The sequence below is a fragment of the Blautia sp. HCN-20427 genome, assembly GCF_037890365.1.
Lineage (GTDB): Bacteria > Bacillota > Clostridia > Lachnospirales > Lachnospiraceae > Blautia.
In genome coordinates, this window is sequence record NZ_JBBKBX010000001.1 from 173,015 (window position 1) to 230,685 (window position 57,671).

Below are 57,671 nucleotides of genomic sequence, written 5' to 3' on the forward strand. Positions count from 1 at the left end.
CATCCACTGATGAAGTACGGAAGTAACGGTTACATCTTCGTATCCGTATTTTTCCAGGTATTCTTCTGTCAGTTCTTCCAGAACCCGAAGGGCTGCAACGTCCTGTACCAGGTTACCGCACTGGCCGTAACCTACGGTTACATTTTTTACACCCTGTTCTGCTGCCAGAAGAGCCTCAATAATGGCAACCGCATTGGACATAGACGGCGGAACCAGAGTACCGGTTAACGGTCCGTACGGCTCACGGTTAATGGATACGCCTGCTTCTTCGTAGATACCGGTCAGACGGTCTACATACTGCCAGTCATAAATGGTTCTCTCAAGAGGAACGTCTTTTGCATATGGAATATTGTAGGAAATACCGCCGCCTTCATAGCTTGTAAACCCTCCTGCATAGCAGATTTCTGTCAGCAGTCTGGCGTCCGGAGTACCATGGCGTACCTGTACCGGAGTATCCAGATTTTCAATAATCTGACGGCATCCGTATACACCGTGGTTGACGGCCGGAAAACCATTGAGCATGGATTTCTGTGTGTGGATAGACTCTTTAATTCCCACCTCTGCCTCTTCATAACGGTTCTGACGTGTATAAGAATCAATGGTTGTAGGAAGCAAATCTGCCTCACCCTGGTTCTGCAGATACTGCAGAAGTTTAATGTGTTCATCAATCAATGCTACACCGGCTCTTGGCTGAATCAGTGTTCTTCTCTCCTTCTTCGCTGCTGACAGCTTCCTGGAAAAGCTCTTTGATTCCGGCATATTTTTGTGATACTCAACCGCTTCGTCAAAATCTACATCTTTACCTGTCGGCCACTGTTCCAGAATTTCTTTTCGGATACCGTAAAATTCATCATCCGACAATCTTTTATTCCTTATGTCCATAATAAGCAATCTCCTTCTTCATAATTTCCAGCGCCGCTGTGGGATAATGCTGGGAAAGCAGTCCCATGGCCGCCAGAATATATTTTCTATCCACCAGGATTTCCGCATGCTCCGGGCGCAAAGAGCCGGGAGTGCTCTCATCATACAGAGCGTATTTGGCAATCTCCTCTGTATGTTTTGCATGTATCAGTGCACCGCCTGTGACTATGACGTATTTTACACGGCGCAAATCCTTGCCGCTTTGCAGATAAGTAAGTCCACAGGGGGTGTACACCTGTTCCAGAGAACCTGCGTGACGTGTCACCGCTGTCTCCACAGCCGCACAGGCCAGCGCATAGTCCATATTTTCCATTTCTTCGTTATCCGGAATATAGTCTGTGTGATTTCCCAGATATTCCACCAGTCCCGCAATTTTCTGGCGGTTGATACCGGATATTTTCGACAGTTTCCGGTCTCCTGCCGCTTCCAGAATCCCCTGGGCACTGTAACGCATACCAATGTCGCCTTCCACACTTCGTTTGGCATATGGCTCCTGCAGTCCCTTCATCACCGTAGCTGCATTGGCCGGATTTCCGTCTGCAATGGAATAGACATCTGTTGTGGCGCCGCCTAAATCCACGCCTACCAGTTCTCCAATGCCCCGGCAATCCTCCCAGCCGTCAGACAACAACTCCATGGCTGCCAGCATGGCAGAAGGTGTTGGCATAATAATGCCGGAAACCAAATCCGAAGCCTCGGAAAGTCCTTTTCCCTGCACAATTCTCTTCAGAAAAATTTCCCGTATCTGTTTCTGTGTGGGCTCAATGTTCAATTCACCAAGCCTTGGCATAACATTTTCACAGATATAAGTGGTTCTTCCCTCCAGAATTTCCTGACACTCCTCTGCTGCACAGCGGTTTCCCGCAATGACGATGGGGCAGTCATAGCTTAAATCTGCCAGCATTTTGGCATTATAGAGAATACACTCTGCGTTTCCCCCGTCCGTTCCTCCTGTCAGCAGAATAATATCCGGGTGATATTTCTCAATCTCCCGCATATCCCCTTTTGTCAGGTTAAAAGAATAGGTTTTCCATACCTTTGCACCGGCGCCCAGAGACGCCTCTTTAGAGGCCTGGGCCGTCAGTTCCGGTACCAGACCGATAGAAATCATCTTCAGTCCTCCGGCTGCGCTGGAGCAGGCATAGCGTTCCTCATATTCCATATGCCCCACTGTCTTTTCCAGGAGTTCCAGCGCGTCGCAAAGCCCGTTGTTAATATCTGTTTCCACTGTGGTATACGCTGCCGCCGTACCCAGAATCTCACAGCCTTCCACATCCACAGCCGTTACCTTGGTGTTGGTGCTGCCAAAGTCCACCAATAAGATTGGTTTCATTTCATTCACCGCCTCGCTTTATCAGTCCTCTGTCTTTGGAGCTTCCATGCCGAAATCTTCATACAATGCTGCAATGGTTGTTTCCGGCGCTGTACCCGGACCGAATACCCGGTCAAAGCCCATGGCTTTGAAACGTTTTTCCACTTCATTAAATGGCTGTTTTCCTACAACGATATTTCCTCCTACATATAAGAGAATATCCTTTAAACCAGCCTCGTTGCATTTGTCTCTCAAACCACGGCAGTCCAGCTCTCCGTGACCATAAAGAGAGGACACTAAAATGGCATCTGCGCCTGTCTCAATGGCAGCGGAAATATATTCCTCCTGAGACACCATAACTCCAAGGTTTGTCACATCAAATCCCGCATCCTCAAAGGCATGCTGGAGAATACTGATTCCCACTGCATGTACATCTGCGCCGATAACGCCGATGATTAATTTCTTTTTATCCACTGTAAACCGCTCCCTTCCGCTTTTTCTGATTTATAATACATTTTTAATGGTATCCAGTAAGGTTCCATCGCGGTACAGTACGTTTGCTACAACTCGTTCTCCCATTTCCACCCGTTTGGGGACACCCGCAATGTCCTCTGCAATCTGTTTCAATTCTTCTATATCTTTTACCGGCAGTCCGGCTTTGATTAATTTTTCCTTTAATTCCTTCTGTTTCGGATTCACGGCAATGCCCCTCTGGGTTACCACCACATCTACCGTCTCACCCGGTGTGGATTTGCACAGCACCTCATCTACAATCAGAGGAAGTCTGGCCCGGATAAGGGGCGCCACAATAATTGCCAGCTTTGCACCTGCTGCTGTGTCGCAGTGTCCGCCTGAACCTCCCATGATGTATCCATTGGAATCCGTATGCACATTGACATTGAAATTCACATCTACCTGGGTTGCACCGAGAATCACCACATCCAGACTGTCTACTGCTGCACTTTTCGCCGCCGGGGACGCATAGCGCATAGCCGAAATTTCCTGGTGTTTCGGATTTTCCCGAATGGATTCAATGGCTTTTAAATCAAAACACTGCACATCCAAAATCGTGTCAAAGTATCCTTTATTTGCCATATCCACCATGTAACCCGTAATGCCGCCCATACAGAAGCTGCCTTTGATGTGTTCCTTTTCCATCATCTCTTCCACATATTTTGCCACAGCCAGAGATGCACCTCCGGCGCCGGTCTGGAAAGAGAAACCGTCCTTTAAGTATCCGGAATGCTTCACCACCTGTGCCGCCAGACCTGCAATGCGAAGTCCTACAGGGTCACGGGTAATCTTTGTAGTTCCGGACACAATCCGCGCCGGGTCGCCAATCTGCTCTACCTGCACTACATAATCCACATAACCCTCATGAATGGAGGTATCTTTTAACGGATAAGGCACCAGGTTATCGGTCAGCACCACTACCTTGTCTGCATGCAGCGCGTCAGAAAATGCGTATCCCAGAGAACCGCAGGCTGACGGGCCGTATTTTCCGCTACAGTTTCCCATCTCATCTGCACAGGGCGCTGCCAGAAAAGCAAGGTCAATTTTTGAGGAACCATTTTCCATATCTCCGGCTCTTCCTCCGTGACTTCTGAAAATCACTGGTTTTGCCAGAATCCCTTTGGAAATCGCCTTTCCTACCTTTGCACCCATATAGTTACATTCCAGCCCTGTCACAACCCCGTTTTTGATATGTTCAATAATAGGTTCGTGAATATCGAAAATGGAACTTGCATTTACCGTCAAATCCCGAATTCCCATCCGGGCTGCTGCGTCCAGCACCATATTCAGCACATAATCGCCGTTTCTCATATGATGATGAAAAGAGATGGTCATTCCGTCTTTCAGCCCTGCTTTTTCAATGGCTTCTTTTACAGAACCGATTAATTTATTCATCTGCACGCACCTCCATAAATCGCTTCTTCCATTTCCAGTACCTGACGGGCACGTTTTACAATAGGTGCGTCAATCATCTTCCCTCTTAAGGAAATCACACCCTTGCCCTGACGCTTGCCTTCTTCGATGGCATCCATGACGTCATGGGCATATTCGATTTCACTCTCTGTGGGAGAGAAAACGGCATTTACAATATCCACATGCCTCGGCGAAATCACCGCTTTTCCTGCAAATCCCAAACTCTTGGCAAATTCGGTATCTTTTTCCAGGCCTTCCATATCCTCCACATCGGTAAACGGCGTGTCATAGGCTTCAATGCCGCAGGCTCTGGCCGCACATACCAGACGTGTTCTGGCATAAAAGATTTCCTTGCCCTCTTTGGTCCGTTTGCAGTGCATGTCTGCAGTAAAGTCTTCTCCTCCCAGAAACAGGCCGATAACCCGCTTATCTGCGCTGGCAATATCAAAAGCCTTTTCTACGCCAAGAGCAGTTTCAATCAGTGGAAGAATCTTCACAGAGCCTTCCTCCACTCCGGCTGCTTTCTCCACTTCTGTTATGTAATCTGCCACCTGGCGAATCATCTCGCCCCCGCTTACCTTCGTGGGCATAACCACATCCGGTTTCAGAGGAATAATCGCTTTCAAATCTTCTTTCCAGAATTCCGTATCCGTAGGATTGATACGAACTACCACTTCACAGTTGGGGAAAGACTGATATTTCAGTGCATTTCTCACCAGAATTCTGGCTGCATCCTTTTCGTCCGGAGACACTGCGTCTTCCAAATCAAAAATGATGGTGTCTGCACCCAGAGTATCCCCATTTATCAGCATATTGGGAGTGTTTCCCGGTAAAAACAGCATGGTTCTTCTCATAACGTTTCCACTCCCCCTCTTTTCAGTGCAGTTTCCATTCGTGCGCGTATGACGCAGTCTAAGGCACCTTTGTCTTTAATAAAGATTTTTCCCGTGGAAACATCAAATTCCTTTAAGGTTTCCAGTACGGCAGCCCGAATGGAATCCATATATTGATTCGCAACAACGGAGTCAATCTCCAGGGTCAGTTCCTTTTCGTCTGGCTCAATCTGAATAAACAAATCACTGGATTCCAGGGTTCCTGCTACTGCATTTTTTAAAATCTTCACAGGCTTTCTCCTTTCATCGTCTTCCTTCTTCTGTCTTACTCTGTTACACTTTTGGAAACGCCCGCCTGAGCCAGAATCTTCTGCTCAAAGGCAACCGCTTTTTTCTCCAGCACCGCTACTTCCTCAGAAGTTGCTTTTACAAATTCTTCGTCCTTAATGGATTCCAGATTGATTTTTACATTAAACAGCGCGCCCAACACTGCAGTTCTTGCCATCATAGTCGCAACCAAAGCATCGGTAACGGCTGTTTTATTTCCTTTTGTCACCATCACTTCCGCAAACGGAAGCACTTCATAAGCGGCTTTTGCCACAGATAAAGGCACGGCTACGGCTGCTTTTAATCCGTTCTGCATAGCTTCTGTACGGGCTGCCTTTTCTTCCTCTGTTTCCTTCGGAAGCGTCAGAGCCTGCATATACAAATCAAAAGATTCGCTGTCTCTTTTGATGTCGTCCAACAGCTGCTCGCAGATTTTATGCATAGGCTCTACAGCCTCTTTCATTTCTTCTTCTACTTCTGCGTATTTTTTCTTGCCAATCGTCAATCCCGCCACCATTTCTGTCAGAGCTGCTGCTAAAGCGCCAGCGAGGGCGGAAATACTTCCGCCCCCAGGTACTGGTTCATTAGAGGCTGTCTGCATGGCGAATTCTTTAATTGTCATATTTTTCATGGCATATACCTCTTATATTATTTTGAATTAAAGTCTTGTTTCAAGTACCTGTTTCGGGTCAAAGCCTTCAAATCCCAGGTAGTATTCTGCGCAGTCTACAATTGCCTGCAGCGGAATCAGACCAACGACTTCACTGCCAAGTACATTTACGCCGTAACGTCTTGCTTCCATACGAACGGTTTCAAATACTGTGTAAACAGATGTTTTTGTATAGTCTGTTAAGTTCATGGATACCTGCGCAATGTTTCTGTCCTCCAGCATAACGCCCATAGCTTTGCAGTAACGGAAGCCGCCTTTGATGTGACGGATTTTATCTGCGATTTTCTGAGCGATTTCTACGCTAGAAGTATCCAGGTTGATGTTGTAAGCAATCAGCGGCATTCTTGCGCCGATAGCTGTTACACCACCGGTAGGATGAATGGTGTTTGGACCAAAATCCGGTTTCCATTTTTCCTGGTCTTTCATTTTTTCTGCCATACCTTCAAACTGTCCCTGACGAACTTTTGCAAGATTTTCTCTGTGAGGAGCTGTAGCAGATTTTTCATATAAGAAGAATGGCTGACCAAATTTGTCTGCTGCTTCTTTTGCAACTTCTTTTGCAAGAGCGTCTGCTTCTTCTACCGTTGTGTTGCGGATAGGAATGAATGGAACAACGTCTACACAACCCATACGTGGGTGCTGTCCCTGATGTTTTGTCATATCGATTAATTCTACTGCTTTTCCAATCGCTGCAACCATAGCTTCTTTTAATGGTTCCGGTTCACCGATAACGGTTACGACACTTCTGTTGTGGTCTTCGTCAGAGCTGTAGTCTAATAATTTTACACCTTCTATATTGCGGAAGCAGTCCACGATTTTTTCGATTTTTTCTTTGTCTCTTCCTTCACTGAAATTCGGTACGCATTCGATAATTTTGTTCATAATTGTGTTCTCCTTATCTCCATTCTTTGTGATATACAGTTTCCCCTTTTTTGATAACCGTTTCTACCAGATTAATGCCTGTGTGATATGGCATAAAGTGGATAGATGGGAATTTCAAAATAACAATATCCGCCTGTTTTCCCGCTTCCAGGCTTCCCACGGTATCAGCTCTGTCTACAGCCGCCGCGCCGTTAATGGTCAGTGCGGTAATGACTTCCTCAATGGACATATTCATATAAATACAGCCAAGCGCTACCAAAAGAGGGATAGAATTGGTAAAGCAGCTGCCCGGATTCAAATCCGACGCAAGCGCCACTGCGCATCCTTCATCAATCATTTTTCTTCCCGGCGCATACTCTTCTTTCAAAGAAAATGCAGTGGCAGGAAGGAGGGTACTGATAACTCCGGCCTCTCTCATCTGACGGATTCCTTCATCGGAAGCCTTCAGCAAATGGTCTGCAGATACAGCTCCCACTCTGGAAGCCAGTTCTGCGCCTCCAAGCTGGTAAATTTCATCTGCATGAATTTTCAGCTTAAATCCCATCTTTTTTGCTTCTGTGAGATAATACTCGGAATCTTCTATATTAAATACATTTTTTTCTGTAAAGATATCAGCAAACTCTGCCAGGTTCTCTTCCTTTACTTTCGGCATAACCCCCTGAAGCTGTTCTTCCAGAAATTCTCTTTCTTTGCCTTTCCACTGAGGAAGAACACTGTGAGGTCCCAGAAAGGTTCTGACAATATCCACAGGATGGGTTTCATCCAGTTTTTTCATGACACGAAGCTGTTTCAGCTCTGTTTCACAGTCCATGCCGTAACCGCTCTTGCCTTCTACGGTGGTAACACCGAATTCCAGCATACGGTTCAACCGTTCTTCTCCTGCTTCTATCAATTCCTCTTCTGTAGCTTCTCTGGTAGGAACAACGGTGGCATTAATGCCGCCGCCCCGTTCCATAATGGACATATAACTGTCGCCTTTTAATCTCCAGGAAAATTCATCTGCCCGGTATCCGCCGAAAATAAAATGTGTATGAGAATCCACGAATCCCGGCATAACGGTTTTCCCTGCAGCGTCTATGACTTCATATTCGTTTAAGTCCACCTGTCTGTCCAGTTCCTCCGTAGTACCTGTGGCAACGATTTTATCATCATGGATAATCACAGCGCCGTCTTTAATCAGACCAATATCCGACATTTCTTTTCCGTGTTTCGGCGCGCTGCCCTTACAGGTAACCAATTCGGAGGCATGGCGTATATATCTTTTCTTCATGTTCTGTCTCCTCATAACTGTTTGCGGAAATTCTTAGTGGTGTGTATGATGATGAGGTTCTACCACCACGTCTTTGCACACTCTTTCAATCAATTCATCGTTTGCCAGGTATGGCATTGTGATGTAATCTTCACCATTTCTAATCTTGTTGTATTCTGCAACTGTTTCAATCGAATGTTCACATCTGCCCCAGCTTCTTCTGGATACACCAATCATAGTATCCCATGGAATAGCTGCCATTAAAATTTCGTCCACTCTTTCGCTTCCGTCCAGAACCATACCAAATCCGCCGTTGATGGATTTGCTGATACCAACACCGCCGCCGTTGTGAAGAGCTACAAGGCTCATACCTCTTGCTGCATTGCCTGCGTAGCAGTGAACAGCCATATCTGCCGTAATGTTGGAACCATCATAAATGTTAGAGGTTTCTCTGTATGGAGAATCTGTTCCGCCTGTATCATGGTGGTCACGTCCCAGCATAACCGGTCCGATTTCACCGTTTCTTACCATTTCGTTAAATTTCAGAGCGATATCTCTTCTTCCAAGAGCATCCTGATACAGAATACGGCACTGTGTACCAACAACCAGTTTGTTCTTTTCTGCGTCGCGAATCCAGATGTAGTTATCTCTGTCCTGGCTTCTTCTGTTCGGGTCAATGATTTCCATTGCTGCATGGTCTGTTTTTCTTAAATCTTCCGGTTTGCCGGACAGACAGCACCATCTGAATGGTCCATATCCATAGTCGAACAGCTCCGGTCCTAAAATATCTTCTACATAAGATGGGAAGATAAAGCCTTCGCTGGTGTCTTCTCCGTTCTTCGCAATATCTTTTGCGCCTGCGTCAAAGACTGCTTTCATAAATGCATTGCCATAATCAAAGAAGTAAGCGCCTCTTTCTACCAGAGTCTTAATCAGATGATAATGTTTCACCAGAGACTGGTCTACCAGTTCACAGAATTTTTCTTTATCATTTGCCAGCATTTCTGTTCTTTCTTCAAAGGTCAGACCCTGTGGGCAGTAACCTCCGTCGTATGGAACATGGCAGGATGTCTGGTCAGATAAGAGTTCAATCTTAATATTATTGTCAACTGCATACTGCAGAAGGTCTACGATATTTCCGTGGAATGCAATGGAAATGGTTTCTTTCTTATCCATGTATTCCTGAGCCACACGGAATGCTTCCGCTGCGTCTTCGATGACCAGACTTACCCATCCCTGGCTGTGACGTGTTTCAATTCTGGAGTAATCCACTTCCGCAACGATACCGACACCGCCTGCAATTTCGATGGCTTTTGGCTGAGCGCCGCTCATTCCGCCAAGACCGCTGGTTACAAATAAATGTCCGGCCAAATCGCCGTCCTGTGGAACGCCTAAGAATTTACGTCCTGCATTTAAAATCGTATTAAAAGTACCGTGAACGATACCCTGTGGTCCGATGTACATCCAGCCGCCGGCTGTCATCTGTCCATAGGAAGAAACTCCCATAGCTGTTGCTTTTGCCCAGTCTTCCGGATTGTCAAACATACCAACCATAAGTCCGTTTGTCACGATAACTCTCGGGCTGGATTCATGAGATTTAAAGAGTCCCATTGGATGTCCGCTCATCATAACCAGTGTGTGATGATGTGTCAGTTTTTCCAGATATTTTTTGATTAACTGATACTGCATCCAGTTCTGGCAAACCTGTCCGGTTTCTCCATATGTAACCAGTTCGTAAGGATAAAGCGCTACGTCATGGTCCAGGTTGTTGTCAATCATAACCTGGAAAGCCTTTCCTTCGATACATTCGCCTTTATATTCATCAATGGGTTTTCCGTAAATTCTTTCCTTTGGCATGAAACGGTATCCGTAAATACGTCCATGTGTCAATAATTCGTCCAGGAATTCCGGTGCCAGCTGTTCATGCAGTTCTTCCGGTACATATCTCAAAGCATTTGCTACTGCCAGTTTAATCTCTCTTTTGTTCAGTGTCAGTTCTCTCATCGGCGCTCTTCTGACACCTTCCTTAAAGGTTGGATATTCCGGTAACACCGGGTCTAACTTGATTACCATTGCATTTCCGATATCTGCATTGTTCATTTCACATCGTCTCCTTTGCTTTTTTTGTGATTGTATCATTCGCGCAGTCTAAAAAACGTCTATTTTCCTAATCAGCGCAGAAAAAGGCCTGTTTCTTTTGACGTTTTTAACCAAATTACCCAAAATATTTTTGTGTGATAAAGTAAAAGTGCACTAAAACATAGAATTTCTCCTTCGAAATAGGAAAACCAGAGAACGCCCGGCTCTGTGGGATTCTCTGGTTTTCTATTCTTTTATTCCTGGTAAGGTCTTATTTCCGGAATTTTCTCTCCCGCTCTTTTCATACACTCTTTCAACTTCTCTGCCAACTGCCCCCTAATATCTCTATAAACAGGATTTCTGACCAAATTCACACTTTCAAAAGGGTCTTTTTCCAAGTCATACAAATACTGCTCATAGTAAACATCTGCTCCAGGACATTCCCAAGGGTCTTCCTCTGCCACAACAGAATATTTCCATTTGCGTGTACGAATAGCACGCCCCACCTGACTTTCACTGATTTGAACAAACACACACTCTTGCCATTCCTGCACTTTTCCTTCTACCAAGTTTCTCAGCGAATGCCCCTGAAAATCTTCCGGTTTTGGAATCCCTGCACAATCCAACAGCGTAACCGGTAAATCTATCAAGCTTACAAGATTCTGAATACGTTTACCGCCCGTAAAACTTCCACCTGTTGCAATGAGCGGAATATGAATACTGGATTCATGACAGGAACGCTTGTATTCGCTGTTTCTGGTACAGAAATGACAACCATGGTCAGATGTATAAAACAATATTGTGTTTTCCCACAGGCCTTTTTCTTTCAATGTATCTACCAAATATCCTACATTTTTGTCCAAACTATGGCACTGCCCCAAATAGTCCGGATAATTTTCCTTCCAGTCTCCCTCTCCCTCCGTCATATCACCAGGAGGAGTAAAATTGCCGAAAAGTTCTTTACTTCCGTCCGGTCCCTCAAACCTACCATGGTCATTTTGATGATGTGGTTCGATCTGAGAAATGAACAGAAAGAATGGGTTTTCCCCCTGATACTTATGCAGATAATGGATCGCATAATTATTAACAGCATCTGCACGATATCCTATAAATTCGTGTTTTTTCCCAGTTTCATCAAAAACATATCCATCATAACCGTGGGAAGTAGCTTCCAGTACATCGGAAGCCATCCAATAGTCCCGATAACCACCCCTCCTGTTTTCAGGTACTGCTCTTGTCTCGAAGTTTTCTTCATCTTCCAAAGCCTCGTAGCTGCTGCGATTAGATGCCAAATGCCACTTTCCTACATACGCGGTCTCATAACCTGCCCGGCGAAAATAATCCGCCAATGTTGTTATGTTTTCCGGAAGCGCTTGTGCATTGCGATGGCACCCTATCTGTGTGGCATACTTTCCACTTTGCAGACAAGCCCGTGCAGGTCCGCATACTGGCTGACATGTAAAAGCCCGTTCAAAAAGAGTCCCTTCCTTTGCCAGTCGATCCAGATTAGGCGTTACGTCTAAAGGCTGCCCATAACACCCCAGCGTATCCCAACGCTGTTGGTCTGAAAAATAAAATATAATATTGGGTCTTTCCATATTTTTTCTCCTCTATTTCAAGCCTGTCGATACAATACCTTGTACAAAATATTTCTGTGCACACAGGAATAAGATAATCATTGGCACGGAAATTAAAGTTGCCGCTGCCATCATAGGTCCCCATCTCACTGTGGTTTCATCCCGAAACATAGTCAAGGCCAACTGGACTGTACGCATACTTTCTGAATTCGTCATAACCAGTGGCCACAGGTAATCATTCCATACCGCTGACCCCTTTAAAAGTGCCAGCGTAGCCAGAATCACTTTAGAATTTGGAATGTAAATAGAAAAATAGGTTCTCCATTTACTTGCTCCATCAATCATTGCCGCTTCATCCAGAGAACGCGGAAAATTTTCATAAAACTGTTTACACAAAAAGATGCCAAAAGAACCGGATACCAATGGAATAATAATTCCCGGCAACGTATTCATCAATCCGGAACCGCCAAATCCCATAAGGTTATTTCCTCCTGCAAGAGGAAATTTAGCCATAATCAAAAAAGTCGGCAGCATAGTAACCTGCGGCGGCATCATCAGCCCTACCAAAAGCAACGTAAACAAAATTTTTGAGCCACGAAACTGTAGTCTGGCAAAAGCATATCCCGCTATGGAATTAAACAACAGTGAAAACGCAATGCTCGTTATGGTAATCACCAAAGAATTCCGAAAATAAACACTCCAGTTTCCTGTGTATAATGCTTCTTTATAATTGTTAAAGTCAAAAGTTCCCGGCAGGAAATGAAAAACCGCAGAATTAATTTCTCCTGTAGTTTTAAAGGAGGTAGAAATCATCATTACAATAGGAAGTATCATAATAAAAGAAACTCCCCCCATACAAACCAACCAGATTCCCTTTGTCCATTTTTTCTTTTTCATCTCTTTCCTCCTATGAAACATCTATATCCTGACCTTTATTCCCAAATTTAAATACCAACATTGTGACGATAAGAGAAAATCCCAATAGCAACACAGCCATTGCACTGGCATATCCCATTTTAAATTCCAGAAATCCTCTGCGGTATATCTGATGAACCACCGTGGTAGTGCGATTCAGCGGACCACCGCTGGTGAGAATATTAACCTGCTCAAAAACTGCAAAACTGTTTACAATTCCGGTCACTAGCAGAAAAAAGGTCGTTGGTCTCAGCATGGGCCATGTAATATTCAAAAATCTGCGAATAGGACCTGCTCCATCCAGTTCTGCCGCTTCGTACAGAGATTCTGGTATACCTGTAAGCCCACCTAGAAAAATCACCATAGAATAACCGCAGTTTTTCCAGATTCCTACCAGAATCACACACAACATTGCCTGCTCCGGATTAATAAGCCATTTCTGAGGCGCAACTCCTATAAATTCCAGAAGCCTGTTGAAAAGTCCGAAATTAGGATTATACAGCCACAGCCATACCATAGAAACACAAACCATGGACATAATATTGGGAAGATACAAAGCAGTCCTGAAAACAGGAACCGCCCTTGACTTCCGGTAAAGCAAAACCGCCAGCAATAGTCCGATTGCCAACTGTATTGTCAACGTAACTGCCGTATAAAACAGCGTATTTTTCACTGCCGTCAGAAATTCCGTATCAGAAAAAAGCTTCACATAGTTTTTCACTCCCAAAAACTCAGGAATTGCATACATATTGAAGTCCGTGAGACTATAATATAAAACCATTCCAACGGGAATCAAAATAAACACAGCAAAAATCAGATAGGCCGGCAAAATCATTAAATAGGCTTCTTTATCACTCTTTCTGTTTCCGTAAACTCCCTGTTTCGCCATAACGCACCTCCTTACTGGTTGTCAATTTCCTCCTGAACCTTCTCTGCAGCCTCATTTAAAGCTGTTTTTGCGTTGCTCTGGTCATAGTATACCTGCTCCATAGCATCATCCACATATGTAAGGACACTGTTAAAATAAGGCACTTTAGGCGTACCTTTTCCATTCTCAATAGCTTCCATAATTCTAGGTCCGTTTTCCGGATTTTTTTCAAGATAAGGCTTTTCAAGAGAACTTCTAACCGGCGCAGCTCCTACCGTATCCATCCACAAATTCATAGAATTTTCACTGCACATATATTTCATCAATTCCCATGCACCTTCTTTCTGTTTTGAGTTCGCATTCATGAACATAAAGTGCATACCACAGAAAGTAGCACTGTTTTCTTCCGAAAACATTGGTACCATTTTAATTTTTCCTTCTAAATCTCCGGTATTAATACTATTAAATTCATTCTCATTGAGTATTGTCATGGCTGCTGTTCCATTATGAAACGGATTCTGGTCAGACTGTGTATTATCCCATTCCACCAGCCCAATATCCTTTAATTCTTTCATAAAATTCAAAGCCCCTACTGCTTCCGGTTCATTGAATAAAATTTTATCGTTTGACTCATCCACCAGATTCTCAACCCCATTTTGCATTGCAAAGATTTGCAAATACTGATTGATGTTTGCACCGCTGGTGGGAAGTCCAAATCCGCACTGTGTAACATTTCCCGATTTATCTTTTACTAGAAGTTTCTCATGAGCTTCTTTCAGTTCCTCCCATGTAGAAGGTGGATTATCCGGGTTCAACCCCGCCTTTTCAAACAGCTCTGTATTAATCGCAAACATACGGGCATCCGGTGTATAAGGAATTCCATACACTTTTCCTCCAATGCTACCAGATTCGATAACGCTGTCATAAAAGTCTGCCATATCGCCCCAGTCCGCTACATAATCATCAAGGCACTCATACTGTCCCATTGGCACTCTGGCGCCGATAGAAGATAAAGAATAATGAATTACATCTGCAGCTGTTCCTGAGGCAAATCCTGTGTTTAGCTTTGTCTCAAAATCATCTCCCCATGGGGCTTCCTGATATTCTACTTCATACTCTGGATGTTCTTTTTCAAAACCTTCTATCATCTTCATAAATGCTTCTTTTTTGTAATCCTCTGTTCCCGCTCGTAAAAATACCAGTTTCTGTTTGTCTCCTTTAGAACCTCCGCCTTTCTCAGCAACCAAATCTTCATTCCCACCAGAACATGCTGCTGCGGACATCAAAACAGTTCCCGTCAGTAAAGTGCTTAAAACAACTTTCCATTTCTTTTTCATAGTTTTTTATTTCCTCCTTAATTCTCTTGCTAAATTCTATGTTTATTATACACAATACCCAATTTTTATCTATGCAATTTATATATGTAATCCTGTCATATATTTACTTTTTCTATCACTTTTTTCCCACTTTGCACTATTTCCTTCTGTATAGCACATTATTTTGTTTTTTATTTTGTTTTCCTTGTAAAATCTTTGTCTTTTTGCACAACAAAAAAGTCCGGTTTCCAATATTCCGGACTTTTTGACTCCCTATGTTGTTTTTCTGAATTCCAATGGCGTCATTCCTGTATTCTTTTTAAAAACCTTACTGAAATAAGCAGAATCCGGAATCCCAACCAGACATCCAGTCTGATAAACACTTTGTTTTGTTTCTATTAACAACTTCTTTGCTTTTTCCATGCGAAAATCTAATAAATAGGTATAGATATTTTTTTCTGTTTCTTTCTTAAATAAATGTGAAAGATAGCTTTTATTCATATGGACGTGCTTCGCAAGTTCCTCCAGGGAAATATTTTCTCTGTAGTTCTCTTCAATATACTGTATAACCTTACAGACCGCTTCACTATAAACAGGACGGGAAGCCTTCAGTACTTCTACAAACTGCTTCATATACACCAATACCCTGTGTTCCAATTCCCGTATACTTTTGCAATGGCTGATTAAAATAAATTCATCTATAGAAAACTTTTTTCTCTGTGTCTCGTCCAAGTGATTCCAATAAATATTCAAGATAAAATCTAACAACAGATGTCTGACTAACGCCATATCCGGCATCTCTTTTCGGAACATATCGAATATCTCCTGCATATTTTCCAATGCGCTGTCATAATCGTGTTCCATCCATATTTCCTCTTCTCCCTTAAACCTGACCTCCCAAATCTGCCCTTCTTTCCCCGTTTCTTTAACACAAGCATAATTCAGCACCCCTGTTTTTTCGTAAAATTGCTGATAATCAGCCGCTTTTTCTGCTTGTTTGTATATCTTTTTTAAATCCTCGCAGTCTTTTCCGATTTCTCCTGCATTTAAAGATATACAGCTGTTACCAAAAGATATAAAGGTCTCAAATATTCCCAAAGACAGCTTCTCTATTTCAGATTCCCCCACTTCTGCAAGAAGCAATGCCTCACTGTCTTTTCGCAATACACAAAAAACCTTCTGCTTTTTTTCTTGAAAGAAAAAATCAGTAATTTCCTCTACTCGATTCATATTTAATGTCTTATTTGCATTTCTCAAAAGCATAATAGTAAAGTAATTTCCTCCCCATAATCGTTCCCAATCCAACAATATTTCCGGAGTAATTCTTACGTCATCTCTTAGAAAATTCTCCAGAAATTCTTTTACCTCTCCTTTCTTCTCCGCCTGTATATCTGCTTGATTCTCTGTATTTTTCAAGACCTCTTCAGCTCTTTGAATACAGTTTTCCAACTCTTCTTTTACTATTTCTGATTTTAATAAAAATTCCTTAACCCCCAGTTTCAGAGCTTCCCTTGCATAGGAAAAATCATCATAAGCACTTAATATAATAGTATAGGGCAGCTTTCCTTCTGTTTTTAACTGCTTTAGCAGCTCCATACCATCCATTACCGGCATACGTATATCCGTAAACAATATATCCGGCATAAATTCCCGGCAGCAATCCAAAGCCTGTTTCCCATTTATACATATTGCTGCGATCTCATGTTCCGGAAATAGCAATTCCACATTTTTCTTCATCCATTTCAAAATAATTTCTTCATCATCTGCAATTACAATTTTCACGTTTCTTCCCCTCCCAAATGCAATACTGGTATCTCCATTTTAAAAGTCACGCCTCCATTTTCATTAAGAAAGGCGTGCAAGCCGTATTCTTCGCCAAAATTTCTTTTTATTCTCATTTGTATATTAGAAATCCCAATTCCGCTGAACTGTTCTTTCACTTTGGGAATTTCCCGGCTTTCAATGCATTTTTTGATTCTTTCTAGGTCCACACCTACTCCATCATCTTCCACTTCAACAACAACTTTCTGTTCTCTGGAATATGCACGAATCCAAATATGTCCCTTTTCGGTTTTCATATTAAAGCCATGTGAAATACTGTTTTCTACCAGAGGCTGAATCAGATTTTTCAATATTCCCAGTTCCCCAGTCTCATAATCTATGATGGTTTTCCACTGAAATTTATCTTTATACCTCAATGACATCAACGTCAGATACTCTTCCGTCATATCAATTTCTTCTTTTATAGAAATCAATCTCTGCTGATTCGCAAAGGCTTTTCTCAGCAGTTTTGAAAAGGATAAAATCGCTTTATCTGCCTCTTGATATTCCTCCATCTGTATCATAAAACGAATCGTAACCAACGTATTATAAAAAAAATGAGGATTAATCTGTGCCTGTAAAGCCTGTATTTCCAGGGTATGTTTTTCCTCCTGTTCTTTTTCCAACTGCTGCATAAGCTCCTGTATCTTGTCCAACATAGTATTAAAATTCCGATATATATCCTGAAACTCAGCCTCATAATTCTCCAAAATTTTTGCCTTTAAATTTCCTTCCGAAACTTCAACAATATTTTTGTTCAACTGCTTCATTCTTCCCGCTATAAAGCTGCAATTATAAAGCACTATAAATGTAAGAACAAGAAACATAGCTGCACCAAGTCCTAAAATCAATCCCACATAAAAAGACCAGCTGCTCTGATATGGTTCATAACTGATTAATTTCCACCCAGTTTGCTCAATACTGCTAAATCGAATATGACAATTTTGTCCCTTTACATGACCAAGAAAAAATCCCTTTTCATTTTCTGTGATTTTTTTGTAATAAGAATTATCTTCGATGGCATTCCCATAGAGTATTTTATCTGAGGCATAGATAATTTTCCTATACTGGTCCATAACAATTGTATTTTCTGCATTCTCTCCGGTTTCAATCGTATCATCTCCCCAAATATTGTGAGAAACGGCTACAATCATAGTCCCTATTTTCCTTCCACTGTTCAGATTACGGATATTACGAACTGCAAATAGCGTATCCTCTTGAAAGTTATTTTGCAGTAAAGGACTTCTATATTGCGGCAAAAAATAAATGGTATCATTGCCCTGCCCCATTTCTGAATACCAACTTTCCTCCACAATCTTTTCAAAAGTCGGTCTATCACCTGTAAATTCTAACGAGTTTTGAAAATAACTGTTTCCATTGCTGCACAATATCATAATCTGATACTGTCTCTCCGGAAATAATTCTGTCAGTTCCCTCATTTTCCCTTGAATTTTACCTTGAGCCTGAGTCGCCTCATACCCTGTAAGTTGCTGCTTCTCTGATAAAATATGGTTTATTTCTGAATCCAGATATAACATATTTGTTATCTTTATAATCTCTGTATTTCTGTCTGCAATATTACTGCACCTTTCCTCCACTGATGCCAGTTTACTCCGATTCCATTCATAATTGCTATTTCTGAAAGCCGCTATTGTCAGAATAGAAAACAAAATAAACAGTGGAACAACTATCAAAAAATCAAAAAAAAGAACTGTCTTTTTAATACTATGCGGCTTTCTCATCTTCCGTTTCTCCTTCTTCCCCTTTTCATTTGTTCATTGTAGCAATTTCCCCTTATATTTTCAACTATTTACCAGACATATTCACACAAAAAAAGACTGTTATATCGGATATTCAGAAAATCATACCCAAATATAACAGTCTTTTCTCATTTATATTGTGCTCTAATTATATTGCCACGAGCACCAATCATCTCATTTCGTCTATCTACACCCGCACTCTGCAAATCCCCAATCCTGTTTCTTCCTTGCCGCTATTTACCAACACAACACTCTCTTTCCAATCCTTACACAAAAGAAGTTCTCCTTCTTCTGCTTTGCAGTCCGCTGCTTCTGCCTTTCCGCACCTCACATACACGGCCAGCAGATTTTCTCCTGCTTTCGGCTCTAATTTCAGACTTTCCCCTGCTTTTAAACGTGCCGTTTCCATTTTCCCCTCTGCACCATTTTTCAACATCAAATTAAAGTCCGTCACCCTTCCGAAACTCACGGTAGGTACACCGCCGTCAAAGCAGTCTACCTCATAAGGCTGCAAACACACCCTGTCTGCCTCTCCGTGAACCATCTCCAGATTTCCCTCAAAGATACTGAGGTATCTCTTTACCCCCGGCAGACTGGTAAAATCCGACTTGTCCACTTCTACTGCAGCACTGCTGATACGGCATTGAAAATTTCCTTCGCTGTAACTGCTGTCTTCCGGATACAGATACAGTTGTGTTGTACTTCCTCCTGACCAGCGTGAAGTCTGAAATTCTGCTTTTTTTCTTACGATGAAATAATTGCCCATGGTCCTTGTCCCCCTTGAAATAATGTTTTGCTTTTATAAATAATCCTGTATGGTAAATTTCGTTTGTTCTTCTATTTGCTCAGCCACTAACGCTTGACATACTTCTAATGATAGCATACTCCCACTTTTTCCTCAACTCGCTTTTCCCCTCTGCATAAGAGAAAAATTTTTACTGTAACACAAACAGAAAACCAGAGAACGCCTGGTACTGTGGTTTTCTCTGGTTTTCTGCTTTTTATACTATATGTTTTTTAAAACGGTCCATACCCAATCTGTACTGCTATAATCAATGCCGCAAATGCTACTACCCACCACAACAGGAACAGCGGTACCAGCCATTTTGCCCACTTGCCCCATGGAATTTTTGCCATTGCACAAGCTGCCAAAAGTTCTCCCCCCGTAGGTGCCATAACATTAGTAAAGGCATCTCCCAACTGAAAAGCCAGTACTGAAGTCTGCCTTGTCAGTCCAATCAAATCTGCCAATGGTGCCATAAGAGGCATTGTAATTGCTGCCTGTCCGGAACCGGAAGGAACTAATACATTAAACAAATCCTGTACCACAAACATTCCGCAGGCACTTAATGTCGGCGGCAGACCATCCAGAAGCCCAGCCAGCGCGTGAATAATGGTATCCATGATATTAGCGTCTTCCAAAACAATCAGCGCTGCATTGCAAAGTCCAATCATAACACCCGCAAAGAGCAGATTTCCGCAACCTTTTAGGAATTCCTCTGCAATCTGTCCTGGTTTCAATCCCCCAAAAAGACCAGCCAGAATACCGGCAATCAAAAATAGTGCTGCCAATTCGTCTATGTAAAATCCAAACTTCACTATACCAACTACCATAGCTATCATAACCCCTAAAAAGGTCAGCAGCACCAGTTTCTGTCGAAAAGTCAGTTTCACCTCTTCTGTCAGGTCGATATCGGATTCTTTCCCTTTATCGAATTCGTACACCAGACTTGCCTGTGGATTTTTCTTTATTTTTCTTGCATACAAGGTCACATAAGTAATACTCACCGCCATCAGTGCCAAAAATACGCAGGCTCTGAATCCGATTCCGGAAAACATAGGCAATCCGGCAATTCCCTGAGCCACACCTACAGTAAACGCATTTGTCATAGCCCCTGCATAACCAGAAGCTGCGGAACAGAAAATAATCCCCAACGCTACCAGAGAATCAAATCCCATAGCCAGACATACGGCCAACACCAAAGGAACAAAAGCCAGAAACTCTTCAAAGTTTCCAGCAAAGGCAGAACCACACCCAAAAACCATCATACACACAGGAATCATCAACAGTTCTTTCCCCGCCATTTTCTTTACCACCAGCGTCATTCCATTGTGAATAGCGCCCGTAGCCTCCATAATCTGAAACATTCCACCTATGATAAAGAGAAAGAAAATAACATAGCTTGCTCTTTGCAGTCCCAAAGTCACAGACTTAAAAAGAGGAAACAGACCTACCGGATTCTGCTCTACATAGTGGAACGTATTCGGGTCTACAATCTCCCTTTCCGTAACTGGATCCAAAACTCTGTCATACTGCCCCGCCGGTACCAGATATGTAGCAATTGCACAGACAATAATAATAATTGCCAGCAATACCATAGGATTCAATGCCTTCATTTGAATGTTCTTCTTTTTCTTTTCCATTGCTGCACCTCCTGATATAAAATCGAACTCCCTTCTTCATTGTCACTCACTATCGTTTTACTACACTAAACCATAGCATAGACACGTTTATTTGTCAATCGTGTTTATGTCATTTGTACATTTCTTCTATAATCTTTTTTAAAATTTTGTACATTTTTTTCGTAGAAGAAATGCTTAACTTTTCTTGAGGGGAATGAAGTCCTTCGCAATTTGGTCCTATAGAAATAGCATCCAATTCCGGCATAGTTTCAAAAAAGCAGCCACATTCTAAGCCGGCATGTACACAGCGGGATATTGGTTTCTGTCCATTTTGTTCTATAAACACTTTCACTGCAAACTTCCGAAGTACAGAGTTTGCATGATAATCCCAACCGGGATAAGCAGAATGTACCTGAGAACTTCCTCCCATCATTTCAGCCAGATGTTCAATAACCTGTGCAATATAATCTCTGGCAGAATTTCGGGCAGCACGAATTTCATATACAATGTGAAGCATACCGTCTGTCAGATACAATTCTCCCATGTTATCTGAACTGCTTACCAGATTTTCCATATCACTGTTCATCTCAAAAATATTGTCTGGTGAAAACATTATCATATGGATAATTTTTTCCGCATCATGAACTTCTGTTATCTGCCCGTTATATGGACACATTTTTATTTCCAGCTTTTCTGCTGCACTTAGATACTCTTCCTTTAAGTTTTTATACACCTGTCCACACTTTTCCCTTGCCTCCTCTTCCTTATCTTGGGGCAATGCCAGCACCAGACTCGCTTCTCTCGGAATGGCCAGACGAAACGTACCACCTTTTATCCTGGCAATTTTTAGTTCTGTCACCTTTTCCAATTCTAACAGTACTCTTGCCAAAAACTTATTTGCGTTTCCATGCCCTCTATGTATGTCTTCTCCCGAATGACCGCCTTTTAATCCAGTAATGCAAAGTTCAAAAAGTTTCCATCCCTCTTTCTTTTCCTCTCTGTTTAAAGGTATTTTCACTTCTACAGCCTCTCCCCCACAGCTTCCACACAGAATTTCGTTATCTTTGGCATTATCCAAATTAATCATCCTGGTTCCCTGCAAAAGGCTGGTGTCAAACCCTGCTGCTCCTGACAAATCTTCCTCTTCCGCTGTAGTCAGAAGCACCTCCAACAGCGGATATTCGCCTTCCTCTTCCAACAACGCCATGGCCAACGCCATACCAATTCCATCATCTGCCCCCAGCGTAGTTTCTCCTCCTGTTGTCAGATAATCTCCTTCTATGTTCCAGGGAATAGGGTCTTTAGAAAAATCATGCGTGGATGCTAGAGCTTTTTCACAAACCATATCCATATGTGCCTGTAAAATAAGTCCCTCTTCTTTTTCCATTGCCTTAGAAGCGGCTTTTCGTATCAGTACATTATTGTGTTTGTCTCTCACAACGAATAATCCCCTTTTCTGGGCCCATTCCACCAGATATCTGCTAATTTGCTCCTCATGAAAACTCTGTCTGGGAATCTGACTGATGCCGTAAAAAATCTCAAACACTCTGTCCTGTAATAAATCCTCTATTTGTTTTTGCATACCCATATATACCGCTCCCTTCTACATATATATCTTTTATGTGCCTGATATCCTCACCTACTTTTGAGGCGCTGCCTTATCCATAATATAGTCAAAAGTTTCCATAACCAGTTTCATCTGTTCCTCTATCTGTCTGGTATCATGTCCCTGCCAAGCATCGTATAAGTAGGACTGAAACATTCTTGTCATCAGAACAACCGTTTGATTCACGTTTTCTTCTGCCACAAATCCCTGTTCCACCAAAGACGGCATGATGGCTCTGTCCCTTTCCATAATTTCTCCCTGCGTCAGCATTTTAATAATATCATCATCGTGATGTCCCAGTTCATCCGGAAAAAGTTCATAGTATATTGAAATGACATTCTTTAATTTCTTCTTATACTTTCCATAAAAGAGATAATAAAAAATTTCCGGTCTTTTTAAACATGTCTTTCCAAAAACCTTATAGATTGTCCTATACCGTTCCAGTGCATTCATAGAATCTTCCAGCGTATTTTCCAAATCTACAATATATTGCTTTAAGTATCCCATAGAGGCAAATATCACTAACTCTTCCATATCTTCAAAATAATTATACAAAGTAGCACTGTTATATCCTGCTGCTGCCGCTGCTTTCCGCACAGTCAATTTTTCCACCCCTTCGGATTCAATCAATTCTTTTGCGGCAGTAATAAAATAAATCATAACCCGCTTTTGTTTTATATTTAATTCTTTTCTCATACAGGAATTCCTCCATTTCTACTCGTAAATCTTTCATTTTATAAACACAATTATATTTCGAACATGTTTAACTGTCAAATACAATTCCCTTATATTCTTTAAATTTATTGACATTTATAAAAATCATGATTTTGGACACTTTTATATATCGTTTCCTGCTGTTCTCTTTGTATCGAAATTATTTTTTCAAAATGTGCCATTTCCATTTTCCCCTCATTGCCACCCCCGCCTTTCTATGTTACACTGTTTTTATCACAACTCGGAAAAGGAGGACCCACTCATGGATTCCGAACATTTTTATTTAGAAGAAGGTTTCCCGTTTCACGGAAGAAAACTGGAAAAACTGAAAGTCTTTTTATCCCAAAATGATTTATCTTATGATACACAGATTCAATACACTGTACTGTTAAAAACCCAGGATGGAGAACTGGCAGGCTGTGGTTCCCGCCACAAAAACACTTTAAAATGTATTGCCATTAATCCTAAATTTCAAGGGGAAGGCTGCCTCTCTCTCCTCATGACCCAGCTTATAAAAAATGCTGCTGCAGAGGGTCTTTCCCACTTGTTTTTGTTCACAAAACCCATATATCTGCAGATGTTTTCCGACATGGGATTTTACCCTATTACTCAGACAAAGGATATGCTGCTTATGGAGAACCGCAGGGATGGAATCCGGGAATATGTAACCAGAGAAGCTGCTCTTTCCCCTGCCAAAGAAGGTAAAAGGATTGGCGCCATTGTCATGAATGCCAATCCTTTTACCAACGGTCACCGGTATCTGGTAAAGACTGCGGCTGCTATGTGTGACCTGCTGCATGTCTTTGTCCTGTCTGCGGATTCCTCCGAATTCCCGGCAGATATCCGCCTGAAACTGGTAAAAGAAGGCTGTACAGATTTTCCTAATGTACAGGTGCATGGAAGTTCGGAATATCTGATTTCCCACGCTACTTTTCCCGACTATTTTCTAAAGGATAAAGCCACGGTTTCTGACAAAACCGCTCTTCTGGACCTGATGATTTTCGGAACTTATTTCAAAGAAGCTTTTCATATCACCCGGCGTTTTGTGGGAGAAGAACCCTTTTCCGCCATCACAAAAGCCTACAACGAACAGATGAAAAAAACGCTTCCCGTTTATGGAATTGAAGTAACAGAAATCCCCAGATGTGCATATCAGGATACCATTATCAGCGCCACTTTCGTACGGAAAAAGTTTTTAAGCAAAAATCCGGAAGACCTAAAAGAACTGGAAAACTTTGTGCCTGAAACCACCTATGCCTTTCTGATTTCCCCGGAGGGACAGCGTTTAAAACAACAATTAGCAGCCACAGGAGACTTATCATGAACCATTCCGTATGGGCCAAAGGACGCCCTATTACCCTGCCCGAAATTTTAGACGCAAGAGAAAAACGCGCATACCTTCAACAGGAAATGCTGCAAAAAAGGCCCCGTTCTCTGCTGAGCTTCACCTTAAATATCGCCGGTCCGGTGAAGGTATTCCCCTATACCAAATGGCTGTATACACTGGGATATGACCTCATTCACCAAGGAATTTTCATACTTCGTGGAAAGATTTTAGAAGAAAAAGAACAGAAAGAAAACACCGGGTACGAAGCTATTTTTGCCCTGGATTTGGAACCGGAACGCATAAAAGAATATCTGCTTTTTCAGGAAGAAAACCACCCTCTGGGGCGGCTCTTTGACTTGGATGTACTGCGTCCTGACGGCACAAAAGTCTCCCGCCGGGAACTGGGATTTCCGGAACGCACCTGCCTGATTTGTCAGAATCCCGCTTTCCTCTGCGGACGTTCCAGAACCCACAGCGCCGAAGAACTGATACAGCACACTGTACGACTTATAGACAGCTTTTATTGTGAACGCATGTCTGTTCATGTTGGACTTATGATGCAGAAAGCCCTGTTTTATGAAGTGAACACTGCTTTGAAACCAGGGCTTGTAGACCGCCTGCACAACGGTTCCCACAAAGATATGTGCCGGACTACGTTTATCCGCAGCGCCTATGCCCTCACCCCTTATTTCATAGCCTGCGCCAGAGAAGGACTGACCTTTTCCGGCACTTCTGAAGAACTCCCCAGGCTTTTCCAGAAGCTCCGCACACTGGGAGTTCAGGCAGAAAACCATATGCTGACTGCCACCGGAGGAGTAAATACACACAAAGGAATTATCTTTTCCGGCGGAATTCTCTGCGCTGCAGCAGGCTATGCAAAAGCTTTTCATGCCACAGATTTTTGCGCCCCGGATTTTCCCGCTCTTCTGGGCAATATCTGCCGCTTTATGCTTACAGATTTGCTTCGGGATTATGACCACATCAATCCCCTTGCGCCCAAATCCAACGGTGAAAAACTCTACCTGCTTCATAACATTACGGGCATAAGAGGAGAGGCCTGCAAGGGATTCCCTCACCTTTTAACAGAAGGACTGCCCCTCTTTGAGAATGTCAGAAAATCCGGTTTTTCACTGAATGATTCCGGACTTTTCGTACTCCTGCATTACATAGCTCACACCGAAGATACGAACCTCATCATCCGCAGCAGCTATGAAACTGCATTAAAAATCAGAACCGAACTTTCTGCTTTCCTGGAGGCTTCTTCCTATGAACAGCAACTGCACATTTTACCTGATTTAGACCGCTGTTTTACAGAAAAAAACATCAGCCCCGGCGGCAGCGCAGACATGCTGGCTCTGACCTATTTCCTGTACTTTCTCATGAAAAATGCCTGCTGCTTTACCTAGCAGACAGGCATTTCCTGAACAGATTTTCTTAAAAGAACAAGTTCAGCAGTCCCAGGATAAAGCCGATAAGAGCCCCAAGGTTTACCACTGCATGCAATTCTTTTTTCATAATTCCCAGCAGAATATGCTCTACTTCCAGTACATCCATCTCGTTGATTTTATCCTCAACCACCTGTGCAATGTGGAATTTTTCAGCCAGTTCTCCCGCCTTTTCTCCCACGAACTTCACATAAACAGCTTCTACCAGTTCCAGAACTTTCTCCTGTCCCAGCGGAATTTTTTCCATAAGCTGCTTCACCGGAAGATTCTCTGCTGCCGCAATTTCACCTACCACAAGAGGATGAATTTTTTCCCTGCCGTTTTCCCGTATATACTCTCCCACCTTATTTCCAATGGGCACGGCAATCGATTGAATCAAATCATCGTTTAAGAACATGGAAACCATGCTGCCCTGGAACTTGTTTTTCACTTCTTTGGCGCCTTCTTCTGCAATAATTGCACCCACATCCATCTGCTCCAGACCATTTGAAATCTTCTCTGTAATGAAGTTCTCCAGTTTGCCCCTCATCTGCGCATAATCTTCCTGCTCTACATAATGTCCCAGAAAGGTTTCCACCGTATCTTCATTGCTCTGTATGGTCTGAAGACCACTGCCTACAGCCTGAACCACGGTTTTTTTCACTTCATCTGACAGCAATATCTGTTCCAAATCCTGCTTCGTCAGAAGATGGTCACCCACTGCTTCTCCCATGGCCTTTGCCATTCTGGCTTTCCCCTTGGGAATGATTCCCGGTGTAAAGGGCAGCGTCCAATTCCCGATTTTCACAGGCTTCAATGGCTTAAACAACATTTTCACCGCTATATAATTGGTACAGTAACCGATAATTGCACCAATGACCGGTCCTGCCAGTATATCTATCATATTCATCCTGATTCTTCCTTATCTCATTTGAAAAGTTTCTCTCTGACCTGTCCCCACATCTGAACCAAAAAGTATTCATAGGCCTTATCGTACACAAACAATGCTGCCTGTCCGCCCAGTAAAAAGACCAGTATCAATTTCTCTGAAAGTTCCCCTGCAAAAATCAGCTTTGGGAACAGCAGCAGTGCAGGGAGATACATCAGATTAAAAATCACGAATTTCCCTGCCGTAAAAATCATTTTCCTGTGATTCCAGGTAGGATGTTTCCCCAAATACTGCCAAAGCGCTTCCACACCCAGCACATAAATTCCCATCATGGCATAAGTAATGCAGTATAATTTCTGTGGTGCCAGAAGAAATCCCAGAATTGTACAGCCGGTGAAAAAGGCTGCGCCGTAACCAAGACCGTATTCCTTAATGATAATTCCCACAAAGAACGCTGCGGCTGCCAGAAAAAACAAGGTACTGAAATCCAGAACTCCGCTCAGCACAAGGAGCAGCACAGACAGGGCCATCAAAAGCCCCGAAACTGCCGTTTTCTTCGCATTTACATGCATGAACAAAGGTCGCCTCCCATACACTCGCAAAGACTGTCTGCGCACCAGAGGTCACAGCACATATTTCCTGTTCCGCAGGTACTTCCGCCATTTCCTGCATAGGGACTTCCTCCGCCCTGATAACGGTTGCTGTTCCACTGCAGACGATTCACCAGATTGCTGTACTCCGGATTTCCCGGATCCATACTCTGCGCCTGTCTTGCCAGATTTAAAGCATTGACATTATTTCCCATTCCCATATTGGCGCAAGCGCTTAAATAATACCAATGGGCGCTTCTGTTCTGAATTCTGGAAAGCACATTTAAAGCCTGCTGGTACTGGCGTCCATTGATATAATTCGCCGCTGCCTGCAGCTGTGCACCGTCCTGCCCGGAAGGCGCTTCCTGATAACCTCCCTGGCCGCCGTAACCGTTGAAATTTCCGTAGCCGCTCTGATAGCCGCCGTCTCTTTCCTTCATAATCTGGTCATAGGCTTCCTGAACTTCCTTAAATTTCTCCTCTGCCAGTCCCGCAAGGGGATTATCCACATAAGAATCCGGGTGATACTTTCTGCTCAAATCCCGGTATGCTTTCTTTACTTCGTCATTGGATGCGTTTGGGGAAATTCCCAACACCTCATATGGATTATTTACCATGATTCTCTCTTTTCTCCTGTCTCTCTTTTTGTATTTTGTTATATTTTGACCACACGCCCCGATAGAGAATATTTCTCAGAATCTCGGCGTCCATAAGACACGGCAGCTTCTCAAAAGCCCCGGTGGCCTCTGCCATCATCATGAGCAAAACTTCATGTACGGTCTTTTCGTAGGCTTCTCTTGTTTTACAGTTGTTCTGCAGATATTTCAGGGGATTATAAGAACCTGTCTTCCGGTCTTCCTCCAGGTCATCGTAGGCATCCAGGATATAAATAAATTTCCCCAGATAAAATCCAAACTTTCGCAGTTCTTCCTCCCACATATCCTGTCGGTAAACAAAAAGTTCTGCCATCAGATTTCCGAAAGCCCCTGCCACCAAATCCAAATTTTTCTCCTGCTTTTCTTCATAGGCAGACAGAATTTTTAAATGTTTTTGGATGGCATGCGCCTGTCTTTTGTATTCCCGGCATATGGTTTCTGCCTTTTTTCTGAAAAGCCGCATTCCTGCTGCTCCCTGCAGACTTTTATCATCCTTCCAGTCATCTTCAAACTTAAAATACGTCAGAAGAATGTTCATCTTCGCCCCATATGCTGACAGTTCATTCTGCAGCATGGGGATTTTCTTTACCGGATGAACGGGACAGTGCAGCTGCAGTTCTCTCGTATCTGCCTCGTACAATGATGTAAGAAACAAGACCAGAAACGTCATATCATAAGTCAATGTCATTCTCCCCCGGAAACCATATTCCTTTCGGAGAGCCTGGCACAGCCCGCAGTAATATCCCTTATATCGGTAAAATTCCTTCACCTTTAACTCCGGCTTATCTGTCATTATATATCCAAACATTGCTTTCTATCCCTTTCCTGTATCGTCTCATTATACTATACCTCTTTTCAGATTTCCATAGGTTCTTTCTTGTAATTTCGCCTAAATTCTTCGGATTCCTGCCTCTCTTCCATTGACGTGTCCCCGTTTTTCGTCTATACTTTCCATATACTTTTACAGCAAGAAAGAGGTGTTATTTTGAAAACAGAAGACAAAACTCTGGACAAAAAGGCCGATACTTCCGAAGCCTTCGATATTCTCTATCCGGAGCGTTTTATCAAGAATACAGATTATTACAATTCTCTCATGATGATGTACCGCTGCGCTATTCGGGAAATTCGCACCAAACTGGAGGTTCTGGACGATGAATTTTCCATTACTTATAAACGAAATCCCATTTCCTCCATCAAAAGCCGCATTAAAACGCCTTTGAGCACTTATAATAAACTCCAGAGACTGGGGTACGATTTTACAGAGCAAAATATCCGGGAACACTTAAACGATGTGGCAGGAATCCGCGTCATCTGCTCTTTTATTGACGATATCTATTCTGTTGCCAAACTCCTTTCCGAGCAGGATGACATTACCATTCTTCGGATTAAGGACTATATCCAGAATCCCAAGCCCAACGGCTACCGCAGCTATCACATGATTGTGGAGATTCCTGTCTTCTTTGCAGAAGGCAAAACTCCTATGCGGGCGGAAATCCAGATTCGCACCATCGGCATGGATTTTTGGGCCAGTCTGGAACACCAGCTTCGTTACAAAAAAGATTTAGGCAGCAATGAACAATATGAACTCATCAGCCGAAAGCTGTCCGAGTGTGCACATGCCATTACTGCCACGGATAATCAAATGCAGGATATTAAAAATTTAATCGGGGAATACAATGAGTTCTGAAAAGAACTCATTCCCCTGTAAATGCATTCATGAGTTTTTCACTTGCATCATAATACTTCTCCCAGGACTCCCTCGTCTTCTGATCCTCTATCTCACCTACGATTCGCATCGTAATGCCTGTTCCCTTTATGGATACAGGACTTCCGGCTTCCTGGTAACCTGAACAGTCCTCTGCTTTTTTATAAGTTTCCCAGTCTTCAGGAAATACACCCATATCTTTGAATTTATCATAATTTCCCTGACTTACAAAGTAAATCATGCTTGTGCCTTCCTGCATATCCACGGTCAGCTTCGTCTGACTGGCCATAACCATCTGGGGGTCAACGGTTTCGCTGTCATCAGATGGCATACTGTAATCTGCAATCTGCACGTGCACTTCTCCGTCCCCGTTTAAATCCTCGGCATGCTCTTCAAACCATTTCTGCAGCTTTGTGCTGTCCTCCTGGGCAATTCCGTATTCGCCCAGAAAGGCCACCGTATAGTCATAAGACACTTTGCCTCTCATGTCCTTCACGAAAATAATAATACAAAACAGAATAAAAACACCTGCCAGCACATGATACTTGTAATAGTACCAGAAATTATCCCATTTCTTCTTTTTTTCCGCGTCAATCTGTGGTTTTTTCATGTTTCCTTCCGTCCTTTTCTTTTGGTATACACTGGTTTGAATTTTATCACTTTTCCCCTGGCAAAGAAAGGCGAAATGCAAAATTTAATTAAAATTTTATGGGTGAGTGTTCTATTTTGGTAGAATATGCCTCCAATGTCACAGATTCCCAAGTGAAGAGTTATTCAGTACCTTCCTCAGTTTTATAACCAACGGAATAATCATGAGAAACCAGATAATCGGTTCCGCCACAATAATGCCCATGTATTCTAAAACCGGTGTCAGCAAAAGGGCAATCGCCACCTTTCCCGCCAGTTCGATAAAACTGGATACCACCGGTGTAATATGGTCTCCCATGGCCTGCAACGTGTTTCTGAAAATGTTGATTCCCGCTGCAATAAAGTAAAAAGGAGCATTGATTTTCAGATACAGTACTGCCGTATCCACCACAGAAGTCTTTGTTGTTCCTGTTACCAGATGAATGAGAAACGGGCCGATGGTATAACTCATAAGAATTACCAGAAACGCCCATCCCCAGGTAATCATCAAAGCATTTTTTACTCCCAGACGCACTCTTTTGTACTCTCCTGCGCCGAAATTCTGGCCGCAGAAAGTTGCCATAGTCACTCCCATAACGGAGATGGGAAGGAAATAAAATTCCGATATTTTTCTGGCGGCTGTGTGGGCCACAATGGTATCATTGCCAAAAGTATTAATGGCACACTGCAGCGCCAACGTTCCGAAAAAGACCAACGACATCATCATCCCCATGGACAGGCCGGAACTGTACATCTGCTTTATCATTGCTTTTCCAATTCTGAAATCTTTTCTTTTCAAGTGAAATACCGGATACTTTTTCCACATATACCCTATACTTAAAACCACGGACACCAACTGCGCCAGCACAGTTCCCAAGGCTGCTCCCTGTACGCCTAACGGCACTACAGCCATAAATAAAATATCCAGTCCCACGTTCAGCAAAGCCGCACACATGAGAAATAAAAGCGGCGCCACCGTATCGCCTACGGCCCGCAGAATACCTGCACATGCATTGTAAAGCATGGTTACCATCATACCTGCAAGTACAATCTGAATATAGCCTTTTGCTTCCGCATACAGAGTTTCCGGTACATTCAAGATTTTCAGGAATCCCTCTAGCCCCGCTAATGCAAGAACGGTAATAGCCAGCGTGGTCAGCGTCCCCAAAAGCAAGGTCCCCGCCGCCGCTTTTCTAAGCCGTTCTGTCTTTCCAGAGCCGAAACTCTGAGCCGCTACAATGGCAAATCCATTGGTCAGTCCCTGTAAAAAGCCGATAAGCAATGTGCTGACAGCCGTAGTGGCGCCTACAGCAGCCAGCGAAGTTTCTCCCAGAACACTGCCTACAATTCTGGTATCTGCCAGACTGTAAAACAACTGGAAAATGTTTCCCAGACACACCGGAAGAGCAAATTCCAGCATAAGTTTTACAGGATTTCCTTTTGTTAAGTTTTTCATCTTTTCTATGCTTCTCCTGTTTTTTATAAGTCTTTTTTAATATAGCATAAATAAAATGAGACAACAACAAATGCTGCCACACGAATTGCTTTTGAATCACATCCATGTGGCAACATTTGCTGTCTTTCCTACCTATTTTCCCGAATTTCAAAGATTCTTGCACTAATTCTCTCAGGCAACTTTACAGTCAATACGCCTGCCTCTTTATGCCATTCATATGCGCATTTTCCCTCTCTGGGATATGCACAGCTTACTGTAATCTCTTTTCCTTTCAAATGTTTTAATGGCAAATCTTTTATCTGACTTTGACTTTCTCTTCTCCACACAGCCAGATACTCTCCTCTCTGAGCTTTTAATCCCAGGCTCACCCATGGATCTTCGTAATCCGAAATTCCCAGTGGCCAATACGGAAGTGCTGTCTTTAAATTGCCCCGAATACGCTTATAGTACTCCAAAGCTTCTTTCACATACTGAAATCGCTCTGTACTAAGTTCTGCCAAATGTCCACTCTGATGAATCCGAAGCATCATGGCATTCACCATATTGTAAATTACCTCTTCACAGTCCCCTTCTGTCAGAGGATAAGACCAAACAGCCGCCTGTTCCGGCGTCACAGCCGACGGTGCATTTGCTGCAATTGTAGCATATCTTACATAGTCTTCCTGGTCACTGGTAGATTGAATGCTGTATCTTGACAGCATAGCATAATCCATACGTAATCCACCAGAAGAACAGTTTTCTATTACAAGCCCTGGATACTTTTGAAAGATTCCATCAAGCCAGGCTAAATATGCCCTGTTATGTTCCAAAAGACCGTCCCCCGCACTATCTGCATTAGTTTCTGTTCCAATACCCGGCTCTATATTGTAGTCCATTTTAATATATCCTACTCCATATTCCGTAACCAGCCTATCAATAACGGAAGACGCATGCGCACGAACTTCTGAATTTCGGAAATCCAACTGATATCTGCTTCTGTCAAACACCCGTTTTCCGTGGCGCATAAAATACCAGTCCTCCGAAACCTTATTTGCCTTCGGACATTTAATTCCCATAACTTCCAATTCCAGCCAAACACCAGGAATCATACCTTTGCTGCGGATATAGTCCATAACTTCCTTTAAACCGCCGGGAAAACGTTCTTTTGACGGAATCCACTCTCCTACTCCATCCCACCAAAAGCCTTTAGAATACCAGCCACAGTCAATACAATAATATTCACATCCAGCTTCCGCAGCCTTATCAATCAGCGGTAGTTCTTTCGCTGTAGTAGGGTCACCGAACAGACAATTCATATAATCATTAAAAATTACGCCGAGATGCTCATTATCTCCATTTTTTCTCCGAATCTGCCTTCTGTATTTTGTGAGTTCTCCCATAGCTTCATCAAATCCACCCACACAACTTCCCACACTTACAGGCACCGTTACAAATGTTTCTCCCGGCTGCAGGTTTTTCCACCAGTGGTTGTGATGTTCATTTGGCCCGCTCAATTTCAGATAGACATGACCGTCCTGGTCACTGATTTCCCAATACCAGGATCCATTATGCTCTATCTGCCAAAACAAGGAACTGTTCGTCTCCCTATTATGTAAATACCCCATAGGAAGATATTCTTTAGTCGACCAGTTTCCTGTATTGCTGATTCCAATGGTTTTTGATGAACGATGCATAATACCTGGCTGAGAAACAGATAAGCCCAGTTCCTTTAAAGTATAGGTCTGCCAGCATAGTTCTTTCTGCCATGCATTGTGCGGAATAGCGATTTCTATTTTTTCATCAAAAGCCTCTATACCCTCTTTATCAATTCCGTTTAGAGAAAAAGAAGATACATATTCCAACCCCTGTGCTTCCTCTCCTTTGTTAATAATTTTTGTCCAGGAACGAACCACAGAAATACCATCATAAAACTGCATATGGCTTATTGCTTCTAATCCCGTGATTGTATCTTCTGTAGTAATTTCCAGCTTCCTTCCTTTTTCGTTTCTGTAATCTTCGAAGTTTTTATATTTCATTCGATATCCTGGAGAAGTCTGGGTATATTTATGCCCATGCCGTTCCCCTACTCTGTCCTGCCCGGATACCAAAATTTCCACTGGATAAAAGGACTGTGTTCCCGTATCTGATACCATGTACTTTTCCTCAAAATCCAAAGTCGAAAAATGCAGCAGCTTGATTTCATTTGCATCTGTAATTTCCCAAACTAATCTTATCCCATTCTCTTCTATTTTTATACGTTTCATTTGCAATTTCCTCCATCATATATACATTAACCTTTTACAGAACCACTCATAAGTCCTGCAAGGAAGTATCTCTGCAAAAATAAGAAAATCAAAGTCACCGGTATCACTGCTACAACAGAACCGGCCATCAAACCGCCCCAATCTACTGTATTTACCCCTTTAAAAAGCATGATTGCAGGAGTAAGTGTTCGATATTCGTCGGTAGAAATAAAAATATATCCAAACATAAATTCATTCCATGCATTAATAAAGGCATATAATCCTGTAGACACCAAGCTTGGCAAAGATAGCGGCAAAATCACCTTAAAAATAGTCTGCGCTTTATTGCATCCATCAATTTCCGCTGCTTCCTCAAGAGCCAAAGGTACAGTATCAAAAAAACTGCTCATCATAAAGGTACAAAGCGGAATGACAAAGGTTGTATAAGCTAGTATCAACGATTTGTAAGATTCCAGAATGTTCAATTTCTGCATAATCAAATACAGCGGCACCAGAAGCAATACCCCTGGTATCATCTGAGAAAGCATCATAGCTAAATTGGACAATTTGACTGCCTTTAATTTATAATAGCGACTCAATGCGTATCCAGCCATAACTGCAATGACCATAGACAAAAGGCAGGCTGCAATGGATACAAATAAACTATTTTTAATGTATCGTAGAAATCCGGCATCCACCAGTACCCTGTGAAAATTTTCCAGTGTAGGTTCCTGAATCAGAAAAGTCGGGGTAGCTGTACGAATTTCTGTCTTTGGCTTTAATGCAGAAATCAGCATCCAGATAAATGGGAAAATACAGTACAATGAAAAAATCACCAGCAACGCATATGTGACTATTTTACTAATTCGTCGATTTCTTTTATTTAACATCATTTTCCCTCCTCCTTACGCCATCTCATCGCTGAGTTTGCTTCTTTTATGATAATAAACTGTAAACAAAATCACCATGATAGTAAACATCATTGTAGACAGCGCTGAGGCTGCACCTACGTCAAACTTCTTCATAGAATAACGATAAATCATAATCGGCAGAGTTTCCGTTGCATAATTGGGACCACCTTCCGTCATTACCCAAATAAAATCAAAATTCACCGCCGTCCAAATGATATGAATAAACACAATAACCAGTGATACAGAACGCAGCTGGGGCAATGTCACACAAAAAAACCGCTTAAATATGCCTGCACCGTCAATGGCGGCTGCTTCAGAAAGTTCTCCTGGCACAGACTGTAAAGCTGACAGGAAAGAAATCGTATAATATGGAAAACTTCTCCATATGTTTACAAAAATAACCGTTGCCATAGCATATCGGCTATCCCCCAGAAAATTAATAGGAGCATCTATAATGTTGAGACTGGTTAATGCATAATTAATAATTCCAAATTCAGGATTCAATATCCAGTCCCATGTCATTCCTGCCACAATAATCGGTACAAGCCATGGAATAAAGATACAGGTCCTGAAAATGGCTCTTCCTTTAAATTTCTGATTTAATAAAACTGCTGTTATCATACCAAGTACATATTCTCCCAGTACGGAGAACACGGTCCAACTAATGGTGTTTTTTACGGCCTGTCCAAAATGTTCATCTGAAACAATGGTTTTAAAATTTTCCAACCCTGCAAATCCACTCATAGATTTATTAATTAAATGGACATGCGAAAATGCATCATGTACTACTTTTCCCAGCGGAAAAGCAATCAGCAAAGCAAGAAACACAATAGCCGGTGCCAGCATAAACAGCGCAGTTCTTTTCATTCTCTGTTCTCTCGTGAGTTTTTTTATTGTCTTCATACGCTTCTCCTCTTTTCTTTCACTGCTTTTTCTAATTTCAGGAAAAAAGAGGCTGTCCGCATAAAACATCCTTAAAATTTCTCTGTTTTCTGCGGCAGCCTCAAATTCGTATTCCTGATTTTATTCACTCAATTCGCCCGAATCGGATAAAGAAGCATTTACTGCATCACTGAGCCACTCTGCTGCTGTCTCCGGCGTTTCTCCCTCTTGAAGGACCTTTGCTATGGCATCCTGCATAGCCTGAGTAATTCCGCCTAAAGTAACTGGAGGAAACGTAACTCCTGTATCTGCCAGAGCCTGGAAATCTTTGCTCCACTTACTGTCCGTAGAAACATCAGAACGTGGAGAGCGATCCGGGAAGCCGGCTTCCTGCCATTCCTTACTGCACATAGCTGTTGCCAGTTCAAATGCAGCGTCTTTATTTTTGCTGTCTGCCAGAATAAATAATGGTTTACATTCCATATAAGTAGCCTGATGCCCGTCTGACGGATATGGGATAGCAGAAACTGCAACATCTTCCATTGTATCCGGATTGGAAGTTTCTCTTTCTGCCAACCAGTTCCCAGTCACATATGTAGATGTAATACCTGTAGCAAAGTTTTCATCGGTTTCTTCCCACCCCCAGTTTTTACAATTCTCATCAATAATTTTTTTATCGACCAAATCTTGATACATCTGGAAAACTTTAGTTGCCTTTTCCATTTCCTCGTCATTATCTTTCCATGTGTTTTTATATTTTCCGTCATCCTGCGCAGAGGCAATTTCCAAGTCATACTGTGCCAGATATACCAATAATTCCTGTGCAGAACGAACTCCTGTGCAAGCCAGTTCTGTCAGATATTTTCCATTCTTTTCGTAATATCCTCCATTTGACAGCAAATCTTCCCATGTCTTGGGAACTTCAATTCCTGCTGCTTTTAAATCTTCTGTATGTGTAAGATATGCTCTTACTGTCATTTCATATGGAATGCCTACAATCTTATCATCAATGGTCATAGCTTTGACAACAGCTTCTGAAAGAGCATCTTTATCTTCCCAGTCATTAAACCGTTCCGTTAAATCTTCCAATATTCCCATATTGTAAAATTCACCGATATACTCTGGCAGCCCCCAGATAAGGTCCGGCACATTTCCGCCTGCTGCTGCAGTCAGAATTTTTTCATGAAGCATATCATAAGTAAAATTTGTTTGATTCACTTTAATTCCGGTTTGCTCCTCAAATTTTTTAATTTGCTCTTCTCCTGCTTTGGCTGTATCTGCCCCATCTGTCCAACAGGTCCACAATTCCACTGTCTGTTCTTTTGCCTCATCCTTGTCCCCGGAACCGCTCTTAGCTCCACTGCCAGAACCACAAGCTGCCATAGAACCTGTCATAGCCAATGTCAGTAATACTGCTATCCATTTTTTCTTCATTTAAATTCCCTCTTTCCCTTTAAATATTTTCCGTACCTTTGTACTGAGGCAAGAATAGCATATCCTTTGTGCAGTTACAACAAATCTATAGCTCATACTTAAAAACACCACAACACTTTATATAAAAAACCACATATTTTAACACCGCCGGGCTTTTTTATACCCCGATGGACTTTCACCAAAATACTCCTTAAACTTTTCTGTAAAACTCCTTACATCACGATATCCCACCGCTTCGGCTAATTCATAAGTCTTCATATCAGATTCCATCAAAAGTCGGACAGCGGCTTTCATTCGTACTTCTGCCAGATAATTTTTAAAATTTTGTCCTGTTTCTTTTTTGAAAAAAGCACTGAAGTAATAGGGATTCATATATGCAATTTCGGCTAATGTTCCAAGACTTAACTCCTCCGCGTAATGTTCCTGTATATAGTTTTTTACCACTCGAATCGTATTATTTTCTATTGTCTTTTCTCCATTCCCACACTTGTCCAAAAACTCTCCCAACTGTTTTCTCACAAATTTTTTCAGTTCTTCATAACTGGACTGATTTCGGATTCTGGCTACCATAGCATCGTATTCTTTCCTGTCTTCTTCTGATACAACCCTGCATTCTTCCAATTCCGAATATAAATCCATAGCCATAGCAATACATCTGTTTTCTGCCGCATATCGATTTCCATAATGCAAATTTTCGATAATCTCTAACACCTCATCCAACTTCTGCGCCCAGTTTTCCTCACGAATTAAAATACTGTTTATCAATTCTTTATATTTATAATTGTAATCCTCAAAAGAATTGTTAAAGTTTCTGTCTATTTCTCCATATCGTATAATTTCTTCTTGATTAAAATAGTGCAGTTCCGAACAGAATTTTGCCGTTTTATACGCAAACTTCAAATCCGTTATATGCTCTACTGTATTCCCAATTCCCGTAATCAGCCACACCTTATATTCCCGATAAATTTTTTCTCTGATTTCCAAAACCTGCTGTTCCAGCGAATGGCCTCCAAATCTTTCCCTATTCAACAAAATCATATTGCTGCTGTTTGGTTCTCTTTTAATCGCAAATCCATTTTTGTGTGTTCTTAACATTTCTTCTATTTTTTTGAAAATAGAAAAGCGGATTAATTCTGCCATATTCTGGTTTCCCAACTTCTTGTAAAATATAAAAGGTATAGAAAAACAGACACCTGTAAAATCAGTATCTTCCGTGTCAAGCCCCATAGCTTCAAAATGTTCAAACAACTCCTTACATTCCGATTCCGAATTCATCTTCCGAAAAACAGTCTGCATATCGTCCTTCTCTTTCTCCCAGTATTCCATAGGATAATCTGTTTTCAGTGTTTTCTCTGCTTTTAAAACAGCCTGCTCTAATTCCTCTTTTCCTACTGGCTTCAGTAAATATTCTATGGCTTCGTAGCGAATAGCTTTCTGTACATACTCAAATTCCTGATAACCGCTTAAAAATATTACCTTGGTACTCCAATGATTATCCTGAATCTCCTTGATAACATCCAGTCCTGTCATCTTAGGCATGGCTACATCCGAAATTACAATATCCGGTTCAAACTCCCTGATTTTTTCAAGCAACTCTGCACCATTTCCTGCTTCTGCTACAATCTCAGCATTTAATTTTTCCCATTCTATCATTTTCTGCATTCCCTTAATAATAATGGGTTCATCATCTGCCAATATGATTTTAAACATACTCTTTTTCCCTCTCCTGTTCCCCTGCTCTTGTCACAGGCAGTCTGTATTTTACTATGGTTCCTATATTTTCAAAACTGCTGATTTCAATACGATATTCTTCTCCAAATATCAGTTTAATACGCTCATATACATTTTTAATACCAATGCCCGAACTTTCTTCCTCCTGACACTTTTCCGTTTCATCTTCTAAAAGTTTTTGAATATACCTCAATCTCTCTTCTGACATCCCCACACCATTGTCCATAATCGTAAGTTCCAGAAATGCTTCCTGTATTTCTCCCTGTATAGCTACAACTCCATTGCCACCTTCTTTTGGACGAAGACCATATTTTACAGAATTTTCCACAATGGGCTGAAGAACCAGCTGCGGTACTTCTAAATCCAGCAGATTTTCCGGTACATCAATTTCCAAAGTCATCTTGTTTTCATAACGCACCCGAATAATCTTAAAATAATTTCGCACACTATCCAACTCCGCCTGCAAGGTTACTCTGTCTCTGGCATTTCCAATCAGATATTTCAGCTGTCCGGACAATCCATCCAACATTTCTGCAGTTTGATCATCATCATTCGTAATCGCTGTCATACGAATAACATCTAATGTATTATACAGATAGTGCGGCCGAATCTGGGTTTTCAACGCTTCTATTTCTGCTTCTCTTTGTTTGATTTCTGCCACATATACTTTGCGAATATGCATCTGAAGTTTTTCTGTCATGCTGTTCAATCCTCTGGACAGAAATCCAATTTCATCATTAGAATTTATCTGCACACGAGTATCCAACTTCCCTTTCTGAATCTGCTCCATTGCTTCTTTCAATGTCCGTATGGGACGATTCATTTTTTTAGAATACAGGTAATATAAAATTCCAAGGAGGACGATTCCAACACCGATAACAGCCAGTGTAATATTCCGAATGCTTCGGTAACTGTTTTCCAAATAAAAAGAGGGAATTTTCTCCAGCACCATCCAACTGCTGCCTGGTATCTGACTATAAATGTAATAGTCTCCTTCTGTTCTTATGTACTGATATTCTTCCGTCATAAGTTCAAGATACTCTCCCAGCTTATCTGTAAATATTTCCTCTTCATAAGGATTATAAGCAAAATTTTTCTGTTCTTTGTCCACCAGATAAATTCTGCTTCCCTCCTCCAGCTTCGTTTCGTGTATCACTCCGTCCAGATAAGAACTGTTAGTATTTATATACAAAGTTCCGAGAATCTCTGTATCTGCCGTCTGTACTGTCCTGATATTCATAATATTTCTTGCAACCGAAAAAGTCTGTTTCTTACTTCCTGCATAATAATCCGGCATATGTGATGGCAGTATCTGCATATTTTTAGAATCCGACTGAAAGTTTTCTCTATGCCAAGCCAAAATTTTGTCTGTATCTGCCACCGCTTCCGGGGGGCGCATAACTGTATAAATCCTTCCGTCCGGAAGAATAAAAATAACATCTTCAATGTGCTGATTCATATATAAAATATCCCTCAGCATATCTGTAATCGCCGCTTTTTTCTTGTTTTCGGATAACTCTTCATTCTCTAAAATTTCATACAAATACCCGTAATCTTCTACCTGGTGTGTATACAAATATTTTGTGTTTTCGCTCATTTCACTAAATAAATCTTCCACATTCCGCCCTATAGAACGAGTAGTCCGATACATGTTAGATAGCAAAGTTTCTTTCAATGAATTCAAATACACATTGTAAATAGAAATCCCCATAACAACTAAAGGTACAATCCCTATCAACACCAGTGTCCCAAAAAGTTTTGTGAACAAACTGACATATCTGTCCTGCTTCTTAAATTCTTTCATGGCACTTGTCCCTCTATTTCTTTTTGCCAGCTTTCATCTAAAAGTTTCACTGCGGTCTTTACACTCATAGTATTCGCTGATACCGAATTCAGCACCGTTTCCATATCCGTTCGAAAATTCTCCGGTGTATCTGTATTTCCCAGAAACTCAGTACTTCTTTCGGCATAGCGATAGTCCGTTAAAACGCCCTGCTGTACCATAGGAGCAGCGTAGAGCACAGCATCCTTTGTCACGGGTATGGCATACATGGTCTGCAAAATTTCCCGGTAATGCTCTCTGTCATAGCAAAACCTCAAAAATGTTTCTGCAGCCCCTTTCTTTTTCTTATCCTTCATGCATTCTGCAGACACAGCCCATTTCGCCCCTGTTTTCTCGATAACCACACTTTTCCCTTCGTTATCCGGCATATAAAACCAGCCTAATCTTATCTGCACGGTATCGTTTTTTATTTCTTTTCCCATAGACGTCTTATCCGAATCCACAGCTCTTGGGTATGCTTCCCATATTTTCGCAAGCATAGAAGGATTGCCGTAATACATAGCAACTTCTTGATTTATCATACGACTGATAATTTCATTGTCCCCCATATGAATCGAATCCTCTAGCACATACTCCCCAGTCATCAGATTTTGAAATTCTTCCAGAGCATGCTCCATGTCAGGGTCTGCAAAAGATACTTCTTCCTTCTGCTTTTTCTCCTGCCAACCGGGAGTCCGACTTTCCACCTGAGTCAAGAAAAAGTAATTTATCCATCCGCTCTCCACCGAATTTTCATTTCCTCCTATGGCTAGTGGAGCAACCTGATTTTGTTTCAGAACTTTACACACTTCCAGAAATTCTTTATATGTGTTCGGTACCGAAAGGCCATATTTCTTGAACAGCACTTGATTATACACAATCCCATAAGAGGTACTGTAGAAGGGCAACGCGTAGATTTCTCCCTCTATTCGTACCGGATTTTCTACTAACTTTCCAATACTTTCATCAATCACCCCCAATTTTCCCGCACTTTCAAACATATAAGGATTATCTATTTCAAAAATATCTGGAAATTCCTCTACCGCTTCCTTTGTTTTGAGTTCCTCTGTATAACTTTCCGTAGAAGAATATTCCATCTGCAATGTAATGTCCGGATATGCATTCATAAATTCTTCGCACAATTCCTGGATTGCAGCAATCCAATTCGTGTTTTCTCCTGAATAAAAGAGTGTTAATTCTACATTTTTTTCTTGTTCCTGATCTTCTTTTACCAATTTTCCCCGCTCTGCTTCATTTAAGGAGCAGGATGTAAGCAGCAAAATACTGCTCAACAAAACAGCAGTTATCCTTCTCTTCATATTCTTCTCCCTTTTCTTTTGCACAAAATTCCTGCACCGCTTCGTTTTCATTCAGTATAGCGAATTTCATACTTGTTTTCAAGAAATCTCACTTGTCTGTGACTTTTCCCCTCCCCTCTGCATATGCTGAATAGAGAGTGTTTTAAGTTCTGCATTTCATGAGGTGAATTATGGCTCATAAGGTAATGATTGATGCCGGTCACGGGGGTGCCGATTTTGGCGCCACCTACAACGGCAGACAGGAAAAAGACGATAATCTCCGCCTGGCTCTTGCAGTAGGCGAGATTCTTTCAGAAAATGGAATTGACGTAGAGTACACCCGAACCACGGATGTCTACCAGACCCCCTTTGAAAAAGCTACGCTTGGAAATCAATCAGGGGCTGATTTTTTCATTTCTTTTCACAGGAATTCCAGTCCGGAACCGAATCAATACAGCGGTGTGGAAACCCTTGTTTATGACAAATCCGGTGAAAAACTGGATATGGCAGAAAATATTAACGGAGCCCTGGGAGAATTGGGCTTTCGGGAAATCGGCGTAACAGCCCGCCCCGGCCTGGTGGTACTTCGCCGCACCAAAATGCCTGCTGTGCTCATTGAAACAGGCTTCATCAACACAGACCAGGACAATGCCCTCTTTGACAATCAGTTTGATGAAATTGCCCAGTCCATTGCCTCTGCCATTCTGGGGACTTTAGACGAAGAAACCGTAGAGAACCCTTCCGCCCCGGATTCCATATACTACCGGGTGCAGACCGGAGAATTCAGAAACCGCGCCAATGCTGAAAATATGCTGTATGAGCTTCAGGATAAAGGCTTCCCCGCCTTTCTTCTTTATCAGGACGGTGTCTATAAAGTACAGGTAGGCGCCTTTCGGAATCTTGCCAATGCGGTGAAAATGGAAAACACCCTTCGCCGTGCCGGATACAGCACATGGATTGACGCTTCTCCGGCTTCTTACTGAGCCGGAAAAGCAAAATTGCTGCGCAAATATCCATTGCGGACTTTTGCCCATTCGGATAATGATATAGAATTCTTTTGCATCAACAGGCTATTGATTTTGAAAATCTATCAAAATCAATAGCCTACTGAGGTTTTCTGCCCAGTCAATCCTGCATTGCCCCCATATATTTATGCACAGTTTTCTTCACAGCGCCTGGTCCGGCAAGCATTTCACGGAACATGTTTTCAATCTTTTCTCCCACTCCTGCCTGATAAAGGTTTATAAAAAACATGCGCTCATTGGAGAGAATAGGCTTAAGCTGGTTTGTAAAAGTTTCCGGCCGCCCCACTACGATATCCTTGAACTTTTCCTGAATTTCCTCCCTCATAGGGTCAGGAGCCAGTTCATATTTTTCCCCTTCATCATCTACAGCCAGCATATACCGAAGCCATCCGGCAATTCCCAGAGGAATCGCAGTAAGCCGTGAAGCATTTCCATACTTCTCCACATACGCTTTTATGGTTTCTCCAAAGCGAATCCCCACCATCTGGGATACATCTACAGCCAACCGAAGATTTGTATCGCCCAAGTATTCATTGGGGAACCGTTCCTGAAAAAGTTCATCTGCAAATTCCTTTGGAGAAAGGATTCCAGGATTTGGCACTACAGGAAGTCCTTCATCATAAACTACCATGCGAGCCATTTTCATCATATCCGGGTTCGTATTCAGCATATGAGCAAACAAATCATACCCCTGAACCACACCAAGAGGCCCTGTGGCAGAATGTACCGGATTCAGACATACTGTTACCTTCATACGTTCCGACAGATTTACGGTTTCCCTGTCAGCCATATACACCCCAACCCCCTTTTCCAATGCCGGACGACCATTGGGGAAACTGTCTTCTATCACAAGATACTGGGGTTTTTCAGCATTGACGAAAGGGGCAATATAGGTCTTCTTTCCTGTAATCACCGGCTTCATGTCTTCCACACCCAGCTTTTCCAGATCTTCGGCAATCTGTTCACTGGGCCGCGGTGTGATTTTATCAATCATCGTCCATGGAAAAGCAACCGTTTTTTCATCGCTTACATAAGCAGCAAACCCTTCCTCTACAAATCCAGCTTTCCGCCACGCTTCTGTCATAGTCAACACAGCTTCCCGTAGCTTCTCACCGTTTTTAGAGCAGTTATCCATGGATACCAGCGCCAGAGGATATTTTCCGGCTTTATACCGTTCATAGAGCATAGCTGTTACCACCGCCATGGCACCAACCGCTTTGTCCGGTTTGTTCTGAATGTCCGCTTCTACAAACGGAAACCAGGTTCCATCCGTTTTCTGCAAAGCATATCCTTTTTCCGTAATTGTAAAAGAAACCAACTGCAAAGACTTACTGGTAAAAATCTCCTTCAATCGGTTCCACTGTGCCGGATTCGAGGACTGGGCTTTTACTGCTTCTGCCATTGACCCCAATACCTTATATTCTCTGGTTCCATCCCCATGCAGAATCACACACAACCCCAAATTGTCATATGGTTCGTAAATTTTATCTGCCACATCATAATCAAACATCTCCACACAGGTAATGCCCCGGTCCAGTGCCCCTTCTTCCAGCAAACGGTCTGCAATGCCGCCGATAAATACCCGAAAAATGTTGCCGATTCCAAAATGTACCCATTTCGGTTCCTTTCTTGCCTTTTCCGAAGCCTTTTCCACATCATATCCTGGAAGTAGAATTCCTGCCTGTTCCCATGACTCACGGTTTTTTATTCCATTGATGGTCAATTTCATGTTTGAACCTCCCCAATATCTCTTTATGTGTAACAGAAGAAATCCCTCTCCCGAAAACGCTTCACCGAGAGGGGGATTTCTTCTGCTTGTCCTTACATAGACTCTGCTCTGTCCTGCACATTTTTATTAAAATTAATTACTTCATGGTCATATTCTGAATCCATATAAACAGATTTTATCATAAAGTCTGCCGTTGCCTTATTCACTGCCATAGGGATATCGTACACCTGTGCAATACGCATCAGTGCCTTTACATCCGGGTCATGAGGCTGCGCAGTCAGTGGGTCAGAGAAAAACACAACAAAATCAATGACACCTTCTACTATCTTTGCCCCAATCTGCTGGTCGCCGCCCAGAGGACCGCTGTTGTAGCCTTTAATACACAGTCCCGCTTTATCAGCAATCAATCTTGACGTAGTACCTGTACCGTAAAGATTGTGCTGTTTCAAAATATCATAATTATCTTTGCACCACTGAATCAGCTTTGGCTTTTCGTTATCGTGTGCAATCAGGGCAATATTTTTCTTTTTTCCAATGGTAAATGTTACATATTCGTTCTTCATATTCCAGCCTGCCTTTCCCAATGAAATTTTTTCTTTTATCATATCATTTTCTCCCTGTGACGGCAAGCAGTTTCCAGTCTAATTTTCCTGTTCTCTTCATAATTTTCTTGTCCTAATCCAACGAAACTGCTACAATAGAGTCGAAACAAAGAAAACAAATGACAAAGAAAAGCAGGTACAGAACATCATGTATTACTTTATTATAAATCCTCACTCCCGGTCCGGGCATGGTCTTGAGGTCTGGCAAAAAGCTGACGCCATACTACAGGAAAAGGGTGTGGAATATACAACTTATTTTACAGAATATACCGGACACGCAGACCGGATTGCAGCCCATATTGCAGAACAAAGCTCCGTTGGAGGAACTTCCTGCACCCTGTCCGTAGTCGGTGGAGACGGCACACTGAACGAAGTGATAAACGGACTGGTGAAAAAGGATTTTTCCCATATTACCCTGGGCTATATTCCTACTGGTTCCGGAAATGATTTTGCAAGAGGTCTTGGACTTCCCACCGAAGTTTCTGCCTGTATAGAGGCTATTCTTTCTCCGAAAGCGTGTACTTTGACAGACATTGGAATGGCAGTCTCCAAAGAAACTTCCCGTTATTTTCTTGTAAGCAGCGGCATTGGCTATGACGCAGATATCTGCCGCAAGGTCATGGTTTCTCCGTTAAAAAAAGCCATGAATAAACTGCATTTGGGAAAATTGACCTATGTGCTTATCGCTCTGAAACTTCTGATTCAATACCGTCCCTGTCCTGTTTCCATGCGTCTGGACAGAGACAAAGTCCTGCACTTTTCCCGTTTTTTCTTCATTGCAGGCATGAATACGAAATATGAGGGCGGCGGCGTAAAATTCTGTCCCGACGCTCAATTCAACGACAGAAAACTGGACATCTGTCTTGCCGGAGAACTTGGAAAATGCAAAATTCTGGCCTTGTTTCCCACCGCTTTTTTCGGCAAACACACCTGGTTTTCCGGCGTGAAAACCTACCGCTGCGACAGTCTGGAAATTCACAGCCGTGTTCCTCTTCCTGTCCACTGTGACGGAGAATCTATGGGAGAAACAGACCGCCTGCTGCTGCGTGTTTCCGGTAAACAGATACCTGTGCTTCTTCGCTAAACAAGGAGGGATACCTATGAAAATACTGTTACTTACTGTGTGTATTGCAGTTTTCCTTTTCTGCCTTTATTTTTACTGTATCATGCCCCGCTTTTCCAGGAAAAAAGAGGCTAAAAAATTTCTCCACTACCTGTTTGCACACCGAGGACTATTTACCCCTGACCAGTCCATTCCTGAAAATTCCATGGCCGCTTTTACCCATGCCATCCGGCATGGGTATGGTATCGAACTGGATATTCAACTGACAAAAGATAAGCAGGTAGTTGTGTTTCATGACCATACGCTGACCCGGATGTGCGGCATTGACCTTCCCGTCTGTGAGATGACCTACGAAGAACTGCAGAAATTTTCTCTCCTGCATACGGAAGAAAAAATTCCCCTTTTTGAGGATGTTTTAAAGCTGGTAAAGGGAAAAGTTCCCCTTCTGATAGAGATAAAACTGCCGACTATACGCACGGAAACCTGTGTGCTTGCAGACCGTCTTCTGCGGCAGTACAATGGAGATTACTGCATTGAGTCCTTCAATCCTCTGGCTCTCGGTTGGTACAAAAAACACCGAAAAGATGTCATCCGGGGACAGCTTTCAGCCAACCTGACCCGGCCGGTAGCCGAAGGCGGTTATATTCTCTGCTTCCTGGTAAAATATCTGCTTTTAAACTTTATCGGAAGACCGGATTTCATCGCCTATTGCTACAAAGATACCCAGAATGTCAGCTTCTTACTGAACAAATGTCTCTGGCATACGCCTACTTTTGCCTGGACAGTCCGCTCGGAACAAGTACTGAAAACTTCTGTGAAAAAGTTTGATTCTGTCATTTTCGACAGTTTTGTACCAACAAATGAATATAGTGTGTAATATTTATAAAACAACTATAAACTGCATTGTTATCGGATTTCCTCTGTGCTATAATGAGATTCATAAAAAGACGGTATTCTGAATACTGTGTGAGAGGTGTGAAACTTTGAAATTCCTGAAAAAATATCAACATACCTGGATAATTCCCATCTATGGAATTTTGTACATGCTGGCTTTCCAATATGTGGAGCAGCGCAAAGTACCGGTTACAATTATTCATATGAAGATAGATGACTATATCCCCTTCTGTGAATATTTCGTGGTTCCTTATTTTTTATGGTTCGGCTATATTGCATTGACGGTTTTTTATTTTGCTTTCATGAATCAAAATAAAAAAGAATACTGGCAGCTGATTCTTACACTGGGAATTGGTATGACACTTTTTATCGTAATTTCCATCCTATTTCCCAATGGACAGGATTTACGCCCCAACCTGACAGGCGACAGTATTTTTATTCAGATGGTACAGCACTTATATCGGCTGGATACGCCTACTAATATTCTGCCAAGTATTCATGTATTTAACACCGTAGCCTGCTGCGTAGCTATTTTCCGTCATTCGGAATTCCACAGTCATAAGGTTCTTCTGGCGGGAACGGGTATTCTGAGTGTTCTGATTATTCTTGCAACCGTATTTTTGAAACAGCATACCGTGTTGGATGTAGTTGCTGCATTTGCATTATATCTCTGCTGTTTTCAGCTTATCTATAAACCTAAAACCGTACAGGCTGAACAGCCTGCACGAGCATAAAAATTGAGCCTGGAAAGGTTTAAACTTCCTTTCCGGGCTCAATTTTTCTTAATTAAATCCATAAAACTTCTGCACAACTTTATATATGGACACAGACAAATCTCTTCCGCCTTTTCCCGGAAGATTCACGCCTCTTCCCAGAATACTCAGATACAGCTTCCGGTAAATCCCCGCGTCTGCATTTTTTAAATACCGCCACAGTTCTCTCTTCTTTGCCAGATTCTCCTCTGTCCCGGAACGAATCAGCATAATCGAAGACACTGCCATAATAATATCCAGATATCGAAGCATATAACTCCTCAGATTTTTATTGAGATTTTTCACTCCCGCAATGGTGTCAATCATCAGTTTGTTCACTCTTATCTGCTGGTCAATTCTGCGTATCATGATCTCTTCATTTACAGATTGATCATCTCTCCCGATAAAATAGCGATAAAAATTCACATTCATATAATACATAGTCTGCACATACGGAAGCGGCTGGTATACAAACAGATTATCCACATAAAAAGTATGCTTGGGAAGTTCCAAACCACAGTCTCTTAGCAAACCTGTCCTGTAAATAACCGAGTGCATCAGAATGTATTTTCCCAAAGGCATTCTGTTCATTTCCTTCCAGGTGAAAATTTTATTCTGAGGCATATAGGTTCTATATTTCATTACTTTCTTCCGCTTTGCCCCCTGCTTTTCATAGACAAAGTTACTTATCATCATATCCAGAGTCTGCGGACCTCCGGTAATCTCCAGAAGCTTGTCCAGAATAGCAAGATAGGCGTCCTTATTTACCCAGTCGTCACTGTCCACCACTTTAAAATACAAACCCGTAGCGTTCTTCAGCCCTGTGTTGACCGCCTCTCCGTGACCGCCGTTTTCCTGATGGATAGCTTTTACAATCTCCGGATATTTTGCCGCATATTCATCTGCTATCTTTGCTGTATCATCTTTCGAACCGTCGTCTACAATTAAAATTTCCACCAGATTCCCGCCTTCCAAAAGGGAATCCACACAGTTTTTCATATAGTCCTGTGAGTTGTAACACGGAACTGTAATTGATAATAATTTCACCTAAAAGTCCTCCTCGATAAACTTTCTGTACGCTGAAAAAGCGGAGGGAATGGGGTATTTTCCCCTGGATTCTTTCCTGTCCACAAATATCAGACTGCCCACTTTCTTTTCTTCCGTCGCTGCGACTTTAATAAAGTAGCCTTTCATTCTCCATTCTACATGGGAAAAAATATGCTTTGCCTCTCCTGCTTCCCGTATATGAAGAGGTATCAAATGCAGGCCTTTGACAAACGACAGAATCTCCTCTTCTGTCAGATATCCTTCCTTGTTGGGCAGCTCATAAAGCCCTGCCAGAAGCCCCTTTGGAGGACGTTTGGAAATGGCAAATTCCTGACCGTTCTGAATCACCAGAACCGTTCTTTCTTCTATTTTCCGCTGCTTTTTCGCTGCCTTTTTTGGATACTCCATTACCGTGCCATGTGCATAAGCCTGACATACCCGGGCTACCGGACAACACTGGCACTTTGCCATACCATTTGGTACGCAGACCGTAGCTCCCAGTTCCATTAAACTCTGATTGAAATCCCCCGGACAGTCCTTTGGCATAATTTCCAGAAGAGCCTCTTCCGTCTTTTTCTTCATAGACTGCTTCAGGATGTCCTCTGGATTTTCCGTAATTCTGGTGATTACCCGAAGTACATTTCCATCTACCGCAGGTCTTGGTATTCCGTAGGCAATAGACGCCACAGCGCCTGCCGTATAGCTGCCGATTCCCGGCAATTTCAGCAGCTTTTCATAATCTGCAGGAAGCCTTCCGTCATACTGTTCCATGACCTCTCTGGCTGCTTTCTGCATGTTTTTTACCCGGTTATAATATCCCAGACCTTCCCACAGCTTCAGCAGACGTTCTTCGGGACATTCTGCCAAATCCTTCACTTCGGGTAGGGCAAAAAGGAAACGTGCATAATACTCTTTTACCGCCTCTACCCTTGTCTGCTGCAGCATAATTTCCGATACCCAGACATGGTAAGGTGTGGGGTCTTCCCGCCATGGAAGACTCCTTTTATTCTCTCTATACCAGGCAAGCAGCGGTTCTCTAATCTGCTCTAACATTCTGTCTCCTGTTCTCTTATTTTTGTATTTCCGTTAAGATAAACCCTAACAGGTTTTGACAGATTTATCAAGTCTTTTCTCACATCACATGCATAGGCCAGAATGTGCACTCCCGCCTGCTGTGCTTCTCTTAATGCCGCTCCAAATTCCGGATGTGTTGCTTCATTTGGCTCAAAATACTTTACATTTGCCATCTGTACGACAAACATAATATATGCCTCATATCCATCTTCTATACACCGGCACAATTCTTTCACATGCTTAACGCCTCTTTCTGTTGGGGCATCTGGAAAACGTACCACACCGTCTTCCTCCAGCGTCACTCCTTTTACTTCCATAAAACACTTCCTGCCCTGGCTTTCGATATACAAATCAAATCTGGAATTGCCATAGGTGACTTCTCTTTTTACCCTTGCCTCTTTTCCGAAAAGATTCCCCTTCAAAAGCCATTCCTCTACGACTTTATTGGGTATCTGGGAGTCCATATTAATGAGTCTTTCTCCCTTTTTCACTGCTATTAAATCATACTGGGTCTTTCTGTTTGGATTGCCGCTCTTTTCCAAAAAAACAGGGGTGCCGGGAACTAATAATTCCCGGCACCTCCCTGTATTTTTCACATGACAGATTTCTACCTTTTCATCTATTTCCACATGGGCAATAAAACGGTTCGGACGCTTCAGAAAGATTCCTTCTCTGATATTTTCGTATTTCATGTTCGTCTCCTGTTAGTTGTCTTCTGTCAGCCCTTCATATACTTCTTTTACACTTGCAAAAATATAATCCGGCTTTACTTCGCTCTCTCGTATATCGCTAAGGGAAGCTTCACCGGACAACACGCAGATGGTATCCACTCCTGCCCGCTCTCCGGTCTTGATATCTGTGTACAGGCGGTCTCCTACAATCACTGTTTCCGCCTTGGTTTTATTCAGTTTTTTCAATACACAGTCTACCATAATCGGCTCTGGTTTGCCAATAAAAAATGGCTCTTTTCCCGTGGCGTTTTTCAGCATAATGCTCATAGAACCACAGTCAGGAATATATCCAAAGCTCACCGGACACACCAAATCCGGATTGGTTGCCAGATATGCCACATCTCTTCCCAGCATAATACAGGTATTCCGGATTTTCTCTGATGTATTTTCCGTATCAAAGCCCAAAAGCACCACTGTGGCCCGGTCATCCACCTCCGTTACTACCGAAATCCCGGCGCGGCGAAGTTCTTCCACTAAAGAGCGTGTACCCATGCAGTACACCCTCTGATTGGCATAGTTTTCCTGAAGATACATGGCAGTAGCCTGGCTGGAGGTATAAAAATTTTCATACGAAGCCTGAATTCCCATAGCCCTTACCTTTTCTATATAATCCTCCACCGATTTTGAAGAATTATTGGTAATAAACACATACTGTCCGCCTCTTTCCTCAATTTCCCGAAGCAAATCCAGCGTTCCCTCAAAAATCTCATTTTCATTATAAATCGTGCCATCCATATCCAACAGATACAGTGTTTTTTCCTTTAATCCTTCTGCATTTTTTCCCGTATAATCTACCATGTTCTCTCCTTTTCCAAACCTTTGCTGCACTTTTCCTATATTTTCACAGCCACATTTCTGGTAGCGACCACATCTGCTCCTGTGCCACATATATCTTTTAAAATCACATCTCCTATGGCAACCGGCGCTTTCACCGCAACTGTTTTTAATGCAGCCATGCATGCTCCTATTTTTTCTTTTGGAATATCTGAGGCTGTTTTTACGGAAACTACAGGTATATTTCCTCCAAGAACTTTCACACTGGAAGTCACAATACGAGTGGGGTTTGTCACCTCTTTTTCACCGTAGCTTTTTCCCTTCGGACAGGTGTTCCCCTCTACTTTTACCACTTTTCCCTGCTCCATGGTGACCGTCAGAGCACATCCCAAAGGACAGTTAATACAGATTAATTCTCTCGTCTCCATGTTTATGCCTCCTCCAATTTCATAATGATTTTATCCAATCCCGGCGCTGCTGTCAAATCCGATTTCTGTAAGGTAACCTGTTCCATTTCTCCCGGCGCCATTTTCTTTTTCTTCTTATGGAAAATTCGTTTGCTGCCGCAGTATACGCTGATATATCGGTCTTTATAGACAGCTCCCACCCGGAATCTCAGTGTCAGTTTTTCTTCCATATGCTCTGGACGAATCGTCTGCGGCACCGTATAGCGAATACCATTTTGAGGTTCTACTTCCAGTTCCCATGTCTCTTTTATCGCTTCTTCCTTCCAGTTGTGGATATACTCTGCGGCATGGCTACCTGCCCGTTTAGCTTCCTCGGAAACATAGTCCACCAGGTCGTGGACATGTAAGACATTTCCACATGCAAAAACTCCTTCCACACTGGTTTCCAGACTTTCATTTACCACTGCGCCAGAAGTGACACGAGACAGTTTTATCCCCATTTTAGCTGACAATTCGTTCTCCGGAATCAGGCCACAGGATAAAAGAAGGGTATCGCAGGAATAGAATTCTTCCGTTCCGGGAATGGGCTTTCTATTCTCATCTACCTCAGCCAGCGTCACTCCTGTCACCCGCTCTTTTCCCTGAATATCTACTACGGTATGGCTTAATTTCAATGGAATGTGAAAATCTTCCAGACACTGTACAATATTTCTCTGAAGACCGCCGGAATAAGGCATAAGTTCTGCCACAACTTTCACTTTTGCCCCTTCCAGGGTCATTCTTCTGGCCATAATGAGCCCAATATCACCAGATCCCAGAATCACCACTTCTCTGCCGGGCATATATCCTTCCATATTCACCAGCCTCTGTGCTGTGCCTGCGGTATAAATCCCTGCCGGACGGTATCCCGGAATATTCAGAGCCCCTCTTGGACGCTCTCTGCAGCCCATGGCCAGAATCACAGCTTTTGTTTTCAAAATCAGGAGTCCGTCCTTCCGGTTCATAGCTGTGACAGTTTTTTCTCCCCCGTCCTCGCTGATATCCAAGACCATGGTTTGCAGCTTGTAAGGCACCTCAAGCTCTGCCGCCCGGTCAATAAAACGCTGGGCATATTCCGGACCGGTAAGTTCTTCTTTAAAGGTATGCAGCCCAAAGCCATTGTGTATACACTGATTCAAAATGCCCCCCAGTTCCTGGTCCCTTTCCAGTATTAACAGGTTGGTAACGCCTTGCTCCTTTGCGGAAATTGCCGCTGCCAGTCCTGCGGGACCGCCTCCTATAATAATCAAATCATATCTGTCCATATCTCTTCTCTCTCCTCTCATACCTCTGTTAAAAGTCTGGATTTGCCGCCTGTTTTTGTAAGTTCCAAGGGGGATTTTTTCAGTTCTCTTGCCAGAATTTCCATAGTTCTTGGAGCACAGAAACCGGACTGACATCTTCCCATTCCGGCTCTTGTCCGCCGCTTAACACCATCTAAAGAGCGGGCACCCAAAGGTCTTCGGATTGCATTTACAATCTCTCCTTCCGTGACTGTTTCACACCTGCAGATGACGTTTCCATATGCCGGGTCTTCTTCTATGAGGCGGCGTATTTCCTCCGGTGACGCTTCCGACACGCAGGGAATATCCTTCCTGGTAGAAACAAAATCCGTTTTTTTCTCTGCGCCAAGCTGCTCTGAAATCTGTTTGGCAAGGTAAACGCCAATGGCCGGTGCACTGGAAAGTCCTGGGGATTCAATACCTGCGGCATTGTAAAAGCCTTTGGCATCCTCCGGTTCTCCCAGCACAAAATCTCCTCCTTTTTCTGTGGCGCGCAGCCCTGCAAAAGAGGTAATTACCATGGAAAGCGGTACATTTTCAGCGCTTTTTTTCGCCTGCTGGGACAGCTTGGCAATACCGGAAGCCGTAGTCTGAACCCCTTCTCTGTCTTCTATATCTTCTGCTGTAGGTCCTGCAAGAAGATTTCCGTGTACCGTAGGTGTAATCAGAACTCCCTTTCCCATAGCCGTAGGAAGCTGAAAAACTGTGTGGGAAACAAAGGTTCCGGCCTTCTTATCCATCAGGCAGTATTCTCCTTTTCTTGGGGTAATGGACAGTTTCCTTTTACTTACCATATTGTTGAATACGTCTGCATAAACCCCGGCTGCATTCACTACGCAGTGTGTTTCATAACTTCCTTTCTCTGTCTCAATACGATAACCTTCTGCTGTTTTTTCTATATTTTCTACACAAGTATCAAAGACAAATTCCACACCGTTCACATTGGCATTTTCCGCCAGGGCAATTGTCATTTTAAAGGGACATACAATGCCTCCTGTGGGGGCGTAAAGCATGGCTTTTACCTGGCGGGAAAGGTTTGGCTCCATCTCCCAAATCCTTTCTCCGGTAATAATTTCCAGCCCTTCTACCCCGTTTTTTTCACCTCTTTCTTTCAGTTCTTCCAGCTTTCCAATTCCCTCTTCTTCAAAGCAAAGCACCAGAGAACCATTCTGCTTATAAGGAAAATCCAGTTTTTCTGAAAGCTGCCGGATTCTTAAATTTCCCTCTACATTCATTCTTGCCTTCCAGGACCCCGGTTCTGCGTCAAAACCGGCATGAACAATGGCGCTATTTGCTTTTGAGGTGCCGCAGCACACATCTTCTTCCCTTTCCAGCACCAAGGTTTTCAGCTGATATGCTGACAGTTCTCTTGCCACCGCACTTCCGGTCACTCCTGCTCCAATTACTACAACATCATACATACTTAATCTCCTCCTCTTACCAAAAAGAGACAGCGCAAATGCTCATGAGTTTTCTCATAAGTCATCCGCTCTGTCTCCAATCTCCAGCGTAATTTTTAAATTTTATTTTCCTTTTTACATGAACCAGACGTCCTGTCTGGTGGTAGATATCGATACCGCGCCGGCATCTAACGCAGCCATAATATCTTCTTTATCTGCTATCAGTCCTCCTGCAATGACAGGCACTCTGCTTTCCCGGCAGATTCTGCGGATAATCTTCGGCATAACGCCGGGCAACACTTCAATCATGTCGGGACGCACACTTTCCGTCTGCTTTTGAATACTGTCAAACGCAATGGAATCAATGACAAAAAAGCGCATAATGGCAAACAGTCCTTCCTCCTTTGCTTCCCGTATGACTCCGGGTTTGGTAGAAATAATACCGTCTGCATGGGTAACGGATTTGATATACGTCACCGCAATTTCTTTACTGCTTAGTCCTGCAATCAGGTCAATATGAATGATTACCGTCTTACCTGCTGCTTTCAGCTTGCCTACAATTTTACCGATATTGCAGATGTCACCATACAGCACAAATACAATCTGGATATCGGAATGAAGACATTTTTTCAGACCTTCTTCATCTTTAATAGCGGCAATCACCGGACAATCTTCAAATTCTTCTATTCTTTTTCGATTCATCGCTTTTCCTTTCATGAGATCTCTGCCGTCTCTTCTATATACAAAAGACAAGACGATAAGACTGCCTGTACAGTCCTAACTCTTGTCTCTTTCTCTTTGTTTATTATACTACACAGCCATTTCTCTTGCAAGAAGTTTTCTGTGAGTTTTCCGTAAATTCCCGGTAAAATTCAGCGGTAAAAACACACAATAGGGCAGCCCGTTTCAATATTTTCATAGAAATTCCCGGCAAAAGAAACCGGCAGATTGATGCAGCCGTGAGAACCGCCGTACAGATAAATATCTCCTCCAAAATTCCAGCGCCAGTCAGCATCGTGAAGACCGATTCCTCCGTTAAAAGGCATCCAGTAAGACACCGGAGATTCATAATCATAGCTGCCATCCTCATTGGGTGCAGGTCTTAAAACTTGATTTCTCTGCTTGGCTTTCAGAGTGTATGTGCCTCCCGGTGTACGCCTTCCATAATTATAGTAGGTCCCTGATACAAAATCGCTGTCCATCAAAAGTGCGCCGTCCTTATAATACCACAAATGCTGGGCAGTAAGGTCCAGTTCCACATAAGTATCCCCTAAATCATTTTCCCCGTAAGCTGCTCCTCTTCTGGCATACACAGGCTCCCGTTCCACATTTGCATGAGCCTGAATATCTGCAAAAAGCTGCCGTCTCTCTCCCCTTGCATCAATCAAAAATCCGTAGTTGCCGCCTTCCACGGAAACCGGCTGTCCGGTGCTGGTACTGGTAATGGTTCTGGGTTTTCCTGCAGTGTTATATTTCTCCCCCAGAGCATTTACATACTCCCGGATATGTTCCTGCAGCACAGCTGTATTTTCCACATAATTGCCGTTTTCGTCATAAGTCATCCACTCCTTCACAGTCATGCCGTCCAGAATCTCCGTCTGCTCTCCGAAGGTATATTTCACGGTCACAGCAGCGCAGCTGTTCCATACCTCCTGCTGCTGTTTCAATGTCTCATTTTCCTTCGTCACTGCCGGAAGTTTATACACGCCGGATTCCTCAGCGGAAATCTCACTCTGACTTTTCCCCACAGCTTCTTTTGCCTTTTCCTGCAGCTTTTCCAGTTCTATAGCAGTTCCCAATTCTTCCTCTTTAATAACAAATTGGTTGTTTTTAAAGGCAATATAAGCGTCCTTTGGAGGCTTCATATTTGCTTCCTGTACACAGTCCATGGCGTTTATCTTTTCTTTCAAAAGGGATTCATCAAACGTAATATTTTCTCCGGCTGTATACTCTTTTGCATGAAAAAATCCGGTTATCCAGGCAAAGGGGTTTTGTTTTTTCAATGCTTTTTCTACCTCTTTATCCGGCACATAAGTATAGTCGATTTCCTTTCCGGAAAGGGACTCTTTTTTCCCCTCTTTCAGACTGATTTCCAGTGTATAATCCTCTACTTTTTCTTTTAATTTCTGCTCTGCCTCCTTTACCGTAAGGTTCGCGCAGGGTATATCATTGATTTGCGTTCCGTAAAAAAAGCGCTCTCTGTAATAAAAAGCACCTGCTCCATAGAAAATGCCTGCAGTAAGAAGCGCAATTCCACCTCCCAAAGCCGCTTTCTTCCAAAAGTCCGGTTTCCCCTCTTTCTTTTTCATTCTTGTTTCTCCATTCTCTTTTCGTTCTTTCTGTTATGCCAACTCTTAGTCTATGTATCCGATTTTATTTTTATGAAAAATTTTTATTTCAGGCGTAATTTTTTGCCTCTTTCATTCGGATATATAAAGGAAGAGAAGATTTTATTTTATCTTCCCTTTACCCTTTAATGCGGACCAGGACCGTGACATCCTGGTCCTTTTTTCTGCAAAATAATATCATTATTTTCCATAATTTTTCAAAAAATGTCAAGATTTCTAACAGAAAAAAATCTATGAGAACAGATGAACTTTTATTTACCCAGACGAATCACATTCCAAGAGGCTTTTTTCAACAAACTGGTTGCCACGCCCTCATCCAGTTTGCTTCTGTCATCTGCGTTCACCGGATA

At 42.6% G+C, this 57,671-nt stretch carries 52 protein-coding genes (2 of these 52 running past the window's edge); 7 read left to right on the top strand and 45 right to left on the bottom strand.

Going from position 1 to position 57,671, the window contains the following annotated elements:
• From WKT17_RS00800 to WKT17_RS00895, 20 genes are all read right to left on the bottom strand, one after another.
• Positions 1–882, bottom strand: the 5' portion of a protein-coding gene (locus WKT17_RS00800) for a methylaspartate mutase subunit E (RefSeq protein ID WP_173750154.1). Its footprint begins 567 nt before the window's first position; 882 of the gene's 1,449 nt are visible here — the first part of the coding sequence; its start codon is at positions 880–882; its stop codon lies off the left edge, out of view.
• Positions 866–2,254 (bottom strand): methylaspartate mutase accessory protein GlmL, encoded by a 1,389-nt coding sequence (glmL, locus tag WKT17_RS00805; protein WP_291682212.1) that lies wholly within the window; start codon positions 2,252–2,254, stop codon positions 866–868. Before glmL ends, WKT17_RS00800 begins: the two co-directional genes overlap by 17 nt.
• 21 nt (positions 2,255–2,275) lie before the next feature.
• Positions 2,276–2,707: a methylaspartate mutase subunit S gene (glmS, locus tag WKT17_RS00810; protein WP_173750156.1), complete on the bottom strand. Its 432-nt coding sequence runs from the start codon at positions 2,705–2,707 to the stop codon at positions 2,276–2,278.
• A 30-nt stretch (positions 2,708–2,737) separates the two neighbouring features.
• The gene (gene citF / locus WKT17_RS00815) at positions 2,738–4,141 is read right to left on the bottom strand and encodes a citrate lyase subunit alpha (RefSeq protein ID WP_180211157.1); all 1,404 of its coding nucleotides are present in this window, start codon (positions 4,139–4,141) and stop codon (positions 2,738–2,740) included.
• A complete protein-coding gene (locus WKT17_RS00820) occupies positions 4,138–5,013 on the bottom strand; it encodes an HpcH/HpaI aldolase/citrate lyase family protein (RefSeq protein WP_173750158.1) in 876 nt (291 codons plus the stop codon). The genes citF and WKT17_RS00820 overlap by 4 nt, the downstream gene beginning before the upstream one ends.
• Entirely contained in the window at positions 5,010–5,282 is a 273-nt protein-coding gene (gene citD, locus WKT17_RS00825; RefSeq protein ID WP_173750159.1) for a citrate lyase acyl carrier protein, read from the bottom strand. Before citD ends, WKT17_RS00820 begins: the two co-directional genes overlap by 4 nt.
• Before the next feature lie 35 nt (positions 5,283–5,317).
• Positions 5,318–5,950 carry a cyclodeaminase/cyclohydrolase family protein gene (locus WKT17_RS00830; protein ID WP_173750160.1) on the bottom strand — a complete coding sequence of 211 codons (633 nt, stop codon included), beginning with the start codon at positions 5,948–5,950 and terminating at the stop codon, positions 5,318–5,320.
• A gap of 27 nt (positions 5,951–5,977) precedes the next feature.
• Entirely contained in the window at positions 5,978–6,871 is an 894-nt protein-coding gene (ftcD, locus tag WKT17_RS00835) for a glutamate formimidoyltransferase (RefSeq protein ID WP_173750161.1), read from the bottom strand.
• A 13-nt stretch (positions 6,872–6,884) separates the two neighbouring features.
• The gene (hutI, locus tag WKT17_RS00840; protein WP_173750162.1) at positions 6,885–8,141 is read right to left on the bottom strand and encodes an imidazolonepropionase; all 1,257 of its coding nucleotides are present in this window, start codon (positions 8,139–8,141) and stop codon (positions 6,885–6,887) included.
• Between the two features lie 33 nt (positions 8,142–8,174).
• Entirely contained in the window at positions 8,175–10,220 is a 2,046-nt protein-coding gene (locus tag WKT17_RS00845; protein ID WP_173750163.1) for a urocanate hydratase, read from the bottom strand.
• A gap of 233 nt (positions 10,221–10,453) precedes the next feature.
• A complete protein-coding gene (locus WKT17_RS00850; protein ID WP_173750164.1) occupies positions 10,454–11,797 on the bottom strand; it encodes a sulfatase-like hydrolase/transferase in 1,344 nt (447 codons plus the stop codon).
• Between the two features lie 12 nt (positions 11,798–11,809).
• Complete coding sequence (locus tag WKT17_RS00855) at positions 11,810–12,673, bottom strand: carbohydrate ABC transporter permease (protein ID WP_291682210.1); 864 nt, start codon at positions 12,671–12,673, stop codon at positions 11,810–11,812.
• A 10-nt stretch (positions 12,674–12,683) separates the two neighbouring features.
• Positions 12,684–13,580 carry a carbohydrate ABC transporter permease gene (locus WKT17_RS00860; protein WP_291682209.1) on the bottom strand — a complete coding sequence of 299 codons (897 nt, stop codon included), beginning with the start codon at positions 13,578–13,580 and terminating at the stop codon, positions 12,684–12,686.
• Between the two features lie 11 nt (positions 13,581–13,591).
• Positions 13,592–14,896, bottom strand: a complete 1,305-nt coding sequence (locus tag WKT17_RS00865; protein ID WP_173749916.1) for an ABC transporter substrate-binding protein — start codon at positions 14,894–14,896, stop codon at positions 13,592–13,594.
• Between the two features lie 252 nt (positions 14,897–15,148).
• Positions 15,149–16,657 (bottom strand): helix-turn-helix domain-containing protein, encoded by a 1,509-nt coding sequence (locus WKT17_RS00870; protein ID WP_291682206.1) that lies wholly within the window; start codon positions 16,655–16,657, stop codon positions 15,149–15,151.
• Positions 16,654–18,438, bottom strand: coding sequence for a sensor histidine kinase (locus tag WKT17_RS00875; protein WP_173749918.1), 1,785 nt, complete (start codon positions 18,436–18,438; stop codon positions 16,654–16,656). The genes WKT17_RS00870 and WKT17_RS00875 overlap by 4 nt, the downstream gene beginning before the upstream one ends.
• 205 nt (positions 18,439–18,643) lie before the next feature.
• Positions 18,644–19,222, bottom strand: coding sequence for a HutD family protein (locus WKT17_RS00880; protein WP_173749919.1), 579 nt, complete (start codon positions 19,220–19,222; stop codon positions 18,644–18,646).
• Positions 19,223–19,473: 251 nt separating this feature from the next.
• A complete protein-coding gene (locus tag WKT17_RS00885) occupies positions 19,474–20,880 on the bottom strand; it encodes a YfcC family protein (RefSeq protein ID WP_173749920.1) in 1,407 nt (468 codons plus the stop codon).
• Between the two features lie 109 nt (positions 20,881–20,989).
• Positions 20,990–22,447 carry a beta-Ala-His dipeptidase gene (pepD, locus tag WKT17_RS00890; RefSeq protein WP_291682202.1) on the bottom strand — a complete coding sequence of 486 codons (1,458 nt, stop codon included), beginning with the start codon at positions 22,445–22,447 and terminating at the stop codon, positions 20,990–20,992.
• A gap of 51 nt (positions 22,448–22,498) precedes the next feature.
• Entirely contained in the window at positions 22,499–23,161 is a 663-nt protein-coding gene (locus WKT17_RS00895; RefSeq protein ID WP_173749922.1) for a TetR/AcrR family transcriptional regulator, read from the bottom strand.
• A 280-nt stretch (positions 23,162–23,441) separates the two neighbouring features.
• On the opposite strand from WKT17_RS00895, the gene citC reads away from it, so the two are divergent.
• Both citC and citX read left to right on the top strand, forming a co-directional pair.
• Entirely contained in the window at positions 23,442–24,503 is a 1,062-nt protein-coding gene (gene citC / locus WKT17_RS00900; RefSeq protein ID WP_291682199.1) for a [citrate (pro-3S)-lyase] ligase, read from the top strand.
• Complete coding sequence (gene citX / locus WKT17_RS00905) at positions 24,500–25,912, top strand: citrate lyase holo-[acyl-carrier protein] synthase (protein WP_173749924.1); 1,413 nt, start codon at positions 24,500–24,502, stop codon at positions 25,910–25,912. The genes citC and citX overlap by 4 nt, the downstream gene beginning before the upstream one ends.
• Positions 25,913–25,940: 28 nt before the next feature.
• On the opposite strand, the gene WKT17_RS00910 is transcribed toward citX, so the two are convergent.
• The 4 genes from WKT17_RS00910 to WKT17_RS00925 are packed head-to-tail and all read right to left on the bottom strand — an operon-like array spanning position 25,941 to position 28,873.
• Positions 25,941–26,840: a DUF445 domain-containing protein gene (locus tag WKT17_RS00910; RefSeq protein WP_173749925.1), complete on the bottom strand. Its 900-nt coding sequence runs from the start codon at positions 26,838–26,840 to the stop codon at positions 25,941–25,943.
• A 17-nt stretch (positions 26,841–26,857) separates the two neighbouring features.
• A complete protein-coding gene (locus WKT17_RS00915) occupies positions 26,858–27,391 on the bottom strand; it encodes a hypothetical protein (RefSeq protein ID WP_173749955.1) in 534 nt (177 codons plus the stop codon).
• On the bottom strand, positions 27,382–28,026 hold the full coding sequence (locus tag WKT17_RS00920; RefSeq protein WP_291682197.1) for a J domain-containing protein: 645 nt from the start codon (positions 28,024–28,026) through the stop codon (positions 27,382–27,384). Before WKT17_RS00920 ends, WKT17_RS00915 begins: the two co-directional genes overlap by 10 nt.
• The gene (locus tag WKT17_RS00925) at positions 28,016–28,873 is read right to left on the bottom strand and encodes a DUF5685 family protein (RefSeq protein ID WP_173749927.1); all 858 of its coding nucleotides are present in this window, start codon (positions 28,871–28,873) and stop codon (positions 28,016–28,018) included. The genes WKT17_RS00920 and WKT17_RS00925 overlap by 11 nt, the downstream gene beginning before the upstream one ends.
• A 177-nt stretch (positions 28,874–29,050) precedes the next feature.
• Here WKT17_RS00925 and WKT17_RS00930 point away from each other — a divergent pair, with 177 nt between their 5' ends.
• Positions 29,051–29,752, top strand: coding sequence for a GTP pyrophosphokinase (locus tag WKT17_RS00930; protein ID WP_330489630.1), 702 nt, complete (start codon positions 29,051–29,053; stop codon positions 29,750–29,752).
• Between the two features lie 7 nt (positions 29,753–29,759).
• Here WKT17_RS00930 and WKT17_RS00935 read toward each other — a convergent pair whose 3' ends face one another.
• The 9 genes from WKT17_RS00935 to WKT17_RS00975 all read right to left on the bottom strand — a co-directional run bounded on the left by WKT17_RS00935 (position 29,760) and on the right by WKT17_RS00975 (position 42,174).
• Positions 29,760–30,380 carry a hypothetical protein gene (locus tag WKT17_RS00935; protein WP_291682195.1) on the bottom strand — a complete coding sequence of 207 codons (621 nt, stop codon included), beginning with the start codon at positions 30,378–30,380 and terminating at the stop codon, positions 29,760–29,762.
• 138 nt (positions 30,381–30,518) lie between these two features.
• The gene (locus tag WKT17_RS00940; RefSeq protein ID WP_173749929.1) at positions 30,519–31,853 is read right to left on the bottom strand and encodes an MATE family efflux transporter; all 1,335 of its coding nucleotides are present in this window, start codon (positions 31,851–31,853) and stop codon (positions 30,519–30,521) included.
• Positions 31,854–31,981: 128 nt separating this feature from the next.
• Positions 31,982–34,096 (bottom strand): alpha-galactosidase, encoded by a 2,115-nt coding sequence (locus WKT17_RS00945; RefSeq protein ID WP_291682193.1) that lies wholly within the window; start codon positions 34,094–34,096, stop codon positions 31,982–31,984.
• 26 nt (positions 34,097–34,122) lie between these two features.
• Positions 34,123–34,968, bottom strand: a complete 846-nt coding sequence (locus tag WKT17_RS00950) for a carbohydrate ABC transporter permease (protein ID WP_226853698.1) — start codon at positions 34,966–34,968, stop codon at positions 34,123–34,125.
• A gap of 12 nt (positions 34,969–34,980) precedes the next feature.
• The gene (locus WKT17_RS00955) at positions 34,981–35,889 is read right to left on the bottom strand and encodes a carbohydrate ABC transporter permease (protein WP_291682190.1); all 909 of its coding nucleotides are present in this window, start codon (positions 35,887–35,889) and stop codon (positions 34,981–34,983) included.
• Positions 35,890–36,009: 120 nt separating this feature from the next.
• Positions 36,010–37,302 carry an ABC transporter substrate-binding protein gene (locus WKT17_RS00960; RefSeq protein ID WP_291682189.1) on the bottom strand — a complete coding sequence of 431 codons (1,293 nt, stop codon included), beginning with the start codon at positions 37,300–37,302 and terminating at the stop codon, positions 36,010–36,012.
• Positions 37,303–37,440: 138 nt separating this feature from the next.
• Positions 37,441–39,012: a response regulator transcription factor gene (locus WKT17_RS00965; RefSeq protein WP_291682187.1), complete on the bottom strand. Its 1,572-nt coding sequence runs from the start codon at positions 39,010–39,012 to the stop codon at positions 37,441–37,443.
• Entirely contained in the window at positions 39,005–40,837 is a 1,833-nt protein-coding gene (locus WKT17_RS00970; RefSeq protein WP_291682185.1) for a cache domain-containing sensor histidine kinase, read from the bottom strand. Before WKT17_RS00970 ends, WKT17_RS00965 begins: the two co-directional genes overlap by 8 nt.
• Positions 40,834–42,174, bottom strand: coding sequence for an ABC transporter substrate-binding protein (locus WKT17_RS00975; RefSeq protein WP_173749935.1), 1,341 nt, complete (start codon positions 42,172–42,174; stop codon positions 40,834–40,836). Before WKT17_RS00975 ends, WKT17_RS00970 begins: the two co-directional genes overlap by 4 nt.
• A 170-nt stretch (positions 42,175–42,344) precedes the next feature.
• On the opposite strand from WKT17_RS00975, the gene WKT17_RS00980 reads away from it, so the two are divergent.
• Positions 42,345–43,136 (top strand): N-acetylmuramoyl-L-alanine amidase, encoded by a 792-nt coding sequence (locus WKT17_RS00980; protein WP_173749936.1) that lies wholly within the window; start codon positions 42,345–42,347, stop codon positions 43,134–43,136.
• 142 nt (positions 43,137–43,278) lie between these two features.
• Here WKT17_RS00980 and WKT17_RS00985 read toward each other — a convergent pair whose 3' ends face one another.
• The gene (locus WKT17_RS00985; protein ID WP_173749937.1) at positions 43,279–44,907 is read right to left on the bottom strand and encodes a mannitol dehydrogenase family protein; all 1,629 of its coding nucleotides are present in this window, start codon (positions 44,905–44,907) and stop codon (positions 43,279–43,281) included.
• Between the two features lie 92 nt (positions 44,908–44,999).
• Positions 45,000–45,470, bottom strand: coding sequence for a methylglyoxal synthase (locus WKT17_RS00990; protein ID WP_173749958.1), 471 nt, complete (start codon positions 45,468–45,470; stop codon positions 45,000–45,002).
• 187 nt (positions 45,471–45,657) lie between these two features.
• On the opposite strand from WKT17_RS00990, the gene WKT17_RS00995 reads away from it, so the two are divergent.
• From WKT17_RS00995 to WKT17_RS01005, 3 genes are all read left to right on the top strand, one after another.
• A complete protein-coding gene (locus WKT17_RS00995) occupies positions 45,658–46,593 on the top strand; it encodes a diacylglycerol/lipid kinase family protein (protein WP_173749938.1) in 936 nt (311 codons plus the stop codon).
• Positions 46,594–46,609: 16 nt separating this feature from the next.
• Positions 46,610–47,449: a glycerophosphodiester phosphodiesterase family protein gene (locus WKT17_RS01000; protein ID WP_173749939.1), complete on the top strand. Its 840-nt coding sequence runs from the start codon at positions 46,610–46,612 to the stop codon at positions 47,447–47,449.
• 106 nt (positions 47,450–47,555) lie between these two features.
• Positions 47,556–48,200 (top strand): phosphatase PAP2 family protein, encoded by a 645-nt coding sequence (locus WKT17_RS01005; RefSeq protein ID WP_226853700.1) that lies wholly within the window; start codon positions 47,556–47,558, stop codon positions 48,198–48,200.
• A gap of 48 nt (positions 48,201–48,248) precedes the next feature.
• Here the strand turns inward: WKT17_RS01005 and WKT17_RS01010 are convergent, their stop codons facing one another.
• The 10 genes from WKT17_RS01010 to arfA all read right to left on the bottom strand — a co-directional run.
• Positions 48,249–49,265 carry a glycosyltransferase family 2 protein gene (locus WKT17_RS01010; protein WP_173749940.1) on the bottom strand — a complete coding sequence of 339 codons (1,017 nt, stop codon included), beginning with the start codon at positions 49,263–49,265 and terminating at the stop codon, positions 48,249–48,251.
• Positions 49,266–50,318 (bottom strand): A/G-specific adenine glycosylase, encoded by a 1,053-nt coding sequence (gene mutY, locus WKT17_RS01015; protein WP_294542629.1) that lies wholly within the window; start codon positions 50,316–50,318, stop codon positions 49,266–49,268.
• The gene (gene sfsA, locus WKT17_RS01020; RefSeq protein WP_294542631.1) at positions 50,312–51,031 is read right to left on the bottom strand and encodes a DNA/RNA nuclease SfsA; all 720 of its coding nucleotides are present in this window, start codon (positions 51,029–51,031) and stop codon (positions 50,312–50,314) included. The genes mutY and sfsA overlap by 7 nt, the downstream gene beginning before the upstream one ends.
• A 12-nt stretch (positions 51,032–51,043) precedes the next feature.
• On the bottom strand, positions 51,044–51,868 hold the full coding sequence (locus WKT17_RS01025; RefSeq protein WP_173749943.1) for an HAD-IIA family hydrolase: 825 nt from the start codon (positions 51,866–51,868) through the stop codon (positions 51,044–51,046).
• 35 nt (positions 51,869–51,903) lie between these two features.
• Positions 51,904–52,272: a DUF1667 domain-containing protein gene (locus tag WKT17_RS01030; RefSeq protein WP_173749944.1), complete on the bottom strand. Its 369-nt coding sequence runs from the start codon at positions 52,270–52,272 to the stop codon at positions 51,904–51,906.
• 2 nt (positions 52,273–52,274) lie between these two features.
• Positions 52,275–53,555, bottom strand: coding sequence for an NAD(P)/FAD-dependent oxidoreductase (locus WKT17_RS01035; protein ID WP_294542633.1), 1,281 nt, complete (start codon positions 53,553–53,555; stop codon positions 52,275–52,277).
• A gap of 17 nt (positions 53,556–53,572) precedes the next feature.
• Complete coding sequence (locus tag WKT17_RS01040) at positions 53,573–54,994, bottom strand: NAD(P)/FAD-dependent oxidoreductase (protein ID WP_294542635.1); 1,422 nt, start codon at positions 54,992–54,994, stop codon at positions 53,573–53,575.
• A 114-nt stretch (positions 54,995–55,108) separates the two neighbouring features.
• Positions 55,109–55,675 (bottom strand): glycerol-3-phosphate responsive antiterminator, encoded by a 567-nt coding sequence (locus tag WKT17_RS01045; protein WP_173749947.1) that lies wholly within the window; start codon positions 55,673–55,675, stop codon positions 55,109–55,111.
• Between the two features lie 170 nt (positions 55,676–55,845).
• Complete coding sequence (locus WKT17_RS01050; protein ID WP_294542636.1) at positions 55,846–57,282, bottom strand: L,D-transpeptidase family protein; 1,437 nt, start codon at positions 57,280–57,282, stop codon at positions 55,846–55,848.
• A gap of 290 nt (positions 57,283–57,572) precedes the next feature.
• Positions 57,573–57,671: the end of an arabinosylfuranosidase ArfA gene (arfA, locus tag WKT17_RS01055; RefSeq protein WP_294542638.1), read on the bottom strand. It continues 1,416 nt past the right edge of the window; only the last 99 of its 1,515 coding nucleotides appear in the window; its start codon lies beyond the right edge, outside the window — the gene reads right to left on this strand; the stop codon is at positions 57,573–57,575.

What these genes read in the sequence shown, in the direction of transcription:
- glmL (WP_291682212.1), bottom strand. Translation starts at nt 2,254, where the DNA reads ATGAAACCAATCTTATTGGTGGACTTTGGCAGCACCAACACCAAGGTA.
- citF (WP_180211157.1), bottom strand. Translation starts at nt 4,141, where the DNA reads ATGAATAAATTAATCGGTTCTGTAAAAGAAGCCATTGAAAAAGCAGGG.
- WKT17_RS00820 (WP_173750158.1), bottom strand. Translation starts at nt 5,013, where the DNA reads ATGAGAAGAACCATGCTGTTTTTACCGGGAAACACTCCCAATATGCTG.
- WKT17_RS00830 (WP_173750160.1), bottom strand. Translation starts at nt 5,950, where the DNA reads ATGAAAAATATGACAATTAAAGAATTCGCCATGCAGACAGCCTCTAAT.
- ftcD (WP_173750161.1), bottom strand. Translation starts at nt 6,871, where the DNA reads ATGAACAAAATTATCGAATGCGTACCGAATTTCAGTGAAGGAAGAGAC.
- hutI (WP_173750162.1), bottom strand. Translation starts at nt 8,141, where the DNA reads ATGAAGAAAAGATATATACGCCATGCCTCCGAATTGGTTACCTGTAAG.
- WKT17_RS00845 (WP_173750163.1), bottom strand. Translation starts at nt 10,220, where the DNA reads ATGAACAATGCAGATATCGGAAATGCAATGGTAATCAAGTTAGACCCG.
- WKT17_RS00850 (WP_173750164.1), bottom strand. Translation starts at nt 11,797, where the DNA reads ATGGAAAGACCCAATATTATATTTTATTTTTCAGACCAACAGCGTTGG.
- WKT17_RS00855 (WP_291682210.1), bottom strand. Translation starts at nt 12,673, where the DNA reads ATGAAAAAGAAAAAATGGACAAAGGGAATCTGGTTGGTTTGTATGGGG.
- WKT17_RS00860 (WP_291682209.1), bottom strand. Translation starts at nt 13,580, where the DNA reads ATGGCGAAACAGGGAGTTTACGGAAACAGAAAGAGTGATAAAGAAGCC.
- WKT17_RS00865 (WP_173749916.1), bottom strand. Translation starts at nt 14,896, where the DNA reads ATGAAAAAGAAATGGAAAGTTGTTTTAAGCACTTTACTGACGGGAACT.
- WKT17_RS00875 (WP_173749918.1), bottom strand. Translation starts at nt 18,438, where the DNA reads ATGAGAAAGCCGCATAGTATTAAAAAGACAGTTCTTTTTTTTGATTTT.
- WKT17_RS00880 (WP_173749919.1), bottom strand. Translation starts at nt 19,222, where the DNA reads ATGGGCAATTATTTCATCGTAAGAAAAAAAGCAGAATTTCAGACTTCA.
- WKT17_RS00885 (WP_173749920.1), bottom strand. Translation starts at nt 20,880, where the DNA reads ATGGAAAAGAAAAAGAAGAACATTCAAATGAAGGCATTGAATCCTATG.
- pepD (WP_291682202.1), bottom strand. Translation starts at nt 22,447, where the DNA reads ATGGGTATGCAAAAACAAATAGAGGATTTATTACAGGACAGAGTGTTT.
- WKT17_RS00895 (WP_173749922.1), bottom strand. Translation starts at nt 23,161, where the DNA reads ATGAGAAAAGAATTAAATATAAAACAAAAGCGGGTTATGATTTATTTT.
- citC (WP_291682199.1), top strand. Translation starts at nt 23,442, where the DNA reads ATGGATTCCGAACATTTTTATTTAGAAGAAGGTTTCCCGTTTCACGGA.
- citX (WP_173749924.1), top strand. Translation starts at nt 24,500, where the DNA reads ATGAACCATTCCGTATGGGCCAAAGGACGCCCTATTACCCTGCCCGAA.
- WKT17_RS00910 (WP_173749925.1), bottom strand. Translation starts at nt 26,840, where the DNA reads ATGAATATGATAGATATACTGGCAGGACCGGTCATTGGTGCAATTATC.
- WKT17_RS00915 (WP_173749955.1), bottom strand. Translation starts at nt 27,391, where the DNA reads ATGCATGTAAATGCGAAGAAAACGGCAGTTTCGGGGCTTTTGATGGCC.
- WKT17_RS00920 (WP_291682197.1), bottom strand. Translation starts at nt 28,026, where the DNA reads ATGGTAAATAATCCATATGAGGTGTTGGGAATTTCCCCAAACGCATCC.
- WKT17_RS00925 (WP_173749927.1), bottom strand. Translation starts at nt 28,873, where the DNA reads ATGTTTGGATATATAATGACAGATAAGCCGGAGTTAAAGGTGAAGGAA.
- WKT17_RS00935 (WP_291682195.1), bottom strand. Translation starts at nt 30,380, where the DNA reads ATGAAAAAACCACAGATTGACGCGGAAAAAAAGAAGAAATGGGATAAT.
- WKT17_RS00940 (WP_173749929.1), bottom strand. Translation starts at nt 31,853, where the DNA reads ATGAAAAACTTAACAAAAGGAAATCCTGTAAAACTTATGCTGGAATTT.
- WKT17_RS00945 (WP_291682193.1), bottom strand. Translation starts at nt 34,096, where the DNA reads ATGAAACGTATAAAAATAGAAGAGAATGGGATAAGATTAGTTTGGGAA.
- WKT17_RS00950 (WP_226853698.1), bottom strand. Translation starts at nt 34,968, where the DNA reads ATGATGTTAAATAAAAGAAATCGACGAATTAGTAAAATAGTCACATAT.
- WKT17_RS00955 (WP_291682190.1), bottom strand. Translation starts at nt 35,889, where the DNA reads ATGAAGACAATAAAAAAACTCACGAGAGAACAGAGAATGAAAAGAACT.
- WKT17_RS00960 (WP_291682189.1), bottom strand. Translation starts at nt 37,302, where the DNA reads ATGAAGAAAAAATGGATAGCAGTATTACTGACATTGGCTATGACAGGT.
- WKT17_RS00965 (WP_291682187.1), bottom strand. Translation starts at nt 39,012, where the DNA reads ATGTTTAAAATCATATTGGCAGATGATGAACCCATTATTATTAAGGGA.
- WKT17_RS00970 (WP_291682185.1), bottom strand. Translation starts at nt 40,837, where the DNA reads ATGAAAGAATTTAAGAAGCAGGACAGATATGTCAGTTTGTTCACAAAA.
- WKT17_RS00975 (WP_173749935.1), bottom strand. Translation starts at nt 42,174, where the DNA reads ATGAAGAGAAGGATAACTGCTGTTTTGTTGAGCAGTATTTTGCTGCTT.
- WKT17_RS00980 (WP_173749936.1), top strand. Translation starts at nt 42,345, where the DNA reads ATGGCTCATAAGGTAATGATTGATGCCGGTCACGGGGGTGCCGATTTT.
- WKT17_RS00985 (WP_173749937.1), bottom strand. Translation starts at nt 44,907, where the DNA reads ATGAAATTGACCATCAATGGAATAAAAAACCGTGAGTCATGGGAACAG.
- WKT17_RS00990 (WP_173749958.1), bottom strand. Translation starts at nt 45,470, where the DNA reads ATGAAGAACGAATATGTAACATTTACCATTGGAAAAAAGAAAAATATT.
- WKT17_RS00995 (WP_173749938.1), top strand. Translation starts at nt 45,658, where the DNA reads ATGTATTACTTTATTATAAATCCTCACTCCCGGTCCGGGCATGGTCTT.
- WKT17_RS01000 (WP_173749939.1), top strand. Translation starts at nt 46,610, where the DNA reads ATGAAAATACTGTTACTTACTGTGTGTATTGCAGTTTTCCTTTTCTGC.
- mutY (WP_294542629.1), bottom strand. Translation starts at nt 50,318, where the DNA reads ATGTTAGAGCAGATTAGAGAACCGCTGCTTGCCTGGTATAGAGAGAAT.
- sfsA (WP_294542631.1), bottom strand. Translation starts at nt 51,031, where the DNA reads ATGAAATACGAAAATATCAGAGAAGGAATCTTTCTGAAGCGTCCGAAC.
- WKT17_RS01025 (WP_173749943.1), bottom strand. Translation starts at nt 51,868, where the DNA reads ATGGTAGATTATACGGGAAAAAATGCAGAAGGATTAAAGGAAAAAACA.
- WKT17_RS01030 (WP_173749944.1), bottom strand. Translation starts at nt 52,272, where the DNA reads ATGGAGACGAGAGAATTAATCTGTATTAACTGTCCTTTGGGATGTGCT.
- WKT17_RS01035 (WP_294542633.1), bottom strand. Translation starts at nt 53,555, where the DNA reads ATGGACAGATATGATTTGATTATTATAGGAGGCGGTCCCGCAGGACTG.
- WKT17_RS01040 (WP_294542635.1), bottom strand. Translation starts at nt 54,994, where the DNA reads ATGTATGATGTTGTAGTAATTGGAGCAGGAGTGACCGGAAGTGCGGTG.
- WKT17_RS01045 (WP_173749947.1), bottom strand. Translation starts at nt 55,675, where the DNA reads ATGAATCGAAAAAGAATAGAAGAATTTGAAGATTGTCCGGTGATTGCC.
- WKT17_RS01050 (WP_294542636.1), bottom strand. Translation starts at nt 57,282, where the DNA reads ATGAAAAAGAAAGAGGGGAAACCGGACTTTTGGAAGAAAGCGGCTTTG.